Source organism: Pseudomonas sp. PD9R, assembly GCF_019200975.1.
GTDB lineage: Bacteria > Pseudomonadota > Gammaproteobacteria > Pseudomonadales > Pseudomonadaceae > Aquipseudomonas.
This window is the reverse complement of sequence record NZ_JAHTMR010000007.1, coordinates 1-57,671: the sequence shown is the minus strand read 5'-3', so window position 1 is coordinate 57,671 and position 57,671 is coordinate 1. Positions and strand designations below refer to the sequence as shown.

Sequence of the window (57,671 nt, the reverse complement as noted above, 5' to 3'; positions counted from 1 at the left end):
CGACATAGACTTGATCGCCGGTCATCAACAGGGCGCTGAGCGGTGGCTCGGCGTGCTGTGCCAGATTTGAGATTGAGGCGAAGATTCGGTCGCCCAGGTGCGGGGCCGATGGCACGCCGGCGGTCATACGCAGGTAACGGCATGAACCGACGATGTAGGCCCGTGATATCTGGGGTTTGCTGGACTGTGTGCGCAGGGGGTAGAGGTCCCGAGGCCATTGCAGCGGCAATTCCTGCACGGTGTCCGTGGTGTGCACCGGGCTCATGGGGCTGAACCAGCCGGCCTGGTATTCGTACTCGGTGTCGGCGGCAAGGTCGTGGAGAACAATCACATCCGACATGTCGCGCGAGGCCTCAAGTTGGGTAAATACACCTTTGTTCCAGTGCTCGTCACCGCTCTTTCGATAACGAATACCTGCAAATACCAACGTGTCTTTTTTCCATTCTCCGCGTAAGAAAATGCGGGCATGGTCAGTTGTAGTGTGGCCAATAATTGGGCCGACTGTAGGTTTCAACATATTCGAGTCCATTCGAAATAATAGTGGCTAAGTTGTTGCTGTAATAAATCTATTTATAGCGGTTGAACTAAGGCTAGTGGTTTGGTTGGAAAAAATACCGGGCTGAAGTCGACTCGCGTTGTGGCCGATGTAAGCCGCGAATGTAGGAAGGGTGTTTTCTTGAGGGCAAAAAAAGCCCCGCCAAATTGGCGGGGTTGAGGTACGAGCGTGGCGCTCGGAAAACGTGAAACGCGGCAGGCCCCCCGGTGAAGGAGGGCCGGCCGGTGTTACAGCAGAATGGTGCGGATGTCCGCCAGCAGGCTGCTCAGGCGCTGGGTGAAGCGTGCAGCAGCAGCGCCGTTGATCACACGGTGATCGTAGGACAGCGACAGCGGCAGCATCAGTTTCGGCTGGAAGGCTTTGCCGTCCCAGACTGGCTGGATGGTTGCCTTGGAAACACCGAGGATCGCCACTTCCGGCGCGTTGACGATCGGCGTGAAGCCGGTGCCGCCAATGTGGCCGAGGCTGGAAATGGTGAAGCAGGCGCCTTGCATGTCGTCAGCGGTGAGCTTTTTGTCGCGGGCTTTGGCGGCCAGCGCAGCGGCTTCGGCTGCCAGTTGCAACAGGCTCTTCTGATCGACGTTCTTGATGACCGGTACCAGCAGGCCTTCAGGGGTGTCGACCGCGAAGCCGATGTTCACGTACTTCTTGCGGATGATCGCTTTGCCGCTTGGCGCCAGCGAACTGTTGAAGTCCGGCAGTTCCTTGAGCAGATGCGCGCAGGATTTAAGCAGCAGCGGCAGGATGGTCAGTTTGACGCCGGCCTTCTCTGCAACGGCTTTTTGAGCGATACGGAACGCTTCCAGCTCGGTAATATCAGCCGAATCGAACTGAGTCACGTGCGGGATGTTCAGCCAGCTGCGGTGCAGGCTCGACGCGCCGATTTGCATCAGGCGGGTCATCGGCACTTCTTCGGTTTCACCGAAGCGGCTGAAGTCCACGACCGGAATTGGCGGAATGCCCGCGCCGCTGGTTGCGCCAGCAGCAGCGGCCGGTGCTTCCTTGGCTTTCTGCATCATGGCTTTGACGTAAACCTGCACGTCTTCTTTCAGGATGCGACCGTGCGGACCGCTGGCGCCGACGGCGTTCAGCTCGACGCCGAATTCACGGGCCAGTTGGCGTACTGCCGGGCCCGCGTGAACCTTGGCACCAGGCTTGGCTGGAGCCGCGACGGGTGCGGCAGCAGGTGCAGCAGGTGCCGCTGCAGCCGGTGCGGCAGCAGCAGGAGCGCTCGGTGCAGCAGCGGCAGGTGCCGAAGCAGCAGCCGGGGCGGCACCTTTGACTTTCAGCTTGAGGATCAGGTCGCCAGTGCCAACTTCGTCGTCGAGCTTGATGGAAACGCTTTCCACCACGCCAGCGGCAGGCGATGGAATTTCCATGCTCGCCTTGTCGGATTCCAGGGTGATCAGCGACTGGTCGGCTTCAACGGTGTCGCCGGCCTTGACCAGGACTTCGATGATCTTGGCCTTGCCCGACGAACCGATGTCCGGAACGTGGATATCCTGAACGCTGTCGGCAACCGGAGCAGCAGCGGCAGCCGGAGCCGGCGCCGGCGCAGCAGCCTGAGCTGGCGCGGCAGCAGCCGGTGCCGCAGCACCCGCCACTTCCAGATCCAGAATCAGGTCGCCAGTACCGACTTCGTCGTTGAGCTTGACGCTGATGGCTTTCACCACGCCAGCGGCTGGCGACGGGATTTCCATGCTGGCCTTGTCGGACTCCAGGGTGATCAGCGATTGATCAGCCTCGACGGTGTCGCCGACCTTGACCTGGATCTCGATGATCTGGGCCTTGCCCGACGAGCCGATGTCCGGCACGTGCACTTGCTGAACCGAAGCTGCGGCAGGCGCGGCGGCCGGTGCAGCTGCTGCCGGAGCAGGAGCGGCAGCCGGTTTCGCTTCAGCCTTGGCAGCCGGCGCGGCAGCCGCAGGGGCCGCAGCAGCGGCACCTTCGACTTCCAGCTCCAGCAGTTCGTCGCCTTCTTTCAGGCGGTCGCCCAGCTTCACTTTCAGGCTCTTGATGATGCCGGCCTTCGGCGCAGGCACTTCCATGCTCGCCTTGTCCGATTCCAGCGTCAGGATGCTCTGGTCGGCTTCGATACGGTCGCCGACCTTCACAAACAGTTCAATTACTTCACCTTCACCGCTGCCGATGTCAGGTACGCGAATGAGTTCGCTCACAGAATCTCTCCTCAGCAGTCCAGTGGGTTGCGTTTTTCCGGGTTGATACCGAACTTGGCGATGGCTTCAGCCACAACCTTGGGTTCGATGTCACCACGGTCAGCCAGTGCTTCCAGGGCTGCCAACACCACGAAATGACGGTCGACTTCGAAGAAATGACGCAGTTTCTTGCGGCTGTCGCTGCGACCGAAGCCGTCGGTGCCCAGGACTTTGAATTCCTTGGACGGTACCCACTGACGGATTTGCTCGGCGAACAGTTTCATGTAGTCGGTAGAAGCGATCACCGGACCTTTACGGCCGTTCAGGCACTCTTCCACGTAGCTCAGCTTAGGCTTCTGGCCAGGGTGCAGACGGTTGGTGCGCTCAACGGCCAGGCCGTCGCGACGCAGTTCGTTGAAGCTGGTAACGCTCCATACGTCGGCGCCGACGTTGAACTGTTCACGCAAGATTTTCGCTGCTTCACGGACTTCACGCAGGATGGTGCCGGAGCCCATCAGCTGAACGTGGTGCGCCGCTTCGCGGGTGTCTTCTTCGAGCAGGTACATGCCCTTGATGATGCCTTCCTCGGCACCGGCCGGCATGGCTGGCTGCTGGTAGGACTCGTTCATCACGGTGATGTAGTAGAAGACGTCCTGTTGCTCTTCGGTCATCTTCTTCATGCCGTCCTGAATGATCACCGCCAGCTCGTAGCCGTAGGTTGGGTCAAAGGTGCGGCAGTTCGGGATGGTGGCAGCCAGGATGTGGCTGTGACCGTCTTCGTGCTGCAGGCCTTCACCGTTCAGGGTGGTACGGCCGGCGGTGCCGCCGATCAGGAAGCCGCGGGTACGGCTGTCGCCGGCAGCCCAGGCCAGATCGCCGATACGCTGGAAGCCGAACATCGAGTAGAAGATGTAGAACGGCAGCATTGGCTGGTTGTGGCTGGAGTACGAAGTACCGGCAGCGATGAAGGAGCTCATGGCGCCCGCTTCGTTGATGCCTTCTTCGAGGATCTGGCCCTTTTTGTCTTCCTTGTAGAACATCACCTGGTCTTTATCGACTGGCTCGTAGAGCTGGCCGACAGAGGAGTAGATGCCCAACTGACGGAACATGCCTTCCATACCGAAGGTACGGGCTTCGTCCGGGATGATCGGAACGATGCGCGGGCCGATTTCCTTGTCCTTGACCAGTTGCGCCAGGATGCGCACGAAAGCCATGGTGGTGGAGATTTCACGGTCGCCCGAGCCGTCGAGGATCGCTTTGAGCGTATCCAGCGGTGGAGTCGGAACGCTGAAGCTCTGCGCGCGACGCTGTGGCACGAAACCGCCCAGTGCAGTACGACGCTCGCTCAGGTAGCGGGCTTCGGCGCTGTTTGGCTCTGGCTTGAAGAACGGCAGGTTTTCCAGCTCTTCGTCTTTGACCGGAATGTCGAAACGATCGCGGAACAGCTTCAGGCTTTCAACGTCAACCTTCTTGGTGTTGTGCGCGGTGTTCTTCGCTTCGCCGGCACCGGTGCCATAACCCTTGATGGTCTTGGCCAGGATGACGGTCGGTTGATTCTTGTGGTTGACCGCCTGGTGGTACGCCGCGTAGACCTTGTACGGGTCGTGGCCACCACGGTTGAGCTTCCAGATTTCGTCGTCGGACAGGTCTGCAACCATCGCCTTGAGTTCTGGCGAGTTGAAGAAGTGTTCACGTACGAACGCGCCGTCTTTGGCTTTGTAGTTCTGGTATTCGCCGTCGATGACTTCGTCCATGCGGCGTTGCAGGATGCCGTCGACGTCTTTGGCCAGCAGTGGGTCCCAGAAACGGCCCCAGATAACTTTGCTCACGTTCCATTGAGCACCACGGAACACGCCTTCGAGTTCCTGGATGATCTTGCCGTTGCCGCGAACCGGGCCGTCGAGGCGCTGCAGGTTGCAGTTGATGACGAAGATCAGGTTGTCGAGCTTCTCGCGGCCAGCCAGCGAGATCGCGCCCAGGGATTCCGGCTCGTCGCACTCGCCGTCACCCAGGAAGCACCAGACTTTTTGCTTGCCTTGCGGAATGAAGCCACGGGCTTCCAGGTATTTCATGAAGCGTGCCTGGTAGATCGCCTGGATCGGGCCCAGACCCATGGATACTGTCGGGAACTGCCAGAAGTCAGGCATCAGCCATGGGTGCGGGTAGGACGACAGGCCCTGACCGTCGACTTCCTGGCGGAAGTTGTTCATCTGGTCTTCGGTGATGCGACCTTCCATGAACGCGCGGGCGTAAACGCCTGGCGAGGTGTGGCCCTGGAAGTAGATCAGGTCGCCGCCGTGTTCGTCGGTCGGGGCCTGGAAGAAGTAGTTGAAGCCGATGTCATACAGGGTCGCACTGGAAGCGAAGCTGGAGATGTGACCACCGAGGTCAGAATCTTTCAGGTTCGTACGCATTACCATGGCCATCGCGTTCCAGCGTACCAACGAGCGAATGCGGCGTTCCATGAACAGGTCGCCAGGCATGCGTGCTTCGTGGGTTACCGGGATGGTGTTGCGGTAAGGCGTGGTGATGGCGTAAGGCAACTGCGAACCGCTGCGGGTTGCGAGTTCACCCATACGGGTCATCAGATAGTGAGCACGGTCTTCGCCTTCTTTGTCGAGAACCGATTCCAGGGCGTCCAGCCATTCCTGGGTTTCGACGGGATCGAGGTCTTGCATGGCTTGCTCCAGGGCGGAAAGGCTACCAGAATCGGTTGCCTGAGTTAGCGACTGGCCTTGTGGGCAGACGTTATGAATTCTTGGATTGCCGATAGGTTGTTCCGGCGGTGTGTAGTTTTACTACAAATCATCCGGCATTTCAGCCTTACTAATGTATATACGAGTAGTAAAACTACAGATGAGCGGCTTGTGGCCCATGGCTGCGTTGTGAGAATAATCGTTAAGGTTGGTCTTTTGCCAACCAGAAAAGGTGAAAGCTTGATGTTAGCTGCCAAAAAAAAAGAATTTTCAGCTATTTCTAACTTTTGTTCGACAGTCCTCCGGGTAGTGCTTTTGCAAGATTCACTACATACAGGTCAATACACGCCGATCAAGGATAGACCATGAGCCTCCCTTCGCTTGCCGAACTGCCCCCCATTCTTCTGCCGTTTGTCACCCGCGCCGAGCAGTCGTTCCGTGCCGCCGTTGCCGAGTTGGACGACGACCATGGCCTGTCAGCCTGGACGCCTGAGCGCTGGGCACAATTGGCCCGTGTGACCGCTGCCAGCGACTTCGTGACCGAGCAAACCGTACGCGACCCGTTGATGTTGCTGGAGCTGGTGCGGTCCGGTGAACTGGACCGCAACTTCGCCCCCGGCGAATTGTGTGCGCAGATTGCCGCGGCGGTGAGCGCTGCCGAAACCGACGACGCACTCGGCCGTGCCTTGCGCCGCCAGCGCGCGCGGCATCAAGTGCGGATCATCTGGCGCGACCTCACCCGTCAGGTTGATCTGGTCCAGACTTGCCGCGACCTCTCGGACATGGCCGATGCCAGCATCGATCAGGCCTATCGGTGGTTGTATTCACGGCACTGCCAGCAGTTCGGCGTGCCAACCGGTCGACGCAGCGGCGAGCCGCAGCAGATGGTCGTCCTCGGCATGGGCAAGCTCGGCGCGGTGGAACTCAACCTGTCGTCGGACATCGACCTGATTTTCGCCTACCCCGAAGGTGGCGAAACCGTCGGCGTAAAACGTCCGCTGGATAACCAGGAATTCTTCATCCGTCTCGGCCAGCGCCTGATCAAGGCCCTGGACCCGATGACCGTCGATGGTTTTGTGTTCCGCGTCGACATGCGCCTGCGCCCTTACGGTTCGGCCGGCGCGCTGGTGCTGAGCTTCAATGCGCTTGAGCAGTATTACCAGGATCAAGGCCGCGACTGGGAACGCTACGCGATGATCAAGTCGCGAGTGGTGGCCGGCGATCAAGTGGCCGGCGCGCAACTGCAAGACATGCTGCGGCCGTTCGTTTATCGGCGTTATCTGGATTTCTCGGCGATCGAAGCACTGCGCACCATGAAGCAGCTGATTCAGCAGGAAGTCCGGCGCAAGGGCATGGCCGACAACATCAAGCTTGGTTCGGGCGGCATTCGCGAAGTGGAATTTATCGCCCAGGCCTTCCAGCTGATTCACGGCGGTCGCGACCTGAGCTTGCAACAGCGACCGCTATTAAAGGTACTGAGCACGCTCGAAGGGCAGGGCTATCTGCCGCCGGCGGTGATCAGTGAGCTGCGCGAAGGCTACGAATTCCTGCGTTACACCGAGCATGCGATCCAGGCGATTGCCGACCGCCAGACTCAGATGCTGCCTGACGGCGCTCAGGATCAGGCGCGCATTGCCTTTATGTTGGGTTTCGCCGATTGGTCGGCGTTTCATGAACAATTGATGTACTGGCGCGGCCGCGTGGCCTGGCACTTCGGTCAGGTGATCGCCGACCCTGATGAAGAAGAAGGCACCGAAAGCGAAGTGGTGGTGGGCGGTGAGTGGTTGCCGCTGTGGGAAGAAGCTCAGGATGAGGAGGCCGCTTGCCGGCAGTTGCAAGAAGGCGGTTTCACCGATGCCACCAAGGCCCTGAAAGCCTTGGCCAGCCTGCGCATCAGCCCGCAGTTACGCGCCATGCAGCGCCTGGGGCGCGAACGTCTCGATGCATTTATTCCACGTTTGTTGGCACAAGCGGTAGAGCACGCCAATCCGGATTTGGTGCTGGAGCGGGTGCTGCCATTGGTGGAAGCCGTGGCCCGACGCTCCGCGTACCTGGTGTTGTTGACCGAAAACCCCGGCGCGTTGCGACGCTTGCTGACGCTGTGCGCGGCGAGCCCGTGGATCGCCGAGCAAATCACCCGTTTCCCATTGCTGCTCGACGAATTGCTCAATGAAGGCCGGCTGTTCAAGCCACCCTTGGCGCCAGAACTGGCCGCCGAGTTGCGCGAGCGTCTGACGCGCATTCCCGAGGATGACCTGGAACAGCAAATGGAAGCCTTGCGGCATTTCAAGCTGGCGCACCGCTTGCGTGTTGCTGCCTCGGAAATCGCCGGCAGCTTGCCGCTGATGAAAGTCAGCGATTACCTGACCTGGCTTGCCGAAGCGATTCTGGAACAAGTGCTGGCGCTGGCCTGGCGTCAGACCGTGGCCAAGTACGGCACGCCGCTTCGCACTGACGGCACCCTGTGCGATCCCGGCTTCATTATTGTCGGTTACGGGAAAGTCGGCGGCCTGGAACTGGGGCATGGTTCGGACCTGGATCTGGTGTTCATCCATGACGGCGATCCGCAGGCGGAAACCGACGGGCCGAAACCTATCGATGGCGCGCAATTTTTCACCCGGCTCGGACAGCGGATCATTCACTTGCTCACGGCGCAGACCAACTCCGGTCAGTTGTATGAAGTGGACATGCGGCTGCGACCGTCCGGTGCGTCGGGGTTGTTGGTGAGTTCGCTGGGGGCATTTTCCCGTTATCAGGAGAACGAAGCCTGGACCTGGGAGCATCAGGCGCTGGTGCGGGCGCGGGTGCTGGTGGGCAGCGAAGATGTCGGTCGCGCGTTCGAGCAGGTGCGCGCGGCGATCCTGGGCAAGGCACGGGATCTGCCGACCTTGCGCCAGGAGGTCAGCGAGATGCGCGCCAAAATGCGCGATAACCTTGGCAGCAAGGGCACTGCCGCCGGCACCGGGGCAAATGCCTTCGAGGCCACGGCGCCGTTCGATCTCAAGCAGGACGCCGGAGGTATCGTCGATATTGAATTTATGGTGCAATACGCGGCCCTGGCGTGGTCCGAAACACACCCGCCATTGCTACGCTGGACGGATAACATCCGCATTCTGGAAGAGCTGGAACACGAAGGGCTGATGCCTGCCGAAGATGCCAGCCTGTTGCGTGAAGCCTATAAAGCTTACCGCTCCGCCGCTCACCGGCAGGCCTTGCAGAAGGACGCCGGGGTGATCCCGGGCGACCAGTTCGCGGACGAACGGCGACAGGTCATGCGGATCTGGCGTGAGCTGGGGCTAAGCTGAAGCCGGATTTTTGAAACGCTGAGTACCCTGTGGGAGCGTGGCTTGCCCGCGATAGCGGAGTGTCAGTCACCATCATTGTCGGATGTGACGGCCTCATCGCGGGCAAGCCACGCTCCCACAGGGATTAGTGGTGATTTGTAGGTTGAGGCACCAATACCCAATGTGGGAGCGAGCTTGCTCGCGATAGCGGAGTGACAGTCGACAGCAATGTTGAAGGTGATGACCCATCGCAAGCGTGCGTTGCCCCCGCAGAGATTCTCGAGGCGGGGAGGCGTAGGCCTCCCCGGTTCGTTTTTGGAAACCACATGAAAATTCTGATCGTTGGGCCCAGTTGGGTCGGTGACATGGTGATGGCGCAGACACTGTTTCAGTGTCTCAAGCAACGCCACCCGCAATGCGAAATCGACGTACTGGCCCCCGAGTGGAGCCGGCCGATTCTTGAGCGCATGCCCGAAGTCCGCCAGGCCTTGAGCTTCCCGCTCGGCCATGGCGCACTGGAGCTGGCAACGCGTCGGCGCATCGGTAAATCCCTGGCTGGCCAGTACGACCAGGCGATCCTGCTACCCAATTCCCTGAAGTCGGCATTGGTGCCGTTCTTTGCCGGCATTCCCAAGCGCACCGGTTGGCGTGGTGAGTTCCGTTACGGCCTGCTCAATGACGTGCGTACGCTGGACAAAGAACGTTACCCGCTGATGATCGAGCGCTTCATGGCCCTGGCGTATGAGCCCGGTTCTGAATTGCCGACACCTTACCCGCGCCCAAGCCTGCAGATCGACCCGGTGACCCGCGAAGCCGCGCTGGCCAAGTTCGGTCTGGCGCTGGATCGCCCGGTATTGGCGCTGTGCCCCGGCGCCGAGTTTGGCGAGTCCAAGCGCTGGCCGTCCGAGCACTACGCCAAGGTCGCCGAAGCGAAGATCCGCGAAGGCTGGCAAGTCTGGCTGTTCGGTTCGAAAAACGATCACGCCGTGGGCGAAGACATCCGCTCTCGGTTGATCCCCGGTTTGCGTGAAGAGTCGGTGAACCTCAGTGGCGGTACCTCGCTGGCCGAGGCTATCGACCTGTTGTCCTGCGCCGACTCGGTGGTGTCCAACGATTCCGGCCTGATGCACGTTGCCGCCGCACTGAATCGCCCGCTGGTGGCGGTCTACGGCTCGACGTCGCCAGGTTTCACGCCGCCGCTGGCCGAGCACGTGGAGATCGTGCGACTGGGCATCGAATGCAGTCCATGCTTCGACCGCACGTGCCGCTTCGGCCATTACAACTGCTTGCGCCAACTGATGCCGCAAGCAGTGAACGAAGCCTTGCAGCGGTTGCAAGGCACTGTGGTCGAGGTCAAATAGTTTGCGGGTACTGCTGATCAAGACTTCATCGCTGGGCGACGTGATTCACGCGCTGCCAGCGCTGACTGACGCGGCGCGGGCGATTCCCGGCATCAAGTTCGACTGGGTGGTGGAAGAAGGCTTCGCCGAAATCCCGAAGTGGCACCCGGCGGTGGGCAAGGTGATTCCCGTGGCGATCCGTCGCTGGCGCAAGAACATCTGGCAAACCATCAAGAGTGGCGAGTGGAAGCGCTTCAAGCAAAGCGTTCGCGCGACCAAATATGATTTGGTCATCGATGCCCAGGGTTTGCTGAAAAGTGCGTTGCTGACCCGCTATGTCAAAGCACCGGTTGCCGGGCTCGACAAGCACTCCGCTCGCGAACCGATTGCCGCACGCTTTTATTCCCGGCGACTGGCCGTGGCCCGTGGACAGCACGCGGTGGAGCGGGTGCGTCAGCTGTTCGCCGTCGCCTTGGGTTATGACTTGCCCAAAGGTCTGGGCGATTACGGTCTGAGCGTCGAGCGTCTGGTGGAATTGCCGCGCAGGAACCCTTATGTGCTGTTTCTGCACGGCACCACCTGGGACACCAAACACTGGCCGGAAGCCTATTGGCGCGAACTGGCCGAGCGTGTCGGTTACCTCGGTGTCGGCGTGAAGTTGCCGTGGGGCAACCCGATCGAGAAGGCCCGCGCCGAACGCATCGCCAAAGACATGAAGCACGTTGAAGTACTGCCCAAGCTGAATCTGGCGGGCGTCGGCAAAGTGCTGGCCAGCGCGGCAGCCTGCGTCGCGGTGGACACGGGCCTCGGTCACTTGGCGGCGGCGCTGGATGTACCGACCTTGTCGCTTTTCGGCCCGACCAATCCCGGCCTGACGGGCGCTTACGGCAAGTCGCAGATTCATCTGGCCAGCGATTTCCCCTGCGCGCCCTGCCTGCAAAAGAAATGCACCTATCAACCGACGGCCGAAGATGCCCGCCGGTTCGACCTGAAACGCGAGTGGCCACTGTGCTTCACGCGTTTGAATCCAGAGCGTGTCGCGACTCGACTGAGCACTTTGTTACTGGCTGAGGAGCTGCGCTGATGCAATTGGCATTTGTCCTGTACAAATATTTTCCCTTCGGTGGCTTGCAGCGCGACTTCATGCGCATTGCCCTGGAATGCCAAAAGCGTGGGCACCAGATCCGTGTCTATACGCTGATCTGGGAAGGCGATGTACCGCCGGGCTTCGAAGTGCTGGTGGCGCCGGTCAAGGCGTTCTTCAACCATCGTCGCAACGAGAAACTCAGTGAGTGGATGGAAGCGGACCTGGCCAAGCGTCCGGTCGATCGCCTGATCGGCTTCAACAAGATGCCGGGCCTGGACGTCTACTACGCCGCCGACGGCTGTTTTGAAGACAAGGCGCAAAACCTGCGTAATTCGCTGTACCGTCGTTGGGGCCGCTATCGCCACTTCGCCGAGTATGAGCGCGCGGTGTTCGCCAAGGACGCCAAAACCGAAGTGCTGATGATTTCCGAAGTGCAACAGCCGTTGTTCATCAAGCATTACGACACGCCGCTAAAACGCTTCCATTTGCTGCCTCCGGGCATTGCCCAGGACCGTCGCCGGCCACCGGATGCGGACGAAATTCGTGCCGGGTTCCGCGCTGAATTCAACCTGAAGGACGATGAATTGCTGCTGGTGCAGATCGGCTCCGGGTTCAAGACCAAAGGCGTGGACCGCAGCCTCAAGGCACTGGCGGCATTGCCCGCTGATCTGAAGAAGCGCACCCGGCTGTTTGTAATTGGCCAGGACGACCCCAAGTTATTCCAGATGCAGAGCGCCACATTGGGGCTTGGCGATAACGTGACGTTCCTCAAGGGGCGCAGCGATATCCCGCGCTTCCTGCTCGGCGCCGACCTGTTGATCCACCCGGCCTACAACGAAAACACCGGTACTGTGCTGCTTGAAGCGTTGGTGGCCGGTTTGCCGGTGCTGGTAAGTGCGGTTTGCGGTTACGCGCATTACATTGCCGAGGCCGATGCTGGCCTGGTGCTGGATGAGCCGTTCGAACAGGCGCAATTGACGCAATATCTGACCGGCATGTTGAACGACGCTCAAGCACGGGCGGCCTGGAGCCGCAACGGTCTGGCTTACGCCGAGACGGCCGACCTCTATAGCATGCCGCAACACGCGGCTGATGTGATTCTGGCGGAGCACGCTGAATGAAGTTGATGCTGGCTGAACCCTTCAAGAGCCTTTGGGATGGGCGCGATCCGTTCGCCGAAGTCGAGGGGCTGCAAGGCGAGGTGTACCGCGAACTTGAAGCTCGCCGTACCTTGCGCACTGAAGTGGATGGCAACGGGTTTTTCGTGAAAATTCACCGCGGCATCGGCTGGGGCGAGATCTTCAAGAACCTGCTCACCGCCAAGCTGCCGGTACTCGGCGCGGGTCAGGAGTGGAAGGCGATTCAGCGTCTGCAGGAAGTCGGCGTGCCGACCATGACCGCCGTGGCCTACGGTGAGAAGGGCAGTAATCCGGCGGATCAGCACTCGTTCATCGTCACCGAAGAACTGGCACCGACGGTCAGTCTCGAAGACTTCAGCATCGATTGGCTCAAAAATCCGCCGGATCCCAAGCTCAAACGCGCGCTGATCGCCGAAGTGGCGCGCATGACCGGCATGATGCACCGCGCCGGGGTCAACCATCGCGACTGCTACATTTGCCACTTCCTGCTGCACACCGACAAACCGGTGACGGCTGATGAATTCAAGCTTTCTGTGATCGATTTGCACCGGGCTCAGACCCGTCCGGCGATCACCCAGCGCTGGCGTAACAAGGATCTGGCAGCGCTGTACTTTTCGGCCCTGGACATCGGCCTGACCCAGCGCGACAAAATGCGTTTTCTCAAGGGCTACTTCCAGCAGCCGCTGCGGCAAATTCTCGCCGAGGAAGCCGGATTGCTGTCCTGGCTCGAAGGCAAGGCCAACAAGCTCTACGATCGTAAGCAGCGATACGGAGATGCGCTCTGATGGCGGGTTGGACACTGGAGCCTGCTTACAGCGATCTGGCAGAAGATTTTGGCAGTCTTGAAGCCGTGTTTGCGCTTGAGGGCGAACGCTTGACCCGTGATCCGCTGTCCGAGGTCATTCGCGTTCAGCGCAATGGCGTCAACTATTACGTCAAACGCTACGTCGGCGCGGGCAAAGGCCTGCGCCGCTACCTCGGCAAACCGAGGGTGAAAATGGAATGGCAGAACCTAAAACGCTTTGCCAAATGGGGCATTCCCACCGCTGAAGTGGTGGCCTGGGGCCTGGAGCGTCGGGGGGCGGCCTACGATCGCGGGGCGATGATCACGCGTGAACTGCCGCATACCGAAGACTTGTCAGCACTGGCTGACCGTCATGATCCGAAGCTTGCGGATCGCGTCTGGGTCGACAACGTAAGCCGCCAGTTGGCCGGCTACACCCGAACCATGCACGATCATCGTTTTACCCATAACGACTTGAAGTGGCGCAATTTGCTGATCGACGATCAGGCCAGACTGTTCCTGATCGACTGCCCCAACGGTGATTTCTGGCGCGGTTTCTGGCTCAAGTACCGCATCACCAAGGACCTGGCATGTCTCGACAAGGTCGCCAAGTATCATCTGTCGGCCACCCAGCGCTTGCGCTTTTACCTGCAATACCGCCAACGGACCCGGCTCAACGCCGCCGACAAAAAACGGATCCGGCACGTGGTGAGATTTTTCGAGGGACGCGAATGACTGATTTCCTGGCTGCCGAAGACCGTGCGCTGCTTGAACGCCATGGTCTTGGCACTTTCGATGCGCTCTGGACTCGGCAACTCGATGCCGTGGATGAACCCAACGCCGTTCGCGGTGGCTGGAGCAGTGTGTTTCGACTGGATCTGGAAGGTCATGGCTTCTACCTCAAGCGCCAGAGCAACTACTTGATGCATACCCTGTATGCGCCGTTTGGCGAGCCAAGTTTTGCCCGCGAATTTCGCAGTATCAGCCGCTATGAAAAGCTCGATATTCCGGCGCTCAAAGCGGTGTTCTTCGGTCAGCGCAAAGTCGGTGGCGAAGTCCGGGCGATTCTGCTGACGCGCGCGCTGGACGGCTGGGATGATCTGGACTCGCTGCTGCAGCGTTGGTCGGATCTCAGCGAGGCGCAACACTCAGCCATCCTGCGTGCCTGCGGGCAACTGGCGCGGCTGCTGCACAGTCGGCGTCAGGTGCACGGCTGCTTTTATCCCAAACACATATTTCTTCGGGCCACTGGCGACGGCTATGAGGCTCAACTGATCGACCTGGAAAAGACCCGGGCGTTGCTGTTCGGTCAGCGTGATCGGGTCAAGGATCTGGAGCCGTTGCTGCGTCGGGCGCCGGAGTGGAGCGAGGCACAGTTGCGCGAAATGTTGGCGGCTTATCTGGATCAATCGCAGGACAGTTCGCTGATCGACAGCTGGCTGGCGCGTTTGACTGCGCGGCGCGGCCACAAGGAGAAACGCTGATGCGTTTGTCCGAACTTAGAAACGCTGGCCGTAGCCCGAGCCTGCCGCTGAGCCTTTCGCTGGCCGATGCTGCCGGGCCAGCCGATTTGCAACTGCTGAGCCTGTTGCGGGTGCTGCCTGGGCAGCGTTATGTCGGTGCCGGTGTCTGGCGCGGCCGTCCGGTGTTGGCCAAGTTGCTGGTCGGCAGTAAAGCGGCGCGGCATTTTCAGCGTGAGCGTGATGGCGTGCGATTGCTGGCCGATCAGGGCCTGACCACCCCGAAACTGTTGGTAGATGGCTTGAAGGACGGCGAAGGTGGCTGGCTGCTGTTCGAGTTCATCGAAGGCGCCGAAAGCCTGGGCGATACCTGGAAACAGGTCGAACACTTACCGGTGCTGGCGGATATGCAGGGGGCCGTATTGGCGGAGGCGTTGGGCGCCATTGGCCAAATGCACCGCAAAGGCCTGTGGCAAGAAGACCTGCACCTGGACAACCTGTTGCGCCAGGGCAATCGGCTTTATTTGATCGATGGCGGCGGGATCTGCAGCGAAACGCCAGGCCAGCCGTTGTCGCGGCAAAAAGTCCTGGAAAATCTCGGTGTGTTTTTTGCCCAGTTGCCCAAGTCGCTGGAGCCGTTCACCGAAGAATTGCTGGTGTACTACTTGTTAAGCAACGGTGAGCACGCCTTGCCCATGGAGGCGTTGCAGAAGCAGATCGACAAGGTCCGCAACTGGCGTCTCAAAGACTTCCTGATCAAGGTCGGTCGCGAATGCACGCTGTTCAGCGTCCAGCGCGGCGCATTCGGGTTGCAGGCTATTCGTCGCGAGGAAGAAGTGGCAATGATGCCGGTGTTGGCGCAGGCCGATGCCTTGCTCGATCAGGGCCATCTGTACAAGACGGGCGGCGCGGCGAGCGTCGGCAAGGTCGAGGTGGATGGTCGTGCTCTGGTGATCAAGCGCTACAACATCAAAGGCTTCGCTCATTGGCTCAAACGCTTCTGGCGCCCGAGCCGTGCCTGGCATTCATGGCGTGAAGGCAATCGCCTGGCATTCCTCGGTATCGCCACGCCCAAGCCGCTGGCATTACTGGAAAAACGTTTTCTCTGGTTGCGCGGCCGGGCTTATCTGGTCACCGAGTACCTGCCGGGGCCGGATATCATCGAACGCTTTGCGCCTTACGTTGAAGGCGGCGACGCGCCCGAAGTGGAGCTGGCGGCGCTGGATCACTTGTTTGCCGAGCTGATTCGTTTACGCATCAGCCATGGCGATTTCAAGGGCCACAACTTGTTCTGGCAGGATGATCGTTGGGCGCTGATTGACCTTGATTCGATGTGTCAGCACAGCTCGCCCGGCAGCTTTGGTCCGGCGTATGCGCGGGATCGAGCGAGGTTCATGCGGAACTGGCCGGAGAGTTGCGCTCTCTATCAAGTCATCGACCAGCGACTTCCCAAAGATACCTCTGGCGCTGTCTGAACCGGACCTTCGGTCCTATCGCGAGCAAGCTCGCTCCCACAGTGTCTTAGTGTCGAACGCATGATTCATTGTGTGCGAGCTTGCTCGCGAACGGGCCGGAGCAGCCGGCCGAGATTGCGGACAAGTTTTTATGAACCGTCCTACGCGATCTTCGGAAGCCATGAACTGTGGCCCGATTCACCCCGATGCTAGTTTGCCCTGACGTTCTCGGAGGGCGGACTTTGACAATCAAAACTGCAGTGGCATCAGGTGCTATCACACTGGCGTTGACGGGGTGTGGAACCGTCGCAACGGTTTTACAGGATGAGGCGGAGGCGGCCCAGGGGCTTCGAAGGCAAAAGACCTACTGCCAGTCCATTCCCAGGATCTACAGCGGCCTGGCCTACGATTTTTGCGCATTGAACGCACCGCCCGATCCCACGGGAATCCTCGTGCCGCTGGTTTTGCTGGATCTGGCCCTTTCTGGTGCACTGGATACCGTGGTCTTGCCATACACCGTTTACCGGCAGGGAATGGATGGCAATATCCGCATTTACTGGCGGCCCGCGCGTGGCTAAGTAACGCAAGGGCATCGCCAGCTCGTCTTTCAGCTTGTGGCTTGCAGCTAGAGGCTTACCACTGCTTTTACGCTATAATCCCGCCCTTTAGCTGTCTCTCGCCCCTTGCGAGGGCACATTAATTTTTGAGGCGCGTTGCGCCTGCATGCAGACTAAAGAGGCTAGACCCCTGTGGCATTGACGATTCTTGGCCTGTCCGGCGCCCTTAGCCATGATCCTTCCGCAGCCTTGTACATCGACGGCAAGCTGGTCGCGGCGGCGGAAGAAGAGCGCTTCGTACGCGATAAACATGCAAAGAACCGCATGCCCTACGAATCGGCGAAGTTCTGCCTGGAGCAGGCCGGCATCAAGCCGTCCGACGTTGACGTGGTCGCGATCCCGTTCGCGCCGATCAGCCTGTTCGGCAAAGCCCGCTGGCATTACGCCAAGCGTTACTGGTACGCCCCGGACCGCGCCCTCGATGCAATCCTGATGGGCAACCGTCGTTACAAGCGCTATCGCAACAAGATCGTCTGGTGCCTTGAGCAACTGGGTTTCGACCCGAAGAAAATCAAGATCGAGCCGGTCGAGCATCACCTGGCCCACGCCTCCAGCGCCTATCACTGCTCCGGTTTCAAAGAAAAAACCGCGATCCTGGGGATCGATGGCAAGGGCGAGTACGCCACGACGTTCTTCGGTTATGGCGAAAACGGCAAGATCCACAAGATCAAGGAATTCTTCGACCCGGACTCCCTCGGTGGCCTGTATGGCGCAATCACCGAGTTTCTCGGTTTCGAGATGCTCGACGGTGAATTCAAGGTCATGGGCATGGCGCCGTACGGCGACGCCAGCAAGTACGACTTCTCGCGCCTGGCTTCTTTCGAAAACGGCGAACTGGTGATCAACACCGATTACGCCAACGTCATCGGCCTGCGTCGCTACAAAGAGAAGGGCAAAGGTTTCTACTTCTCGCCGAAGCTGATCGAGTGGCTGGGTCCGAAGCGCGAAGGCGACATCGCCGACGAACCCTACATTCATTACGCCGCGAGCATGCAAGCGCTGTTCGAAAAGATCTCGCTGCAAATGATCGATCACTATCTGGGCGACGTGCTCAAGGAAACCGGCAAGCTGGCCTTCGCCGGCGGCTGCGCGTTGAACGTCAAGCTGAACCAGAAAATCATCGCTCGCGACGATATCAAAGAACTGTTCGTGCAACCTGCGTCCGGCGATGCCGGCACCGCAGTCGGCGCTGCGGCTTATGTATCCCACGCCCGTGGCGTGCCGGTCGAGAAGATGGAACACGTCTACCTCGGCCCTGAGTACAGCAACGAAGATGTGATCGCCGCCTGCGCCCGTCATGGCGACAAGCCGAAATGGCGCAAGCTCGACAACATGCCGGAGCAGATCGCCAAGATCATGGTCGATGGCAACCCGGTGGCCTGGTTCCAGGGCCGCATGGAGTTCGGTCCGCGCGCACTGGGTGGTCGTTCGATCATCGGTTGCCCGAGCATCCCTGGCGTAGCCGACCGCATCAACCACCAGATCAAGTTCCGCGAGCGCTGGAGGCCTTTCTGCCCGTCGATGCTCGACACCGTGGCGCCGCAAATGATCAAGATCGATCACCCGGCCCCGTTCATGACCTTCACCTTCGAAGTGGCTGAAGAGTGGAAGACCCGCGTGCCGGAAGTCGTTCACGAAGACGGCACTTCCCGTGCCCAAGTGCTCAAGCGCGAATACAACCCGCGCTACTACGACATGATGAAAGCGCTAGAAGTCTTGACCGGCAACGGCGTGTCGTTGAACACCTCGCTCAACCGTCGCGGCGAGCCGATGATCTGCTCGCCGACGGACGCCTTGAACATGTTCTTCGGTTCCGATCTACAGTATCTGATCATGGAAGACATCCTGGTCGTCAAAGAGGGCGCGAACGCATATGACACGCTCGGCTGAACGCCATGTGTTGCAGTTCTGTCACGGCTATGACGGGCCGTTTCTGGACTGCGCCCGGCAGTACGCCAGCCTGTTCGCGGGGACCGGTTATCGCGTGACCACGGTGTTTCTGACCGGGGTCGCCGACGCCGAAGTCGCCGCGTCTTGCGCCTCCGATGAAGTGTTGTTCATGGAATACAGCTCCAAGGCCATTCGTGGCCTGAAGCTGGGCGCCATCGGCGATCTGCGCAAGATCGCCGCTTCACGCAACTTCAGTTTCTGTATCGCCCATCGCTTCAAGCCGATCTATATCGCCTTGCTTGGAACCTCGTTGCCGGTGATTGGCGTGCATCACGCGTTTGACGATTACAAACGCGGCAGCCGTAAACTCTTCGCGAATATTTTCCGCAAGCGCTTGAGCCTGCTCGGGGTATCCGATGCGGTGCGCGATGACATGCGTCAATGTCTGCCCAAATGGCCGGCGGCGCGGATTCGGACACTCTATAACCGTATCGACGTGGATGCCTTGCAGGACAGCCAGGTGTCAGCGCGCGAGGCCCGTGAAATTCTCGGCCTGCCAGCGGATGCCTGGATTGTCGGTAACGTCGGTCGGCTGCATCCGGACAAGGATCAGGCCACATTGCTGGACGGTTTCGCCACGGCGCTGCCCGGTTTGCCGGCCAACAGCCAACTCGTGATCCTCGGTAGTGGTCGTCTGGAACAGGACCTCAAGGCTCAAGCCCGAGAGCTGGGGATTGGCGACCGCGTGCTGTTCCTCGGCCAGGTGCCAGAGGCGCGGCGGTATTTTCGCGCCTTCGACGTGTTCGCCCTGAGCTCCGATCACGAACCGTTCGGCATGGTGCTGCTCGAAGCCATGGCCGCGGGTGTGCCATTGCTCGCCACCGCTTGTGGCGGTGCGAAGGAAGTCGTCGAAGGCGTGGGCATTCTGTTCCCGCTGGGCGATGCCGAACACCTGGCGCAAGGGCTGCAACATCTGGCCGCGATGGACGAGCAGCAACGCCAGCAGTGTGCCGAGATGATGCTCGATCGCCTGCGTGAGCGCTTCTCCGACCGTGCGGTACGCGATACTTTCTGGCATTTGCCGCACGTAATCGAACTGGCACCGAGGGGCTGATGCTCAACCGATTTCAAGGCTGGCGCGAACGTGGCTGGTCGGTAGCCGACGCCTCGACTTACGCCGAGACCTGGCAGCGTTATGGCGGCAGCGTCGCGACTCATCCGATGGTGGTCGAGCGCCTGGCGCAACTGGCGGATATTCCGGTGCGCTACCTGGCCTGGGAGCAAAACGGCGAAGTCAAAGCGGCGATTCCGACCTGGGGGCGCGACCTTGCACTGTCCAAGGATGTGCTCAAGCGCAATGGCAAAAAAGGTCTGTTCGACCTCGGCAATGCCGAGATCATTCTGCCCGCCGCTGCCGATGCCCAGGCACCGTTGCGTCATCGCGGTCGTTATTTGTCGGCGCTGAACGAAAGTCGTTTCACCGGCATCAAGTTGCAGGCCGAGCAACTGGCTATGGCCCGCACCCCCGAAGAACTGTCAAAGAAGTTTCGCTACAACCAGCGCCGTGAACTCAGGTTGCTGGAAGAAGCGGGCGGGGTGGTGCGAGCTGTATCCGATTTTTCCAGTGTTGAACTGGCGGCAATCTATTGCGACCTGTTCCAGCGCCGCTGGGGTTTCCCGGCGACCGGCGCCGAGCGCATGGCCGAAGTCATCGAGTTGTTGCGCGAATTGCTCATGGGTTCAGTGATTTTTCTCAACGATGCGCCGATTGCAATTCAGCTGGTGTACCGCGTCGAGACGCCGCAATGGATCAGCGTCGAGTACATCAATGGCGGCGTCGACCCCGAAACCCGCGAATTCAGCCCCGGCAGTGTGCTGAGTTTTCTCAATACCCAAAGTGCCTGGGAGCATGCCCGGGCGCTGGACAAGCCCTTGCGTTTTTCCTTCGGCCGCGCCGATCGGGAATACAAGGATCGCTGGTGCAACCCAGTACCGGTCTTCACCGTATGAGTCAGCCCATGAGCCGCAAACAGCAATTGCTCAAACGCCATCGACGTAACAAACGCATCGGCCTGTTGATCGCGCTGATGCTGTTGATTGTCATCGGTGTGCTAGTGGCCTGGTGGTTGCCGTTGGTGCTCGCGGTTCTGGGCTGGATTGCTCACGAGGCGTGGTTTGCCGACCATCTGTTCTATTCACCCAAAGACGATTACCAATACAGCTTTGCGCCGTACACCCCGCAACCCAAGGTGCATCTGAGCGGTGAGCGTTTGCGCCTGGATGACGGTGTCATGCTGGTCGACGACGCGACGCTGGTGCTGGCGCTGCGGGTTAAAAGTACCTGGTTGGGGCGCTTTATCGACCCGGTGGTCGAATTGTCGGGTGGCGAAAACCCGGACCGGCAAACCTTCGAACGCGGTGTGAACGGCTTGAGATATCTCAATCTGAGTGGTCAGGCGCAGGTGTTGTCGCGCGGTGAGCTGCGTTTGCGCGGGTGGTTCTGCCGGTTGCTCGGCGAACCTGTGCTGTGGGCTTTCGAACATCCTGACTACCGCCGTCAGCGGGTGATGGTGATTGCGCCCCATGCCGATGATGCCGAGCTGGCCGCGTATGGTCTGTACAGCCAGGCCGATGAGGCGTGGATCGTCACGCTCACCGCGGGTGAGATCGAAGCCGAACACTACCAGCAGATTGGCCTGAGCAAGGTCGAGGCGGCGCGTTTGAAAGGCCGTTTGCGGGCCTGGGACAGTATTGCCGTGCCGCGCTGGGCCGGGGTACCCGAAACCCATTGCGTGCAGCTGGGTTATTTCTGCATGCAACTGGCGGCCATGCAGGCGTCGCCGGCTCAACCGATGGGTTCGCGGGAAGCGGATCTGAGCGACACCCGATTGTTCCGCCATTTGAATCCCTTTGCACTGCCAGGCGACACGGACGGCTCACCGACCTGGAACAATCTGCTGGCCGATCTTCGCGAGCTGATATTGCGGGCGCGCCCCGAAGTCATTGTGTTGCCGCACCCGACACTCGATCCGCACCCGGACCATATTTGTGCCCGCCAAGCGATCCTTGAGGCGCTTCGAGGACTGGCGTGGCAGCCGACCACCGTACTCGGTTATGCCAACCACCTGCACGATAATGATCGCTGGCCGATGGGGGATGCAGGTCAAGGCATTGCATTGCCGCCGGCCTTCGATTCGTCCGTGTCGATGCAGCCCTTTTGCCTGCCAATACCTTTGGCGCTTCAGCGCGATAAAGCCATGGCGCTGGGCATGATGCATGACTTGCAGCCGCCGATGCCGTTCAAGCGTCGATTGCGCCGGTTGATACAGTGGCTCCTGGCCAGTAGAGTGCCGTCCATCTATGGAGAGAATGAGTTCTTTCGCAAGGCGGTCAGACGCCAAGAGTTGTTCTGGCTTCTGAAGCATGATGAAACATCTGTGAAGCAGAATTGACGTGTCGCGCCGCCTAAGATGGCGGCGTTTTGAGCATTTACAGGTGAGTTTCTGTGATCAATCCGTGCCCGCGTATCTTGTTCCTGATGCCTTATTTCGGTCGCTGGCCATTCTGGATGCCGTTTTTTCTGGAAAGTTGTCGCCGCAATCCTGACATCGACTGGTTGCTGTTCAGTGATTGTGGGGTTCCGGAAAATCTGCCGCCCAACGTCACCGTCGAGTGCATGATGTTCAGTGATTATTGCGGGATAGTGTCCCAGCGGCTGAATATCGACTTTGCGCCAAAAGAAGCTTACAAGCTGTGCGACATCCGGCCCGCATTTGGTCATATTCATGCCGATCGCCTGGAAGGCTATGATTTCTGGGGCTTCGGCGATCTGGATCTTGTGTATGGCGATTTGCGCAGTTACTTCACTGCGGATCGACTGGCCTCTTTCGACCTGTTCTCCACCCATGAACGGCGAGTAGCAGGTCATCTTTGCCTGATTCGAAACACCTCCCGCAAGCGCGAGTTGTTCAGGCAGATCAAGGACTGGGAAGCGCGGTTCGTCGATCAGAAGCACCATGCGCTGGACGAGGGAGCATTCAGTCGAATTTTTCTCTGGCGCAAGAATTTTCCGCAGCCCCTGTTCAAACTGGTTGGCAAGTTCAACCCGTGGCGTCGACGCAGCGAGTTCACCGAGGCATTCAGCACGCCCGGCGGTTGCATCAAGTGGCATGACGGCACGGTAAATTTCCCGCTTAAATGGTATTGGCGAGAAACCTGTGTGACAAATGATCGCGATGGCGATCGCCGGTTTCCGTATTTCCACTTTGCTTGCTGGAAGCGCAACGAGTGGTCACGGTTGCCCGAACCCGATCCGGCCGAGGTCAGGCGCATCGCCGCTGAACCGGCCTGGGTTATCGATGCGACTGGTTTTCACCGGGGAGAGTTATGAGTCAACGATCAAAGGTTCTGCAATTGCAGCCTGACTACAACGTCAAGGCTCATGATTTTGCTGACCTCGCGGAGCAGATCGTCAAGGCCCTGCCCAGCGATCGCTATGAAGTGACTGCTGCGTTTTTGAGGGGTAAGCCCGGGCCTGGCGAGGCGGTGAGTCGTGCCGACCGCTCGGTGTATTTCGAGTTTTCCGACAAGTCTCTCAAAGGCATGCGCCTGCGTGCCATGTGGCGGCTGTATCAGTTCTGTCGCAAAGAAAAGTTCGATGTGGTGATCTGCAATCGTTTCAAACCAGTGAACATGATGCTGACGCTCAATCGCTGGTTGAAGGTGCCGCTGTGCATCGGTATTTCCCACGGCTTTGGCGAGTACGACCGTTTTTATCGGCGCCGCCAGACTCAGCGTCTGATCGACCGGCACTGGCGGTTTGTCGGTGTGTCGCCGGCGGTCAAGCAGTACCTGCTGGAGTGTGACTGCGGCTTCACCGACCAGAATACCTACGCCATTACCAACGCCATCGACATCGAACAGGCCGAAGGTCTGCAGCACAGCCGCGAGCGTGCCCGCGAGCTGTTAGGCATCGACCCGTCGGTACGCTTGATTGGTGCATTGGGCCGGTTGGTGCCGGTCAAGGGGCACACTTATCTGTTGCAGGCGTTCGCCGCCCTCAAGGACAAGTATCCAGCAACCCAGTTGGCGATTATCGGTGCCGGACGCGAAGAGTCGCGCCTGGCTGCCGAGATCGAGCGCCTGGGTTTGAGCGGCCGCGCGCATTTGCTCGGGTTCAAGGAGAACGCCTTGCAATATGTTCGCGCGTTTGACATCTGGACCATGCCATCGCTGGCTGAAGGCCTTGGCCTGGCGCTGCTCGAAGGCATGAGCGGGCATCTGCCGGTGATTGCTTCGAACGTGCCGGCCATGCTGCCGTTGATTCAGGGCGCGGGCGGTCTGGCGATTACGCCAAAGGATGTGCCGAGCCTGGTCGCGGCACTGGATAATTACCTGGGCCTGTCAGACGAAGCGCTCAAGGCCAAGGGTGAACAGGCCTATCGTTATCTGCAGGAACAACATGATATCGAGGTGTTCCGCCAGGAATACCTGAATCTGATCGATTCTGGTTTGAGCCAGGCCGCAAAGGAACAACCATGAGCGACACGCAACCTCTCGTAACGGTCATCATTGCCTCCTATAACCACGGTCGTTATATCGAGGACAGCATTCTCAGCGTGCTCAACCAGAGCTACAGGAACATCGAGTTGCTGGTGGTCGATGATGGCTCCAGCGATGACAGTGTCGAGCGGATCAACGTTTTGCAGGCGCAACACGGTTTTGATTTCCGGGTCCAGCAGAACCAGGGGCTGACGAACACCCTCAACGGTGCGATTGCCCGTTCCAGTGGAAGCCTGATCGTACCGTTCGGTTCCGACGACATCATGCTGCCGGAGCGCATTGCCATCCAGGTCGAGTACATGGATGGCAAGCCGGAAGTCGGGATTTGCGCCGGCAACATCGAACTGATCGACGCCGACGGCAACCTTTACCCGGAAAAGCGCCAGCGCCGCGATGTACCGTTCCGCCGGCTGGACTTTGATGACATGTTCCTGGAGCGCAAGCCCTATCCGCCGGCGCCGACGCTGATGATTCGCCGCGAAGCACTGGACAAGGTGGGCGGGTTCGACCCGAACATTCGTCTGGAGGACTTGCTGATCGAACTGAAAGTGACCCGTGCCGGCTACTTCATCGATGGCCTGAATGTGCTGATGGCGCGTTATCGCAAGCACGCCACCAACTCCTACAAAAACCACCGCTTCATGATCGACAACATCCTGCGTTCCTACGCGCTCTTCAGCGACCACCCGCTGTACGACGAGGTGCGCTACAAGTTCCTGAGCTCCATGTTCCTGAAAACCGCCAACCGCGATCGCAAGCTGGCGCGGGAACTGCTGACGCAGATCCCGTTCAAGGCGTGGAACAAGAAGACATGGCGTGGCCTGGGTCGCTTGTATTTCTCCCCGTTGGAAAAAGACTGAGCCAAGGGTTACAGCCGTAAAAAAGGCCGTTCAACGTTGTTGAATGGCCTTTTCTGCGTGTTTTTTCTGACCTTTCCTTTTCTGGCGTAACCACTGCAGGGTTTGCTTGCCTGCATTGATGCCTGGCTTCTCGATATACAGGAAGGTCACGCTGCTGATAATGATCAGCAGGCAACTGCACAACGCAAGCAGTGGCAGGAAAATCCAGCTTTCCCGGGCGTCCAACTGTAATAGCGGCGGCAGTCGCTGCACCAGTACCCAGATCAGAAACCCGTGCAGCAAGTAAGTGCTGTAGCTGATCTCGCCGAGCCAGCGGATGCTGCGCGGTTTAAGGGCTCCGAACAGAGGGTTTCCGGATGCCACGACCACGAAAAACCCGGACATCAACAGTATCGGTCCCAGACTGAAGGCGCGGTTGAATGCCGTGAATGCAATGGCCAGCGCCAGCAAGGCGATCAGCCCCGCCAGAGGTGTTTTGCCCCAGGCCGCCAGCTGCGGCCGGCGAATCCAGTACGCCGCCGCGATGCCGCCGAGGAAACTGGCCAGGAAGTGTTTCTTTAGCGAGTGCTCCCAGCCGACTACCTGGTAAAGGACGTAGATACCGATCAGGCACAGCACGGTCTGGATCCAGTTGCCGCGATAAATGAAAATCATGGCGGTCAGTGGCAGGGCCAGATAGAAGAACACTTCGTAGCCGAGGGTCCAGGTGACGTTGGCGATCAACATGCCAGTTTGCGGGTACTGATTGACGTCTGGCCTGTCGAAGGTCAGCCAGGACAGAATCTGGCCGATGAACTCAATGCCAGGCTCTTTGAGCTCCCAGTTCTGCAGGTAGAACACCGTTACGAAAACGATCGCCATCAATGGCAGGTAGAGCGGGTAAAGGCGAAATATCCGCGATACCGCAAATGCCAGCCAGTCGTGCCGCCGGCCCAGGGTGAGCAACCGGTCCCAGAACAGAAAACCGGTAATCATGAAAAACAGCGCGACGCTACCCTGGCCAAGCTGTGAGTAGAAATTGCTCGGCGGAAAACCAAACTCACCGGTACTTAGAAAGAACCAGGTAATGATTGAGTGGTGAATGAACACACCGAACGCCAGATACCCGCGCAGGCCATCAATGCTCGCAAAACGGCTTTCGCCAGAGTGCTCCAGATGGCGGGCTATTTTCGGGATTAGGCGCAGCAAAAGTGCGGCGGTCACGATGGCAAGCAGGTAGGCTGCCAGCGCAATAAGCGGGTTGGTTTCAGTCATCAGTGAGCCCGAGCCGGGGAACCCCCGGCCAGCACTTGCCTGTGCAGATTATCCACGTCGGATTTTGATGCCGCCGCAGCGTATCCCTTGAGTAACGCCTCGAAATGTTCCTCGAACAGCCAGCGCCGATCCACCGTGTAGCGCTGCATATGACGCAGATTGCGCCGTCGCAGGGAGGGGCTTAATGACGACGGGTAAATGCGCATGTCGGCCAGATCGATCAGGCCGAACTCACCATCATCCAACACCAGCACGTTGCCCAGGTGGAGTGAGCGGAAGTACACGCCTTGCTCATGCAGTTGCGCCATGAATTTGCCGAACCGCTCCACCAATGCCTGACGAACCGCTGGAGCGGTAATGCCTTGCAAGACCTGGCGCAGAGTATGGCCTGGCAACGGTGAGTAGTGCACGGCGGTGCTGCCGTCTTCGAACCGGTAAAGATTGAGAATTTCCGGGGTCGGGATGCCCACATTGCGCAACTGCAGGCTATTCAAGGCAAAGCGTTCGGAATACGGATTGAAGCTGCCTGAGGTGTACCAGCGGCGGTGGCGAAACAGCTTGAGGAAAGAGCCTTCAATCAGGCGCAAGACTTTCGGGCCCAAACCATCTTCTTCGATGACTTGGGCGTTGGCGGTCAGCTGTTGCAGGTCGCTCGACGTCATCGTCTTGATCGGCATCGCAAGCAGGCGTTTTGCCCGTTGATTGATGCTTAACGCGGCAATCAGTGCCAAAGGAATCCACAGCAGGAACCAGTGCTCCTTGGGGCGGGAGATAATGCCGCCACCTTCGGTCAGGCCTGCACCGATGCCGAATGCCAGCCAGGCTGAAGCGATGATAAACAGTGGTTGTACACGATTGCGCCAGCCAATCAGCAAGCCACGGCCCAGGAAGAATAGCCATGGCAACAACCCGACAATGCCTACGTAATAAAGAACGCCGAGGGCAAAGCTGTGGGGCTCTTGAAGGGTATAACCGATGCCGGGGTCGAGGGTCAGATCGGCGTTATAACCATGGCCGATCCACGGATGGTCGGCAATTTGTTTCAGCGCCAACTGCCAGATTTCCAGGCGATAGGAATCGCCCCGTCCATTGAGCATCTGCGAAAACAGCACGGTAGTCGTCGCACTTGTAGCGAGAAATGCGCCAAACAGTACCACCGAGCGCCGGCTCCCGCAGATTATGCTCAACCACAACGCGGTCAGTGAAAGAGCTACCAGTGGCGTCCTGGAGCCCGTAGCGATCACAGCGGCGAACATGATCACTATCGCCGGGATGCTCAGCCAAAGTATCTGGCGACGCTTGCAGGTCATGCTCAAACTGAGCCAGTAGGCGCAGAAAAAGCCGAACACATGAGAACTGAGCAATGGATTGTCAAAGGCGCCGACACCGATCATGCGCATGCCGGGTTCGTAGATGCGGGTGAACATGTAAAGGTTGTAGATCGAGGCAATCAACGCCACGGTCGCGGCGCAAAACAGCAGCGGCTGGATAATCTCGCTGCGATAGCGCACCAGCAGGTAGCAGCCGACAAACAGCAGTAGCGTATGCAAAGGTGGTTTGAGCTGGCCACTGATGCTGTCGTTACCTGGCCCCCAGCACAGACTGAGCAATGCCCAGGCCGCGAACAGCAACACCGCGATGATGATCGGCTCGTTCAACAGTTCTTTGGTCATTCGCGGGCGCAAGCACAATGCGATCAGCGCGGGAATGCTGAACAGGCCGTAGAAAAGTTTGTGATGCAGGCTGCGTCCAGGAAGGAAAAACAGAGAACAGAGCAGCAATAAATAGCCGAGCGGAAGGATCCACAGACAAATGAGATCGAAAACTCGATTGAAGGGTTTGTTCAGACCATTTAATTGCATGCTGTGTAATTCATTCCGAGTTGAACGACCATTTTAAGGCTGGGGTTGCTGAATGTGTGTTTCGGGGCGCCACAATAACAGTCTTTATGCGATTGCCAGAACCCTGAAGAAGCTGTGCTAAAGTCAGCGTCCTTTTTATCGACATTCGCGTGATATGACCGACTCCAGTCTCTCCGCAAGCCCATCGAGCTTGAAAATCTACTTACGCCTGCTCGGCTATGTCCGGCCGTACATCAGTCTTTTCCTGATCAGCATCGTCGGATTTCTGATTTTCGCTTCGACGCAGCCAATGCTGGGCTACATCCTCAAGTACTTCGTCGATGGCCTGTCCAATCCCGAGGCAGTGCTGTTTCCGACCGTGCCATACCTGCGTGATTTGCAATTGTTGCAGGCGGTGCCGTTGCTGATCATTCTGATCGCGGCGTGGCAGGGGTTGGGGTCGTATCTGGGCAACTACTTCCTGGCCAAGGTTTCCCTGGGGTTGGTCCATGACTTGCGAGTCCAGTTGTTCAACAACCTGCTGGTGTTGCCTAACCGGTACTTCGACAAGCATAACTCGGGGCATTTGATTTCACGTATCACCTTCAACGTGACCATGGTCACGGGGGCGGCCACAGATGCGATCAAGGTCGTAATCCGTGAAGGCATGACAGTGATCTTCCTGTTCGCCTCGTTGCTGTTCATGAATTGGCGCCTGACGCTGGTCATGGTCGCCATCCTGCCGCTGATCGCGGTCATGGTGCGCACCGCGAGCAAGAAATTCCGCAAGCAGAGCAAGAAAATCCAGTTGGCCATGGGCGACGTGACACACGTGGCATCGGAAACGATCCAGGGCTATCGCGTCGTTCGCAGTTTCGGTGGTGAGGTCTATGAAGAAAAACGCTTCTTCGACGCCAGCCAGAGCAACACCGACAAGCAACTGCGCATGACCCGCACCGGTGCCATCTATACGCCCATGCTGCAACTGGTGATCTACACCGCGATGGCCGTGTTGATGTTCCTGGTGCTGTTCCTGCGCGGTGATGCGTCCGCCGGTGACATGGTTGCCTACATCACGCTGGCCGGCCTGTTGCCCAAGCCGATCCGCCAATTGTCCGAGGTCAGCTCGACCATCCAGAAGGGTGTGGCGGGTGCCGAGAGCATCTTCGAGCAGCTGGATGTCGAACCCGAAGTCGACACGGGCACCATCGAGCGTGATGTCGTCAGCGGTCGTCTGGACGTGCGCAATCTCAGCTTCACTTACCCTGAAACCGAGCGTCAGGTACTCAATGACATCAGTTTCTCGGCAGAACCCGGACAAATGGTGGCGCTGGTGGGGCGTTCGGGCAGTGGCAAGTCAACCCTGGCCAACCTGATTCCGCGTTTCTATCACCACGACAAGGGTGAAATCCTCATCGATGGCGTTGAAGTGGAGGAATACAAGCTGCTGAACCTGCGCAAGCACATCGCCCAGGTGACTCAGCATGTGACGCTGTTCAGCGACACCGTGGCCAACAACATTGCCTACGGCGACCTGGCCGGTGCCCCTCGTGAAGATATCGAAAAAGCCGCCAGAGACGCCTACGCGATGGACTTCATCGAGCAACTGCCTCAAGGGCTTGATACTCAGGTCGGCGAGAACGGTGTGTTGCTGTCCGGTGGCCAGCGCCAGCGTCTGGCGATTGCCCGCGCGCTGCTGAAGAATGCTCCGTTGCTGATTCTTGACGAGGCTACCTCGGCACTCGATACCGAGTCCGAGCGGCATATTCAAGCGGCGCTGGACCAGGTCATGAAAGGGCGTACTACGCTGGTGATTGCCCACCGCTTGTCGACTATCGAGAAGGCCGACCTGATCCTGGTCATGGACCAGGGGAAAATCGTCGAGCGTGGTACCCACGCGCAGTTGCTGGCGCAAAACGGCTATTACTCACGCTTGAATGCGATGGGCCTCGACGCCCCGGCCGAAGACATCGCCTGATATCCACAGGAGGGTGGGCAGCGCTCACCCTCCTTGTACACCGAGCGTGCAATGCGCCCGGTGGTATGTATCCAGGTCTTTACGTTTCTTGACCAAACCGGAATAAATCTCGGCAACGCGCTTGTTAAGGTTCCGCAACGAATTTTGACTTCAATCGAAGGGGTCATCCCTTTCGCGCGGGTGCCGCAATGCTGCAACGTTATCTTTGGAAGCTATTGCCCAAGTCGCAACGGCATTTCTTGCTGGGTCGACTGTCGGTCGTGGATCGACAGGTCGTTAACAAGTCGATGTCAGCCAATCTGCGTTTTCCCCAACCTTTCGCCCAGCGTTCCTGCCTCTTCATCCATGTTCCCAAATGCGCCGGCAGCAGTGTCTGTGCCGCGCTGTTCGATCGCTGGCGGCCGGGGCACTTGCCGTTGTACTGGTACGAACAGCAATTCCCCGAGCAGTTTGCCAACAGTTTCAAATTTACCTTTGTCCGCGACCCGCTGGAGCGGGCGTACTCGGCCTACGCTTTCCTGCGTGGCAACGAATTGGGTCGGCGCGATCATTCAGCGCAAAAACTGGTTAGCCATTACCGCGACTTCGACGATTTTGTCGCGCGTTGGCTGCACCCCGAGACGATTCAACGGCAACTGCATTTCGCCGCGCAGACGGATTTCCTCACCGACTCTTTGGGGCACCTGGCACTGGATTTCATTGGCTATCAGGAGCAACTGGAGCGGGATTTTCGACTGGTTTGCGAGCAGATAGGGCACGAGGTCCTACTGCCCCATCTCAATAGTTCACAGCAGCGGCGTCCGATGGTCGCCCGTGATTTCTGCTCGACCCGTACCCGTCGCCTGGTACGGCGGGTGTACCAGCGCGATTACGAGATGCTCGGTTATGAATAAAGCGCCGTCGATTTCGGCTTCCCGGATCAAGCCCTATGCGTTATCGCTTTCGAGCTGCGCCCGTGCATTACTCAAGTCGCAGCGACCTCGTTGTCTCTGGTTGACGGGTTTGTCCGGGGCGGGGAAGTCGACGCTGGCCAATGCTCTGGAGCTGCAACTCAATCAGCTTGGGTTGCACACCTTTGTACTCGATGGCGACAACCTGCGCGCCGGGCTTTGCCGTGACCTGGGGATGAGCGCCGAGTGTCGTCGGGAAAACATCCGGCGCATGGCGCAAGTGTCGCGGTTGATGGTCGATGCCGGTCTGATTGTGATTGTCGCGGCGATTTCACCGTTTAGGGCCGAACGTGCGGCGGCGCGCCAGTTGTTCGCCGGGGGCGATTTTATTGAGGTCTACGTGAGCACGCCGTTCGCGATTTGCGCCCAGCGTGATCCCAAAGGGCTGTACCTGGCGGCCCGGCAGGGACGGATCAAGGATTTCACTGGTGTCGACAGCCCTTATGAGGCGCCACTGAATGCCGAGTGTGAAATTGATACCCAGGTGCTGGGCATGTCAGATGCCTGCCAGCGGCTATCGGGGTTTCTGGTCAAAAAATAAGCAGAAAACCCTGGCGAAAGATCACGTTGCAGCCGTCACACAAGCCTGTGCCAACCCTGTGTTAATATCGCGCCCCTGTTCATTTTGTATGTGGGTTGCTCCATGAAGTTGTCCATGCCGCGATTCGATCAAGCCCCTGTCTTGGTGGTCGGCGATGTCATGCTCGACCGTTACTGGCATGGTGGTACCTCACGGATTTCCCCTGAGGCGCCAGTACCGGTAGTCAAAGTCGATCACATCGAGGACCGCCCGGGCGGTGCCGCCAACGTTGCGTTGAACATTGCCGCCCTCGGCGCGCCGGCCTCGCTGGTTGGCGTGACCGGTGACGATGAGGCCGCCGACAGCCTGGCCAATAGCCTCAAAGGCGCTGGTGTGCGGGCGTTGTTCCAACGCGTCCCTAACCAGCCGACCATCGTCAAGCTGCGGGTCATGAGCCGGCACCAGCAATTGCTGCGTATCGACTTCGAAGAACCGTTTGCCACCGATGCCTTGGCGTTGTCGGTGCAAGTCGACGAATTGCTCGAAGGCATCAAGGTGCTGGTGCTGTCCGACTACGGCAAAGGCGCGCTGAAAAACCATCAGGTACTGATTCAGGCCGCCCGTGCCCGTGGCATTCCGGTGTTGGCCGATCCCAAGGGCAAGGATTTTTCGATCTACCGTGGCGCGAGCCTGATCACGCCAAACCTCAGTGAATTCGAAACCATCGTCGGTGGTTGCGCCGATGAGCACGAGCTGGTGAGCAAGGGCGCGCAGTTGATGCACAACCTGGAGCTTGGCGCTTTGCTGGTGACCCGTGGCGAACATGGCATGACCTTGCTGCGCCCGGATCATCCGGCGTTGCACCTGCCGGCCCGCGCCCGTGAAGTGTTCGACGTGACCGGTGCCGGCGACACGGTGATTTCCACCCTGGCGGCGGCGATCGCTGCTGGCGAAGAGCTTCCCCACGCGGTGGGCCTGGCCAATCTGGCGGCCGGCATCGTGGTGGGCAAACTCGGTACGGCGGCCATCAGCGCGCCGGAACTGCGTCGCGCTATCCAGCGCGAAGAGGGTTCCGAGCGCGGCGTGCTGGGTCTTGAACAGCTGTTGTTGGCGGTCGACGATGCCCGTGCGCACAACGAGAGAATTGTCTTCACCAATGGCTGCTTCGACATTCTGCATGCCGGCCACGTGACTTACCTCGAACAGGCACGCGCGCAGGGCGATCGTCTGATCGTTGCGGTCAACGACGATGCGTCGGTCAGCCGCCTGAAAGGGCCGGGCCGGCCGATCAACAGCGTCGATCGGCGCATGGCTGTGCTGGCAGGTCTGGGTGCCGTGGATTGGGTGATCAGCTTCCCTGAAGGCACGCCGGAAAACCTGCTGCGCGAGGTCAAGCCGGACGTGCTGGTCAAGGGCGGGGATTACGGAATCGATCAGGTCGTCGGCGCAGACATCGTGACGGCTTACGGCGGTACTGTGAAAGTGCTGGGACTGGTGGCAAACAGCTCCACTACGGCGATTGTCGAGAAGATCCGCCAGTCCGAGTAAAGCCATAAAAGATCGCAGCCTTCGGCAGCTCCTACAGGGGTACACATAACTCTGTAGGAGCTGCCGCAGGCTGCGATCTTTTGCTTTAAGAGCTGACTTTTTTACGCGGCACGATTTTCTTCAGCAGCAGTTTCGCCTTCCCGCGCAACCGCGCCAAACCCGAATCCTTCCCCGGTGGCGTCAAGCCTTGCTGGCGCACCCAATCCTTCCAGCGAATCCGTTCATCCCTCACCAGCCAGCCCTCCTGTCGGGCAAAGCTTTCGGCCAAGTACAGGCCGCGAGTACTCGCCGGGTACAGTTGATCTTTCTTCAGGGTATAAAGCTCGGCCATCGGATGGCCATCCTGCAAGGGCATCAAGTACAGATCGGGGCGTTTGCGATCAAGGCGGGCCACCAGTTGATCGCCTTCCAGCCGTTCATCGACATGAAACAGGCTCAGGGATTTGGCTTCCTTGGGTACTTCCAGGCGCAAGTCATAGATCAGTTGCAGCGACGCCGTTGGCAAGTGCACATAGGCTCTTGGCCGTTCGATCAATTGCAGGTTGGCGCAGCGCACTGGTCGGGCCGAGCCGGACAGCGGCGACAGGCGAAACGGTAGCGCTTCGCGGTAATGCAGGGCCGAGGAGTAGGGCGCCGGCAGCCAGGTGTCATTGAAACGTCCGCCGAGCCAGCCTTCCGGGGTTTCCAGCAGGCATTCCTCGGCAATCTCCTGGATCGCCGTGTGCAGCGGCAGGTTCAGTTCATGCGCCGGCACATACCCGGAGATCAACTTGAGTACCACGTCACCACGGTCTTGCCGGCGTTGCCGCACCAGCACCCAGTAATCGCGATTCTGCCAATGCAGCGTCAGGCGTACCGAAACCCCGAGGTTGGCCAGCTCAAGAGAAAACCGCTCCGTGTCGGCGACGGTGACCGGGCGGCGGCGTTGCAGGATCTGGGAGAAATTAAGCGGTCTCCCGACGCTCTGGTAACTCAGGCCTTCGGGAGTCGCTTCGACGAATAACGGCAGGGTCTTGAAGTTGCTCGGGTTCTTTCTTATGAGCGTACGCGGCATGTCGGCTCCTGCTTAAGGCCGCGTGGGGCGGCATCAGTTGCTTCGTAGGACCTGGGCAACGGTCGCGACGTTGTGGGCGAGGTGCAGCGGATTGATGGTCCCGACAATAGCACTGGCCACACCCGGATGTTCAAACAACAACTCGAAACTGGCGCGCACCGGGTCCACGCCCGGGCTCAGGCACACGTGACCGCTGGCGAGGGCTTTTTTGACCAGAATGGCTTTGCCGTGAGCAGCAGCATAGTCAATGACGGGCTTCTCGGTCTGCTCGTTCAGATTGTAGGTGACCATCGCGCAATCACCTTGCTCCAGCGCCTTCAGGCCGCCGTCGACGGTTTTGCCGGAGAAGCCGAAGCCGCGAATCTTGCCTTCGGCCTTGAGCTCGGCGAGGGTCGCATAGACTTCGCAGTCGTTGAGGATCGCCAGGTCATTGCCGTCGGAATGCACCAGCACCAGGTCGATGAAATCTGTTTCCAGGCGTTGCAGGCTGCGCTCCACCGAGCGCCGGGTATGCGCAGCACTGAAGTCGTGGCGCGACTGGCCGTCTGCAAACTCTTCGCCGACCTTGCTGACAATCACCCAATCCTGACGCTGACCACGCAGCAACGGGCCGAGGCGCTCTTCGCTGCGACCGTAGGCCGGGGCAGTATCGATCAGGTTGATGCCCAGGTCGCGAGCGAGTTTGAGCAGCATGCGCGCTTCGTCATCGTCGGGAATCTGAAAGCCATTGGGGTATTTCACCCCTTGATCGCGGCCGAGTTTTACCGTACCCAGGCCCAGAGGCGATACCCGCAGGCCGGTACTGCCCAAGGGGCGATGCAAGTCGTGCAGAGTCGGTAGGCTCATGGCAGCAGTTGCTCCCAGGCCGGGACGGCCAGCGGCGGTTTTGGCAATTCGGGCAGCGGTGTCACCGGCCCCGGTTGGATGCCATCGCGGGCGAGGCTGGCGATCACGCGGTCGGCGAAGTCCGGTGCCAGGGCCAGTTTGGTCGGCCAGCCCACCAGCAATCGACCCTCTTCGGCAAGGAATGCGTTGTCAGGGCGCGTCAGGCCGGTTTGCAGCGGTTCGGCACGGTCCACGCGCAAGGTCGCCCATTGCACGGTGCTCAGGTCGATCCAGGGCAGCAACTGGCCGAGTTCTTTCTGCGCCGTGGCGATTTGTTCCGCCGGTTCACGGTTCACGCCTTCGGTCTCGGCGATATCGCCGCCCAGGTACCAGACCCATTGGCCGTCGGCGGCGGGGTGCGTGGTCACGGTAATGCGCGGTTTGGTGCCGCCGCCCAGGCAGTGGGCGTACAGCGGTTTAAGGCTTGGGCCTTTGGCAATGATCATGTGCAATGGCCGGCGTTGCATGGCGGGCTTGCTCAGCCCCAGCGCTTCGAGCAGCGCCGCTGTCCCGCCGCCAGCGCTCAAGACGATGCGCTGGGCGCGGATCTCGCGCTCGTCCACTTTCAGGCCGACCAGTACACCACCGTCCAGCAGCGGTTCGATTTTCTGACCGGCGAGCAAACCGTCACCGGCCAGTTCGGCCAGGCGCTGGATCAGGCTCGGCACGTCGATCACCAGTTCCGCGAGGCGATAGACCTTGCCTTTGAAACGCTTGTCTTGCAGGGCGGGCGGCAGTTGGTCGCCCGTGACCTGATCGACGCGACCGCGCACGGCTTTGCTGGCGAAGAAACTGGTGAGGTTGCCCGCGATGGTGCCGGGGGACCAAAGGTAGTGGGCCTCAGAGAGCAGGCGGACGCCGGACAAGTCCAGTTCACCGTCGCCGGCCAGGGCTTCACGCCAGCGGCGCGGCATGTCGGCGATGGCTTCCGAGGCGCCAGTCAGGGCACCGTGCAACGCGTACTTGGCGCCGCCGTGGATGATGCCTTGGGACTTCACGCTTTGCCCGCCGCCGAGGCTGGCGCTTTCCACCAGCACGGTCGAGAAACCCTGGCGGCGCAGTCGCGCATTCAGCCAGAGGCCGGCGACACCAGCGCCGACAATCAGAACGTCGGTGGAAATAACGGATGGCATGCGGCGACCTCAGGATTCAAGACGAGGGCGCAGTATACAGAGCTCAGACAGGAAAAAAGATCGCAGCCTTCGGCAGCTCCTACAGGGGATTGTGTTCCAAATGCAGGAGCTGCCGAAGGCCGCGATCTTTTCTTTCAATGCCCCGCGGTTTTCGAAAACAGCTGAATGACCACGACGCCCAGCACAATCAACGCCATCCCCAGCATCGCCGGCACATCCAGCTTCTGCCCGTAGATAAACAGCGCGGCCACGCTGACCATCACAATGCCCATGCCGGCCCACACGGCGTACGCCACGCCCACCGGCACACTTCGCACCACCAGAGTCAGCATCCAGAACGCAATCGCGTAACCGACGATCACCAGCACCAGCGGCAGCGGCGTGCTGAAGCCTTTGACCGCTTTCATCGAAACAGTGGCAATCACTTCGGCGCAGATGGCAACGGCCAGGTAGTAGTAAGCGGTCATGGTTCGATCCTCGTATGAAGTGTTGCTCTCTGAGTTCGGCATTTTAGAGATTCTCCAGATGCGGTAAAGTCATTACCTATCTGTTACGAAGATGGGTTTGGGCATGCAATGGAATCTGGAACAGCTGCGCTTGTTCGTCAGCGTAGCGGAGCAACGGTCGTTTTCTGCGGTGGCGCGGGACCAGCGCAAGGCGCAGTCGGCGGTCAGCAGTGCAATCGCGCTGCTGGAGGAAGATCTGGGCGTGAGCTTGTTCGACCGCAGCAGCGGCCGCCAGCCGAAACTCACCGAGGCCGGCAATGCCTTGCTGGACGAGGCGCGGGAGGTTTTGCGTCAATGCGAACGGCTCAATGGTCGGGCGCTGGCAATGATGCGCGGGCAGGAGGCTCGTTTGCGTCTGGCCCAGGACGAGGCTATGCCCTATCAACCGATCATCGAAAGTTTCGAAGCCCTGGCTGAGCGCTTCCCCAGCCTCGAAGTACAACTGACCAGCGCTGCCCAGGGTGAAGTTGCACGCAAACTGGTGGAGCGTCGCGCGGATCTGGGGTTGCTGTTTTTTCACGACCAGATCCCCGAAGCGCTGGAGCGGCGCGTGCTCGGCAGTGTGGAGATGGTCACCGTGTGCGGCGTCGACCATCCACTGGCGAAACAGACGCAGGTCGATTGCCAGCAACTGGCGCAGCATCGTCAATTGCTGATGTCGACCCAGTCCAGCATCTATCCCGGCAGTGAGCCCGCCAGCCCGCAAGTCTGGCGGGCTGACAGCTTTTACGTGATGGCTGAATGGCTGGTACGCGGCCTCGGTTGGGCCTGGCTGCCACGGCATGTGGTGCAGTACCCGACGTATCACGGCCAGATGGTCGAATTGACCAGCGAATGGACCCCGCCGGCGCTGGTGGTGGAACTGGTCTGGCGTCGCGACGAACCGCTTGGTCCGGCCGCTCGCTGGCTGGCGGAACGTTTTGCCGTGCACCTGCAGGCGATCGGCGAAAAAACCGATAAACTCCGCCGCCATGAATAGAACTCTCTACACCGCGCTGTTTTACCTGGGGCTGCCATTGGTAGCGATTCGCCTGTGGCTGCGCGCGCGCAAAGCGCCGGCCTATGCCAAACGCATCGGCGAGCGATTCTCCTATGGGATGCCGACGATGAAACCGGGCGGCCTGTGGGTGCATGCGGTGTCCGTGGGTGAAAGCATCGCCGCCGCGCCGATGATTCGCGCCTTGCTGCAGCGCTATCCGACTCTGCCGATCACCGTGACCTGCATGACCCCGACCGGTTCGGAGCGCATACAGGCGTTGTTCGCCAACGAGCCGCGCATCCAGCACTGCTACCTGCCGTATGACTTGCCATGCGCTGCCAAGCGTTTCCTGGATCGGGTCCAGCCCAAACTGGCGGTGATCATGGAAACCGAGCTCTGGCCCAACCACATCCATCAATGCGCCAAGCGCGGGACTCCCGTAGCGCTGGCCAATGCGCGTCTCTCCGAGCGTTCGGCCAAAGGTTATGGCCGCTTTGCCAGGCTGACTGGGCCGATGCTGGCCGAAATGAGCCTGTTCGCGGTGCAGACCGAAGCCGAAGCCCAGCGTTTTCGTGAGTTGGGTGCAAGGGCGGAAACGGTCGAAGTCACCGGCTCAATCAAGTTCGACCTGACCATCGACCCGCAACTGTTACTACGTGCCGCCGAGTTGCGCGGGCAATGGCAGGCGCAGGAGCGCCCTGTGTGGATCGCCGCCAGTACCCACGACGGCGAAGACGAGGTGGTGCTGGCGGCCCATCGTCAATTGCTGGCGGGTCATCCTGACGCCTTGCTGATTCTGGTACCGCGTCATCCCGAGCGTTTCAGCCCGGTGTTTGAATTGTGTCGCCAGCAGGGATTCGCCACGGTGCGTCGCTCCGTTGGTGAGCCGGTCACCGCCGCTACATCGGTGTTGCTGGGCGACACCATGGGCGAGTTGTTGTTTCTTTATGCCCTGGCCGACAGCGCATTCGTCGGCGGCAGCCTGGTGCCCAATGGCGGGCATAACCTGCTGGAGCCAGCGGCCTTGGCCAAACCCGTGCTGAGTGGCCCGCACCTGTTCAACTTCCTTGAAATCGCCGCGCAATTGCGCAGCGCCGGCGCGTTGCAGGAAGTGGAGGACGCCGAGGGGTTGGCGTTGGCGGTGCAGCGGCTGTTCGAGTTGCCGCGCGATGCGCAGCGCATGGCGGAGGCGGGGCTGAAAGTGATGCGCACCAATCAGGGCGCGTTGCAGCGGTTGCTGGATGGGCTGGGAAGATTGATCGACCGCTAGGCCGGGTCGTCAGGTAAAAAAGATCGCAGCCTTCGGCAGCTCCTACAGAGGAATACGTTCCAAATGCAGGCGCTGCCGAAGGCTGCGATCTGTTGCTTTTTACTGACCGGGGCGGGCCTTGAGTTGCTCAGCCGCAGCCTTGGCCAGATCCGGCGGCAGGAAATCCTTGTCCGGGTTGTAGTTGGGATTGAGCCAGCGTGCCAAATCCTGCAAATCCCCCGGGTTCAATGTCCCTGCCTGTTGCTTCAATTTCAGGTTGTCGAGGATGTAGTCGTAGCGGGTGTTGTTGTAGTCGCGCACCGAGGTGTACAGCGAGCGCTGCGCATCCAGCACGTCGACGATGTTGCGCGTACCCACCTGGTAACCGATTTCGGTCGCTTCCACCGCGCTCTGGTTGGAGATGATCGACTGCTTGCGCGCCTGCACCTGCTCGACGTCGGTGTTTACGGCGCGGTGCAAGTCGCGGGTGTTCTCCACGATGCTGCGACGCAGGGATTCGCGCTGCTGCTCAGTCTGGTCCAGCTGCGCATACGACTGGCGTACCTGGGAATTGATCAGGCCGCCGGTGTAGATCGGAATGTTCAGCTGCAGGCCCACGGTCGTTTGCTCGACGTTGCCGCCATATGGCTGGCCCAAGGCGTTCGGGTTGCTGAAACCCAGTGCGTCGTTGTCGCCTTTCTCGTATTTGGCAATCGCGTCAACCGTTGGCAAGTGCCCGGCCTTACGCTGTTTGAGGGTTTGCTCGGCAGCGCTGACGGCATAGTTGCTGGCCAAAAGATTGAGGTTCTGCTTGCCCGCCGTTTCGACCCAGGCTTTGGCGTCGTTCGGAACTGGCGGCAGGATCGGCAAGTTATGGCTGATACCCCAGATCGAGTTGTACTGACGGTTGGTCAGGGTGATCAATGCTTCAAACGCGTCGTCCACCTGGCGCTGCGCAACGATCCGGTTGGCGCGTGCGGTGTCGTAGCTGGCTTGTGAGTTCAATACGTCGGTCTTGTCCGAGAGGCCGACATCGAAGCGCTCGTTGGATTGATCGAGCTGGCGTTTGAACGCCGCTTCTTCGGCCTTGGTCGAGGCCAGGTTGTCCTGGGTGCGCAGCACGTTGAAATAGCTGTTGGCGGTTTGCAGGATCAGGTTTTGCTCGGTGGCCGAGAGTTGCAGGGCGGCCTGTTCGTTGACCTCCTTGGCGGCCTGGAACTGGAACCAGCGATCGGCGCGGAACAAGGGTTGCGCCAGGGTGGCCTGGTACGAATGAGCATCGCGGTTGCTGGTGCCCGAGGGTTGATCAAGCGACGTACGCACCTCGGCAACATTGGCACCGCCCGAGAGGTTCGGAAGCAACCCGGCGCGGGCCTGGGGCACGACTTCTTTCTGGGCACCGTATTGAGCGATCGCGGCGGCGAGGTCGGCGTTGTTGTTGACCGCTTCCTGATAGACGCTGACCAGGTCGGTTTTGGTTGTTAAGGGCGCTTCTGCTGCCCAGGCCATTCCGTTGGACGCACAAGACACGGCAAGGGCCAGTGAGAGTTTGCGCAGCATAGGCGTTCCCTAGAAAAATATTACACGAGTAATTTGAGCGCCAAGGCTAAGGCGCGGCACGTGCAGCGTCAATGCGCGGCTTGGCGTAGCGAGTGTAGTTGGGCATTGGGGTGGCAACAATCCTGTCGCTCCCGCAATTGCGCCATTCATCATGGTGTTTGCAGCGGTGTTGGCGTTCTTTGCCAGTTGTGTCTAGACTGGCCGGGTTCTTGTCGGGGTGCCTTGCTATGAGGCTGAGATCGAATAATTTCGGATCCCGTTGAACCTGATCAGGTTAGCGCCTGCGTAGGGAACAAGATTTCTCGTCACCCGGCGAGTCCTCTTGTGCTTCGTCCGGGATGTTGTTCGACAATCGAACACCCCTCGAGCACTGAGCACAGCACTGTTGGTTTTCCCAACGCACGTGCGTCCATTCGTTTACAGGTTCACTCCGACAAAATTCCACTGCCTGGATGCTGTCTGGAGAGCCCGTGATGACCACAAAAGCAAAAATCGCTACCAACCTGAGTGAATCGGCCAAGGTCGATGAACAGTCGGTCAAGCCGTTTACCCGCTCGCAAAAAATTTATGTCCAGGGTTCTCGCCCGGACATCCTCGTGCCGATGCGCGAAGTCAGCCTCGACGTGACCCCGACCGATTTTGGTGGCGAAATCAACGCACCTGTCGTGGTCTATGACACTTCCGGCCCGTACACCGACCCGAACGTCATCATCGACGTGCGCAAAGGCCTGGCCGATGTACGCTCGCCATGGATCGAAGCGCGTGGCGACACCGAACGCTTGCCTGGCCTGAGCTCAAACTTCGGGCAGGAGCGCCTTGCCGATCCGGAGCTGACCAAACTGCGTTTCGCCCACGTCAATAACCCGCGCCGCGCCAAGGCGGGGGGCAATGTCACGCAGATGCACTACGCGCGCCAGGGCATTATTACGCCCGAGATGGAATTCGTCGCCATCCGCGAAAACATGAAACTGGAAGTGGCCCGCGCCGCCGGCCTGCTGGATCAGCAACACGCCGGCCACAGCTTCGGCGCCAGCGTGCCGAAAATCATTACCCCCGAATTCGTCCGTGAAGAGATCGCCCGTGGTCGCGCGATTATTCCGGCCAACATCAACCACACCGAACTGGAACCGATGATCATCGGCCGTAACTTCCTGGTGAAGATCAACGGCAACATCGGCAACAGCGCTCTGGGTTCGTCCATCGAAGAAGAAGTGGCGAAACTGACCTGGGGCATTCGTTGGGGCGCGGACAACATCATGGATTTGTCCACCGGCAAACACATTCATGAAACTCGCGAGTGGATCATCCGTAACTCGCCGGTGCCGATCGGTACAGTGCCGATTTACCAGGCCCTGGAAAAAGTCGGCGGCGCGGCCGAAGACCTGACCTGGGAGCTGTTTCGCGACACGCTGATCGAGCAGGCGGAGCAAGGCGTCGACTATTTCACCATCCACGCCGGTGTGCTGCTGCGCTACGTGCCGATGACCGCCAAGCGCGTGACCGGCATCGTCTCCCGTGGTGGTTCGATCATGGCCAAGTGGTGCCTGGCGCACCACAAAGAGAACTTCACCTACACCCATTTCGAAGAAATCTGCGAAATCATGAAGGCCTACGACGTCAGCTTCTCGCTGGGTGATGGCCTGCGTCCGGGCTCGATTGCCGATGCCAACGACGAAGCGCAGTTCGGCGAGCTGGAAACCCTCGGCGAGCTGACCAAGATCGCCTGGAAACACGACGTTCAAACCATGATCGAAGGCCCTGGCCACGTGCCGATGCAGTTGATCAAAGAGAACATGGACAAGCAGCTTGAGTGCTGCGACGAGGCGCCGTTCTACACCCTGGGCCCGCTGACGACCGACATCGCGCCGGGTTACGACCACATCACCTCCGGCATCGGTGCGGCGATGATCGGCTGGTTCGGCTGCGCCATGCTCTGCTACGTGACGCCGAAGGAGCATTTGGGCCTGCCGAACAAGGATGACGTGAAGACGGGGATCATCACCTACAAGATCGCCGCACACGCCGCTGATCTGGCAAAAGGTCATCCAGGCGCGCAGATTCGCGACAATGCCTTGAGCAAGGCGCGCTTCGAATTCCGTTGGGAAGACCAGTTCAACCTGGGCCTCGATCCGGACACCGCGCGTTCGTATCACGATGAAACCCTGCCGAAGGATTCGGCCAAGGTCGCGCACTTCTGTTCCATGTGCGGGCCGAAATTCTGCTCGATGAAAATCACCCAGGAAGTCCGCGAGTACGCGGCCAACCAACGGATCGAAGCGGTGGACGTGGACGTCGCCCAAGGCATGGCTGAACAGGCCAAGCGCTTCAAGCAGGAAGGCAGTCAGCTGTACCAGAAAGTTTGATCTGACCTGAAAGGGTGGGGTCTGCACAGACCCCATCGCCAGCAGGCTGGCTCCCACATTGGATCTGTGGTGTTCACAAGTCCCCTGTGGGAGCCAGCCTGCTGGCGATAGCGATCTACACAACAACAAATGTCCCTCTGAGATAACACCCTTGAGCATTCAACCGAGTACTTATTCACCCGATATCGCGGTACCCACCGACAAGCGTGTCTTCGGCGGCCGCGATCTGTTTTCCCTGTGGTTCTCCCTCGGCATCGGCCTGATGGTGCTGCAGACCGGCGCATTGCTCGCGCCGGGTCTGGGCCTGTCCGGCTCGTTGCTGGCGATTTTCCTTGGCACGCTGGTCGGCGTTTTGCTGCTGGCAGCGGTCGGCGTGATCGGCAGCGACACTGGCCTGTCGTCGATGGCCGCGCTCAAACTCAGCGTCGGTGCCAAAGGCGCGAGCCTGCCGGCGGTGCTGAACCTGCTGCAACTGATCGGTTGGGGGGCGTTCGAAATCATCGTCATGCGCGACGCCGCGAGTTTGCTCGGTGCCCGTGCATTCAGCGAAGGCAGCCTGCTGTCGAATCCAGTGCTGTGGACGCTGGTCTTCGGCACATTGGCGACCTTGTTGGCGGTCAGCGGTCCGTTGACCTTCGTGCGGCAGATCCTGCGCAAGTGGGGCATTTGGCTGCTGCTGGCGGCGTGCATCTGGCTGACCTGGAACCTGTTCGCCAAGGCCGACCTGGCTGCGTTGTGGGCTCAGGCCGGCGACGGTTCGATGCCATTCGCCGTGGGTTTCGACATCGCCATTGCGATGCCGCTGTCGTGGCTGCCGTTGATTGCCGACTACTCGCGTTTCGGCAAGCGTGCGAAAAACGTCTTCGGTGGCACCGCGATCGGTTTCTTTATCGGTAACTTCTGGCTGATGAGCCTGGGCGTGGCCTACACACTGGCGTTTGCGCCGAGTGGTGAAGTCAATGCCTTGCTGTTGGCATTGGCCGGTGCAGGCCTGGGGATTCCGCTGCTGCTGATTCTGCTGGATGAGTCAGAAAACGCCTTTGCCGACATTCACTCGGCGGCGGTGTCCAGCGGGATTCTGTTGCGCATGAAGGTCGAACACCTGGCCCTGGCCATCGGCGTGGTCTGCACCTTGATCGCCTTGCTGGCACCCCTGGCTCAGTACCAGAACTTCCTGTTGCTGATCGGTTCGGTGTTCGCGCCGTTGTTCGGCGTGGTGCTGGTGGATCACTTCATCCTGCGCAAGCGTAGTGGCCTGGTGGCGTCATCTGCATTGCGCTGGCCGGCACTGCTGGCTTGGCTGGGCGGGGTCAGCACCTATCATCTGCTGGCCAATCTGTATCCAGACGTTGGCGCAACCCTGCCGGCGCTGGTCCTGGCAGGGCTGCTACAACTGGTGCTGGGTCGGGCCTTCAGTTACGGCCGGGAAACAGCTCGGGCTTGAGAATGCCGTTCAGGCGCGGGTAGGGAATCTTCAGTTCGACGTGGCCCAGCGCATACGGCGCAATGGTGCTCACGTCGTACTTGAGGATCACGCCACCGTAGGTCAGCGCCACGTTCTGGGTTTTCTGGAACGGCCAGCTCTTCACGAACTCCGGTTCCTGATCGAGCTTGGTGCTGATCAGCCAGCTGTTGTGCGCGACCTGCGCCGCTTTCCAGAACGCGTCTTCCTGCCCCGGCACCAGCATGTCCGACAGTGTCAGCACTTTATGCTGCTGGCGTGAATAGTTGATGAAGCTGCGGCCAGGCGTGCCGTGCGCGCCACCGGTGTCCAGGTAGCTGGAAAACTCGATGATCACCAAGCCGTCATGCTGCTCGCGTACCTTGGCCTGCAAGTAGCTGCTGTTACGCGGGCCGGCGCTGCGCAAAAACGCGTCACGATAGGCTGCCAGCGTCGGTGCCGCCGGGGCATCAGGCGAGGTGCGGGTCATTTGCAGCAGGCGTTTTTCGACGATGCCGTCAAGCTGCGGCTCGGTGGGGAAGTGCAGGGTGTCGATGTTCACCAGCGGGCAATCCTGATCCTTGCAGCCGGGCTTGAGCTGTTCGGAGGCGTCGCGAGTGGTATCCAGCGGCGCCCGATAATTGGGCTGGAACAGGCTCTGGCAGGCACCCAGGGTCAGGGCGATAGCGGCCACGGAGGCGATTTTAAAAAGCGACATGGTTGTCCTTCATAAAACAGGGAAAGGCGAAAAGTTACCCGCTTCGACTGTTAACGAAGCAGTCAGTTCGCCACTAAGCTAATTAGAGTGGGTTTCGTCCTCACCGTCTATCCCGCTGACGGGAAAGGGGCTGCATCAAACGTCGCGGGCGCGTTAGGATGGCGCGAAGTCGAGGCTTGGAGCCTTGTATCGGATGTGTAGTAACGAGGATTGCCATGACTGATTTTGCCAACGCCATTCCGACCGCCGTTGATATCGTTCGGCGCGAAAAGTGCTACGAGGGCTTTTACAAACTCGATCGCCTGCACTTGCGCCACGAATTGTTCGCCGGCGGCATGAGCCGCGAGATCAACCGTGAAGTCTTCGTTCGCCACGATGCTGTTTGCGTGCTGCCTTACGATCCGCAGCGCGACGAAGTGGTGTTGATCGAGCAGTTTCGTGTCGGCGCCATGGGCAAGACCGACAATCCGTGGCTAATCGAACTGGTCGCTGGTCTGATCGACAAGGAAGAAGTGCCGGAAGAAGTTGCTCGCCGCGAAGGGCAGGAGGAAGCTGGGCTTGTATTCGGGGCGCTGTGGCCGATGACCCAGTATTTTCCATCGCCGGGCGGCAGCAATGAATTCGTGCATTTGTACCTGGGGCGTTGCGAGACAACCGGGGTCGGCGGCCTGCATGGGCTGGAGGAAGAAGCAGAAGATATTCGCGTAACGGTCTGGGCCTTCGAAGATGCCTTGCAAGCCGTGCGCGACGGACGTATTGCCAACGCGGCCAGCATCATTGCCTTGCAATGGCTGGCTTTGAATCGCGTTGAAGTGAGGGGGTTATGGTCGTAAACAAGCTGCGCGATCGCTATCGGGTAGACCTCATAGGGCTGCAAGCGTCCTGCGAGGCCAACTACGCGCGCCTGATGCGACTGTTGCCTGACATGCGCAGCGAGCCTGCCGCGCGCCGCATTGCCGTGACCCATGGCGAGCAGATGCTCGGCGTACTGGCCCTGGAAGTGCTGCAAGTCTGTCCTTACACCACCACGCTGCAAGTGCGTCAGGAACACAGTCTGCCCTGGCTGCCGGTGCCGCAACTGGAAGTGCAGGTCTATCACGATGCCTGCATGGCCGAAGTGGTCAGCGCCGAGCATGCGCGACGCTTTCGCGGCATCTATCCTTACCCGAATGCCTCGATGCACCAGCCGGACGAAAAAGCCCAGCTGAACATGTTTCTGGGTGAGTGGTTGAGCCATTGCCTGGCGTTGGGGCACGAGTATGAAGTCGTACGCTAAATGAAGTGCCCTGCTTCAGCGCACTTGCCGCAGTTGTGAACTGCGTCAGGTTCACAGGTTTCCACTTTCGATCGTCCCCCAGCATAATTGCGCCATTGATCCAATCCCGCGATCACGCCCAGGGAGAACGCCTTGCCGAGCGTATCCACATTGACCACCGCCGAGCCGGCGTTGTTGGTGCAAATTTCCGACAGTCATCTGTTTGCCGAGGCGGACGGCACATTGCTGGGCATGAATACCCGCGACAGCCTGCAAAAGGTCATCGAACTGGTGCAGCTGCAACAGCCGCAGATTGATCTGATCCTGGCCACCGGTGATCTGTCGCAAGACGGGACGCTAGAGTCTTATCAGCAGTTCCGCGACCTGACCCGGCAGCTCGATGCACCGGCGCGCTGGATTCCCGGCAACCACGACGAACCGCTGATCATGGCGGAGGCGGCGGTGCAAAGTGCGTTGCTGGAACCGGTGGTGGACATAGGCAATTGGCGGGTCACGCTGCTCGATTCGGCGGTGCCCGGTTCAGTGCCGGGGTATTTGCAGGACGAACAGTTGCAGTTGCTGGCCCGCTCCTTGAGCGAAGCGCCGGAGCGCCATCATTTGGTGTGTTTCCACCATCATCCGGTGTCGATCGGTTGTGTATGGATGGAGCCCATCGGGTTGCGTAATCCCGAGGCGTTGTTTGCCGTACTGGACCGTTTTCCACAGGTGCGCGCTGTGCTTTGGGGGCATGTGCATCAAGAAATCGATCAAATGCGTAACGGTGTGCGACTGATCGCTTCGCCATCGACCTGTATTCAATTCGAACCGCGAAGTGAAGCATTCAAAGTCGGGGAGCAGGCGCCGGGCTATCGCTGGTTGCGGCTGTTGCCGGATGGCCAGCTCGAAACGGGCGTAGAGCGCGTCACCGGCTTCGACTTTACGGTTGATTACGGCTCCAACGGCTATTGAAACCACAAATCCCAATGTAGGCGCTACCGAGAGCAACGAGGCTGCGATCTGTTGATCTTGCTTTTAAAAAACAAAATCAAAAGATCGCAGCCTCGGTGCACTCGACAGCTCCTGCAGGGATCACATTCATCAGCAGCCAACGCGCCTCCATCCCTGTAAACTCCGCCTCTTTACCCGACGCACAGGGAGTTCAAATGTCCGGTTCGATCCTTTATATCCACGGCTTCAACAGCGCGCCGGCCTCAAAAAAGGCCACGCAGTTGAGCGAAGTGATGGACCGTCTGGGTTTGAGCAATCAATTGCGCGTGCCCGCCTTGCATCACCATCCTCGTGAGGCCATCGGTCAGCTGGAGCAGGCGATTGCCGAGCTCGGTCGGCCACTGCTGGTCGGCAGCTCACTCGGCGGCTACTATGCGACTCACCTGGCCGAGCGCCATGGCCTGAAAGCCCTGTTGATCAACCCTGCCGTCAGCCCGCACCGGATGTTCGACGGATTTCTGGGAACCCAGAAAAACCTGTACACCGATGAGGCCTGGGAACTGACCCAGGACCACGTGACGGCCCTGGCCGAGCTGGAAGTGCCGGCCCCACAGGACCCACAGCGCTTTCAGGTGTGGTTGCAGACCGGTGATGAAACGCTGGACTATCGCCTCGCCCAGCAGTATTACCGGGCCTGTGCCTTGCGTATCCAGGCCGGTGGCGACCATAGTTTCCAGGGGTTTGCCGCACAACTTCCGGCGATGCTGAGTTTTGCCGGCATTGGCGCCGATTTGTATCAGGCGATTGATTTCAACGCACTGTGAACCGTTGCCCTTTTTTCATTGAATCACTGACGACGAGACCCTATGGCCACTCCCAGCGCTAGCTCTTATAACGCAGACGCCATCGAAGTCCTCTCGGGCCTCGACCCGGTGCGCAAGCGCCCGGGCATGTACACCGACACCAGTCGGCCGAACCACCTCGCCCAGGAAGTCATCGACAACAGCGTCGACGAAGCCTTGGCCGGGCATGCAACCTCGGTGCAGGTCATCCTGCACGCCGACCACTCACTGGAAGTCAGCGATGACGGCCGTGGCATGCCAGTGGACATTCACCCCGAAGAGGGCGTGTCGGGCGTTGAGCTGATCCTCACCAAGCTCCACGCGGGCGGCAAGTTTTCCAACAAGAACTACCAGTTCTCCGGCGGTCTGCACGGGGTGGGTATTTCGGTGGTCAACGCCTTGTCGACCGAAGTCCGGGTGCGCGTAAAGCGTGACGGCAATGAATACCAGATGACCTTCGCCGACGGCTACAAGAAAACCGAACTCGAAGTGGTCGGCACCGTCGGCAAGCGCAACACCGGGACCAGCGTATTTTTCGCGCCGGACCCGAAATATTTCGATTCGCCAAAATTCTCCATCAGTCGCCTCAAGCACGTGCTCAAGGCCAAGGCCGTTCTGTGCCCGGGGCTGCTGGTCAGTTTCGAAGACAAAGCCACCGGCGAAAAAGTCGAATGGCATTACGAAGACGGTCTGCGTTCCTATCTGGTCGACGCGGTCAACGAATTCGAGCGCCTGCCGGATGAACCATTCTGCGGTGCCTTTGCCGGTAATAAAGAGGCGGTCGACTGGGCGCTGTTGTGGCTGCCGGAAGGTGGCGACGCGGTGCAGGAAAGCTACGTCAACCTGATTCCGACCGCCCAGGGCGGTACCCACGTGAACGGCCTGCGCCAGGGCTTGCTCGACGCCATGCGCGAGTTCTGCGAGTTCCGCAGCCTGCTGCCACGCGGCGTGAAGCTGGCGCCGGAAGACGTCTGGGAACGCATCGCTTTCGTTCTGTCGATGAAGATGCAAGAGCCGCAATTCTCCGGCCAGACCAAGGAACGCCTGTCGTCCCGTGAAGCGGCGGCGTTCGTTTCCGGGGTGGTCAAGGATGCTTTCAGCCTGTGGCTCAACGCCAACCCTGAAACCGGTCTGGCCCTGGCCGAACTGGCGATCAACAACGCCGGCCGTCGTCTGAAGGCCAGCAAAAAGGTTGAGCGCAAGCGCATCACTGCCGGGCCGGCCCTGCCGGGCAAACTCGCCGATTGCGCCGGGCAGGACCCGATGCGTTCCGAGCTGTTCCTGGTGGAAGGTGATTCCGCCGGCGGTTCGGCCAAGCAGGCGCGCGATAAAGAGTTCCAGGCGATCCTGCCGTTGCGCGGCAAGATCCTCAACACCTGGGAAGTCGACGGCAGCGAAGTACTGGCCAGCCAGGAAGTGCACAACATTGCCGTGGCCATCGGCGTCGATCCGGGTGCCGCGGACATCAGCCAGCTGCGCTATGGCAAGATCTGCATCCTCGCCGACGCCGACTCGGACGGCCTGCACATTGCGACCTTGCTTTGCGCACTGTTCGTCCAGCATTTCCGCGCGCTGGTCGATGCCGGTCACGTCTATGTCGCCATGCCGCCGCTGTACCGTATCGACTTGGGCAAAGAAATCTACTACGCCCTCGACGAGGCCGAGCGTGATGGCATTCTCGATCGCCTGGTAGCCGAGAAAAAACGTGGCAAGCCGCAGGTCACCCGATTCAAAGGCCTGGGTGAAATGAACCCGCCGCAGCTGCGTGAAACCACCATGGACCCGAACACCCGACGCCTGGTGCAACTGACTCTGGACGATTTCGAAGCGACGTCGGAAATGATGGACATGTTGCTGGCGAAAAAGCGCGCGGGTGACCGCAAGTCCTGGCTGGAATCCAAAGGCAACCTGGCCGAGGTTCTGGGCTGATGCGTCTGGGCTTTGCCCTGGCGTGTGCGTTGCTGCTGACCTCGATCACGGTGTCTGCCGAGCCGGCACCGCAGTTGCGTCTGTTGTCCGAGCATGCTGTCGAAGGCATGCGCGGCGGCAACCTGTCCGGGCTGGCTCAGTGCGGGAATGAACTGTGGACGGTCTCCGACCGCGACGATGATCAGATCTATCGGCTCGATACTCGCGAGAGTCTCTGGAAAGCTGAAACCGTGCATATCGACGTGCCGCCGGTGCCCGACAGCGGCTTGCCCTGGGGCTTGAAGTCGCGGGTTTGGGGTGCGTCGTTCGTGCGTGGCGGTGATCTGGATTTCGAAGGTATCACCTGCGACAGTGCCGGCAATCGCTACATCGTCAGCGAAGGCCATGCCGCTGTGCTGCAAGTGCCGCCGACAGGTCCCGCATCCTGGCTGAAAATCTCGCCGATGCTGGTTCGCGAAGCGCGGGCCAGTGGTTTGCTGCTGCAGTTCAATGCACTGTTTGAAGGGCTGGCGATCAATCCGGCGGGCGATCAGATGTGGCTTGCTGCCGAGCGTCAAAGCCGCGGTTTGCTGCTGATCAAGCGCAAACAGACGGTATGGGACTGCGATGGTGGCTGTGTGCTTTTGAGCGAAGGCGGCATGGAAATGCAGCCACCGCAGTTTCCCAAGGCCAAAGCGGTTTCTCGGGATTTCTCCGACCTGTCTCTATTCAACGGCAAGCTGTTTACCCTTGAGCGCAACGCCTACCAAATCTGTCGCCGTGATGCGCTAACGGCCAAAGTCGAGCGCTGCTGGTCATACGCCGCCGAGTTGTTGCAGGAAAACCGTCGTTACTCACAGAGTTACGGGCTGGAAGAAGCGCTGATCGTCGATGCTGACGGCGCCTGGATCGGTGTCGACAACAACAACGGTGCCCGCGCCGATGGCGAGGTACGTCCTGTCGTCTGGCGCTTTGCCGCGCCTGAAGGTGGCTGGAGTGCCAAGCCGTGAGCCAGCAACCGCCAGGCAAACGCGCCGGTCGAGTGTTGATGGTGCTGGCCTGGTGCGCTGCGTTGTTTCTGGCGACGCGGTTTTTCGGCCAATGGGAAGAGCGTCAGCAAAACCCGAATGTGGTGGTGAGCTCGGAACAGGGCGAGGGTTTTGTCGAGGTGAAACTGGTCAGCAATGGCCAGGGGCATTTCGTCGCCAGCGGCCATATAAACGGTCAGCCGGTGGATTTCATGCTTGATACCGGGGCGACCGATGTGTCGATCCCGGCAGAGGTGGCAAAGCGCTTGAAGCTGGAAGAAGGTTTCGGGGTGACCCTGAGCACAGCCAACGGCCTGAGCCAGGGTTATCGAACCCGCATCGACCGGCTGCAACTGGGCGACATCGTGCTGCACGACGTGCGCGCGCTGGTGGCACCAGGACTACATGGCGATCAAGTGCTGCTCGGCATGAGCGCATTGAACAAACTTGAATTTACCCAGCGCGGTGGCACCATGCTGCTGCGCCAGACAACGAATTGACGAGGCCCGCATGAGCGACTCACTTGATCTCAGCCTGGACGGTGTAGAGCGCCGGTCACTGGCTGACTTCACCGAAAATGCCTACCTCAACTACTCCATGTACGTGATCATGGACCGTGCCTTGCCGCATATTGGCGACGGTCTGAAACCGGTACAGCGGCGCATCATTTACGCCATGAGCGAGTTGGGGCTGGACGCCGATTCCAAGCACAAGAAATCGGCGCGTACTGTCGGTGACGTGCTCGGTAAATTCCACCCGCACGGCGATTCGGCTTGCTACGAAGCCATGGTCCTGATGGCCCAGCCGTTCAGCTATCGCTACACGCTGGTGGACGGCCAGGGTAACTGGGGTGCGCCGGATGATCCGAAATCCTTCGCCGCCATGCGTTACACCGAAGCGCGGCTGTCGCGCTATTCCGAAGTACTTCTCAGCGAGTTGGGCCAAGGCACTGCGGACTGGGGCCCGAACTTCGACGGCACCCTCGACGAGCCGCTGGTGTTGCCGGCACGTTTGCCGAACATCCTGCTCAACGGCACCACCGGCATCGCCGTGGGCATGGCCACCGACGTTCCGCCGCACAACCTGCGCGAAGTCGCGACGGCTTGCGTGCGTTTGCTCGATGAGCCCAAAGCCACGGTCGAGCAACTCTGTGAGCACATTCAGGGCCCGGATTACCCGACCGAAGCGGAAATCATCACGCCGCGCGCCGACCTGCTGAAAATCTACGAAACCGGCAAGGGCTCGGTGCGCATGCGCGCCGTGTACCACATCGAAGACGGCGACATCATCGTCACCGCGCTGCCGCATCAAGTCTCCGGGGCCAAGGTGCTGGAGCAGATCGCCGCGATGATGCAGGCCAAACCGTCGAAAGCGCCGCAAATTGCGGATTTGCGCGATGAATCGGACCACGAAAACCCATGCCGGATCGTGATTATTCCGGGCGCCCGGAAGAATTTCGACCACGATGCGTTGATGACTCACCTGTTCGCCAGCACCGAGCTGGAATCGAGTTACCGGGTCAACATCAACATCATCGGGCTGGACGGCAAGCCGCAACTGAAAAACCTGCGCGCGTTGCTGGTCGAGTGGCTGGAGTTCCGGGTGCAGACCGTGCGTCGTCGTCTGCAATTCCGTCTGGACAAGGTCGAACGTCGCCTGCACCTGTTGGACGGTTTGCTGATTGCCTACCTCAACCTGGATGAAGTGATTCACATCATCCGCACCGAGGAGCACCCGAAAGCTGCGCTGATCGAGCGTTTCGCCCTGAGTGAAATCCAGGCCGACTACATCCTCGACACCCGCTTGCGGCAGCTGGCACGCCTGGAAGAAATGAAACTGCGTGCCGAGCAGGATGAACTGCTCAAGGAGCAAGCCAAGCTGCAAGCCTTGCTGAGCAGCGAAGCCAAGCTGAAGAAGCTGGTGCGCACCGAATTGATCAAGGATGCGGAAACCTATGGCGACGACCGTCGCTCGCCAATCGTCGAGCGCGCCGAAGCCAAGGCGCTGACCGAGCACGACCTGCTGCCGAACGAGAAAGTGACTGTTGTACTGTCGGAAAAAGGTTGGGTTCGTTCCGCGAAAGGTCACGAAATCGACGCCACCGGGCTTTCCTACAAGGCCGGGGATGGTTTCAAGGCCTTGGCGCCGGGACGCTCCAACCAGTTTGCGGTGTTTATTGATTCCACCGGTCGCAGCTACTCGGTGGCCGCGCACACCTTGCCGTCGGCCCGTGGCCAGGGCGAACCGTTGACCGGTCGTCTGACGCCGCCACCAGGGGCGAGTTTTGAATGCGTGCTGATGCCGGAAGACGATGCGCTGTACGTCATCGCCTCGGACGCCGGTTATGGTTTCGTGGTCAAGGGTGAAGACCTGCAGGCCAAGAACAAGGCCGGCAAGGCGCTGTTGAGCCTGCCGAACAACGCCAAAGTGATGTTGCCGCGTCCGGTGGCCGATCGTGAGCAGAACTGGCTGGCTTCGGTCACCACCGAAGGTCGCCTGCTGATCTTCAAGATCAGCGATCTGCCACAATTAGGTAAGGGCAAAGGCAACAAGATCATCGGCATTCCTGGTGAGCGTGTGGCCAGTCGCGAAGAATATGTCACGGACATCGCCGTTCTGCCGGATGGCGCCACGTTGGTGCTGCAGGCCGGAAAACGTACCTTGTCACTGAAAGCGGACGACCTCGAACACTACAAGGGTGAGCGTGGGCGTCGTGGTAACAAGTTGCCACGTGGCTTCCAGCGGGTAGATGCGCTGCTCGTCGAAAACCTCAATTAAGCGTCCTAGAGCGCTCGATCTACGATTTAACGCGTAGATCGACGCTTTCGCGCTGGAGTCGGAACGCATATTCACGGATGATATGGCCTTTCAAGCGCCGGCGTGGCCGCGCGTTCTTCATATTTATTGAGTATTTTCACTGTGATTAGCCTTGTGGCAATCACCTGGATGGGACGATGACTGCTCTGCGCCTTCCTTTTATTTTGATGCTCGCCGGCGTTCTTGGCCTGGCGGGTTGCAGCGTTCACCAGCCGGTGTCGCTGTATCAACTGGACAGCGGAAGTCCGGTTCAGCCTGCGCAAAGCGCGGGCATGGCGGTTTTGTTGGGCCCGGTCACCGTGGCCGATTACCTGCAACGCGAAACCCTGTTGCAGCGTCAGCCGGATGGCAGCCTGCAAGCCTCGGCTGACGGCCGTTGGGCGGGTAGCCTGTCTTCGGACATCGACCAGCTGTTGCTGCGTCAGGTCGCCGGTCATCTGGACAGTCAGCGCGTAGTGCTGGCACCGGCAACCGTTGGTTTCACACCGGACGTCCAGGTGCTGTTGACCATCACACGCCTGGACTCGGGGGCGTCGCAGCCGGCGATCCTCGATGCGCAATGGCGTTTGATCGACCGCCGTGGCCAAGTGCGCGATAACCGCATCATTCACCTGCAGGAACAACATGCCGGCACTACCGCGGCCCAGGTACAGGCTCAAGGTGTGTTGTTGCAGAAACTTGCCGAACAGCTGTCGACCGCGCTCAAACCGCTTGCCAACCAGCCACCGATCGCCGAAGCCCCTCGTAAGCAGCCAGCCAAGCCTGTGGCGCCTGCGGCGGAACAGGAAAAGCAGCCGAAGATCCCGATGGCAGCACCGATTCGTACGGATATGGAAGTGTTTCGCTTCTAAGCCGGATGGATTCGAAACAAGGCCCGCATTGACGCGGGCCTTGTCGTATCTAAAGCTCAACAGATCGCAGCCTTCGGCAGCTCCTACAGGGGCCATGGCATTGCCGACCCTGTAGGAGCGGCCGAAGGCTGCGATCTTTTCAGAGACCAACAAAAAGCCCGCAGACGATCACTCGTGTGCGGGCTTTTTTACAGCGGGGCTTTTACGCCCGGCGCTCGTGCATCCGCGCCAACTGCCGCTCCAGCATCGATGGATAAGGCTCCATCAAGCGCTCCACGCAGCAAGCACCTTCAGGGCTGGCAATCGGCCGGATTCGTGCGCGTTGGCGGATCAGTGCGTCGTCGCTGATCTTGCGCTCAACCAGCAACAGATTGCGGCTGTGTTGCGACAAGGCCAGGGCGTCCTGAGCAGTGTCGGTCAGCAGCAGGTCGATCTGGCTCAGGCCGAACAAGTCGTCACCCAAGGTCAGGCCCAGCTGCAATTGCAAGGTGATGCCGCTGTCGGCGACTTCGATCTGCAACTGATGGCCCAGCGCTCGCAGCAGTTCACCGCAGCAAATTGCGTTGGTCAGGTAATCGTCGCCACTGTCTTCGGTGTGGAACAGCATCAACGTGCTGCCATCGTTCAAGGTATGCACTTCGCTCTGATAGAGCGAGGCGGCCTGGTCGAGGCAGTCGCGATAACGTTTGAGCAGTTCTTCCAGGCGCGTGCGAGGCAGGCGACGCAGTTGTTCCTGAGAGCCCAGTTGCACCGCCAGTACCGCGCTGTGCTGCGGAAGGTTCGAAGCGACGGCGCGTACGACCGGCTTAGGTGCACTGTCTGCGGATTCATCGCGCAGGTCGGCGAACGGATCTTCGTCGTCTTCGTCTTCGACGGTGCTGACAACGTGCCGTGGTGCGGGCTTCATCGCGGCCATTGGGCGGCTTTCGTCGAAGCTCGGGTCACGCAGGTTGCGGACTTCGAAGCCCGGTTCGGCATCATCGTAATCGCTATCGTCGAACTCGGGCTCCGGCACGGGTTCCGGTTCGGCCGGTTCCGGTGCGAAGTTGGCGTGGAGCTGGCGAGCCAGATCGCCGATCTCGTCCTGACGCTCGGTGGCCGGGGTGTATTCGTCGATATTGCGCAGCCACACCCGCAATTGCAGGAGTGGCGTGGAGATATGCCGCCCCAGGCGCAGGCTCAAGGCCAGGGACAGCGCCAGCAGAATCGCGCTCAGGATGCCCATGCTTTGCAGGCTGATGGTCATCGGTTGCTGGAACTGATCCATGTCCAGGCTGATGCGCAACTGACCGGCGGTCACGTCCTGGAAAGTGATCTTGCTCTGGTACATGCCCTCGGCTTCGCCCAACAGGCCGTGCTTGGGACGCTGACCGGCTTCGGCGAGGATGCGGTTATCCACGCTATAGATGGCGGCGTGAGCCACCAGCTTGTTCTTGGTCAGGTTATTGAGCAGCACGTTGAGGCTGAGGATGTCGTTGGACACCAGCAGCTCGGTGGCCGAGGTGGCCGTCTGCGTGGTCAGGCTTTCGCCCAGCGCATCCGCCTGCTCGTGCATGGCCTGCTTGAACTGCAAACCCATCACGCAGGCGTAGATCACCAGGGCCAGAGCGACCAGGATCACATTATGGCTGGCGATGCGTAATGCAATCGGTACACGGCGGTGGCGCAGTGCCCGGAAGATCAGCAGAAAGAAGTTATCGGTTTTTACTGGCGTGGGCCGGTTCACTTGAGCTCGGCTCTTTTGTCCGTGAAGTTGACGCGCAGTATAGCGAGAGGCCCTAGACCGGCAAAGCGCTCACGGTGCCCGATGGTCACTGAAAGTGGGTAGAATGCGGTTTTTTTCCACCTGCGGGGGTGCGCCTTGCGCGAAATCGTCCTGATAAACATCACGGGAGTCGACCGTCCGGGTCTGACTGCGGCCATTACCGGCGTTCTGGCCCAGGGTGGTGTGAACATTCTCGACATCGGTCAGGCGGTGATCCACGACACCCTGTCGTTCGGCATCCTGGTTGAAATTCCCGACACCGAACAAGGCAAGTCGGTACTCAAGGACATTCTGTTCAAGGGTTACGAGCTCGATCAACAGGTGCGTTTCACGCCGGTGTCCGAAGAGGATTACCAGCAGTGGGTCGGTAACCAGGGCAAAAAACGCCACATCGTCACTCTGCTGACCCGCAAAGTAACGGCCGGGCAATTGCAGGCCGTGAGCTCGATCACCGCCAAATATGGCTTGAACATCGACCATATCGATCGGTTGTCCGGGCGCATGCCGCTGGATACTCCGGCTGACAAAGGCAAGGGCTGCATCGAGTTTTCCGTGCGCGGAGAAGCGGCTGATCCGCAGGCCCTGCGCGCCGAATTCCTCAGCGTGGCCCAGGAACTGAACGTCGACATCGCCTTCCAGGAAGATTCGCTGTTCCGTCGTAACCGTCGTCTGGCGGTGTTCGACATGGACTCGACCCTGATCGAAGCCGAAGTCATCGACGAATTGGCCAAGGCGGCCGGTGTGGGCTACAAGGTCTCGGAAATCACCGAAAGGGCGATGGCCGGTGAACTGGATTTCCGCGCCAGCTTCAAAGAGCGTCTGGCCTTGCTCAAAGGCCTGGACGTCGGCGTGCTGGATTCGATCGGCGCTTCGCTGCGCCTGACCGAAGGCGCCGAAACCCTGTTCGCCGAACTCAAGCGTCTGGGCTACAAGACCGCGATTCTGTCGGGCGGCTTCACCTACTTCGCCAAGCAATTGCAGGCCAAGTTAGGCATCGATTACGTGTTCGCCAACGAGCTGGAAGTAGTCGATGGCAAGGTCACCGGCGTGGCAATCGAGCCGATTGTCGATGCGCAACGCAAGGCTGATCTGCTGAAGGAATTGGCACATAAGGAAGGCTTGCGTCTGGAGCAGACCATAGCCGTCGGCGACGGGGCAAACGACTTGCCGATGCTGGCGATTGCCGGGTTGGGTGTGGCATTCCGCGCCAAGCCGCTGGTCAAACAGTCGGCGAAGCAGGCGATTTCCACCCTCGGGCTGGATGGCGTGCTGTATTTGCTGGGCTTCCGCGATCGCGACGGGCAGCTCTAACACACCGGCTCAGTTTGTGGTTCGACATGTAGGAGCTGCCGCAGGCTACGATCTTTTGATCTTGATTTTTTAAGATCAAAAG

At 59.7% G+C, this 57,671-nt stretch carries 46 protein-coding genes and 1 riboswitch (1 of these 47 running past the window's edge); of the genes, 34 read left to right on the top strand and 12 right to left on the bottom strand.

The genetic code is table 11. The features are described 5' to 3' along the window. The 3 genes from KUF73_RS15560 to aceE form a co-directional block, all read right to left on the bottom strand. Window positions 1-517, bottom strand: partial view of an alkaline phosphatase D family protein gene (locus KUF73_RS15560; protein WP_218438958.1) — the 5' portion only. The gene continues 878 nt to the left of window position 1, outside the view; 517 of the gene's 1,395 nt are visible here — the first part of the coding sequence; its start codon is at window positions 515-517; the stop codon falls past the left edge of the window. 266 nt (window positions 518-783) lie between these two features. Further along, window positions 784-2,733, bottom strand: coding sequence for a dihydrolipoyllysine-residue acetyltransferase (aceF, locus tag KUF73_RS15555; protein WP_218438957.1), 1,950 nt, complete (start codon window positions 2,731-2,733; stop codon window positions 784-786). An 11-nt stretch (window positions 2,734-2,744) separates the two neighbouring features. Then, complete coding sequence (aceE, locus tag KUF73_RS15550; RefSeq protein WP_218438956.1) at window positions 2,745-5,390, bottom strand: pyruvate dehydrogenase (acetyl-transferring), homodimeric type; 2,646 nt, start codon at window positions 5,388-5,390, stop codon at window positions 2,745-2,747. A gap of 383 nt (window positions 5,391-5,773) precedes the next feature. On the opposite strand from aceE, the gene glnE reads away from it, so the two are divergent. The 16 genes from glnE (at window position 5,774) to KUF73_RS15470 (ending at window position 24,885) form a co-directional block, all read left to right on the top strand. Further along, window positions 5,774-8,713, top strand: a complete 2,940-nt coding sequence (gene glnE, locus KUF73_RS15545; protein ID WP_218438955.1) for a bifunctional [glutamate--ammonia ligase]-adenylyl-L-tyrosine phosphorylase/[glutamate--ammonia-ligase] adenylyltransferase — start codon at window positions 5,774-5,776, stop codon at window positions 8,711-8,713. 305 nt (window positions 8,714-9,018) lie between these two features. After that, the gene (gene waaF / locus KUF73_RS15540; protein ID WP_218438954.1) at window positions 9,019-10,053 is read left to right on the top strand and encodes a lipopolysaccharide heptosyltransferase II; all 1,035 of its coding nucleotides are present in this window, start codon (window positions 9,019-9,021) and stop codon (window positions 10,051-10,053) included. Window position 10,054: 1 nt separating this feature from the next. Continuing rightward, a complete protein-coding gene (gene waaC, locus KUF73_RS15535; protein WP_218438953.1) occupies window positions 10,055-11,116 on the top strand; it encodes a lipopolysaccharide heptosyltransferase I in 1,062 nt (353 codons plus the stop codon). Beyond that, entirely contained in the window at window positions 11,116-12,240 is a 1,125-nt protein-coding gene (locus KUF73_RS15530) for a glycosyltransferase family 4 protein (protein WP_218438952.1), read from the top strand. The genes waaC and KUF73_RS15530 overlap by 1 nt, the downstream gene beginning before the upstream one ends. Beyond that, the gene (gene rfaP, locus KUF73_RS15525; protein ID WP_218438951.1) at window positions 12,237-13,043 is read left to right on the top strand and encodes a lipopolysaccharide core heptose(I) kinase RfaP; all 807 of its coding nucleotides are present in this window, start codon (window positions 12,237-12,239) and stop codon (window positions 13,041-13,043) included. Before KUF73_RS15530 ends, rfaP begins: the two co-directional genes overlap by 4 nt. Further along, complete coding sequence (locus KUF73_RS15520) at window positions 13,043-13,777, top strand: lipopolysaccharide kinase InaA family protein (protein ID WP_218438950.1); 735 nt, start codon at window positions 13,043-13,045, stop codon at window positions 13,775-13,777. The genes rfaP and KUF73_RS15520 overlap by 1 nt, the downstream gene beginning before the upstream one ends. Further along, a complete protein-coding gene (locus KUF73_RS15515; protein ID WP_218438949.1) occupies window positions 13,774-14,526 on the top strand; it encodes a lipopolysaccharide kinase InaA family protein in 753 nt (250 codons plus the stop codon). The genes KUF73_RS15520 and KUF73_RS15515 overlap by 4 nt, the downstream gene beginning before the upstream one ends. Next, window positions 14,526-15,977 carry a lipopolysaccharide kinase InaA family protein gene (locus KUF73_RS15510; RefSeq protein ID WP_218438948.1) on the top strand — a complete coding sequence of 484 codons (1,452 nt, stop codon included), beginning with the start codon at window positions 14,526-14,528 and terminating at the stop codon, window positions 15,975-15,977. Before KUF73_RS15515 ends, KUF73_RS15510 begins: the two co-directional genes overlap by 1 nt. A gap of 221 nt (window positions 15,978-16,198) precedes the next feature. Further along, entirely contained in the window at window positions 16,199-16,534 is a 336-nt protein-coding gene (locus tag KUF73_RS15505; RefSeq protein WP_256345649.1) for a YceK/YidQ family lipoprotein, read from the top strand. A 171-nt stretch (window positions 16,535-16,705) separates the two neighbouring features. Continuing rightward, window positions 16,706-18,463, top strand: coding sequence for a carbamoyltransferase (locus tag KUF73_RS15500; protein WP_218438947.1), 1,758 nt, complete (start codon window positions 16,706-16,708; stop codon window positions 18,461-18,463). Further along, complete coding sequence (locus tag KUF73_RS15495; protein WP_218438946.1) at window positions 18,447-19,577, top strand: glycosyltransferase; 1,131 nt, start codon at window positions 18,447-18,449, stop codon at window positions 19,575-19,577. Before KUF73_RS15500 ends, KUF73_RS15495 begins: the two co-directional genes overlap by 17 nt. Beyond that, window positions 19,577-20,473 carry an antimicrobial resistance protein Mig-14 gene (locus KUF73_RS15490; RefSeq protein WP_218438945.1) on the top strand — a complete coding sequence of 299 codons (897 nt, stop codon included), beginning with the start codon at window positions 19,577-19,579 and terminating at the stop codon, window positions 20,471-20,473. The genes KUF73_RS15495 and KUF73_RS15490 overlap by 1 nt, the downstream gene beginning before the upstream one ends. Before the next feature lie 8 nt (window positions 20,474-20,481). Continuing rightward, window positions 20,482-21,915: a PIG-L deacetylase family protein gene (locus KUF73_RS15485; RefSeq protein ID WP_218438944.1), complete on the top strand. Its 1,434-nt coding sequence runs from the start codon at window positions 20,482-20,484 to the stop codon at window positions 21,913-21,915. Window positions 21,916-21,968: 53 nt separating this feature from the next. Then, a complete protein-coding gene (locus KUF73_RS15480) occupies window positions 21,969-22,853 on the top strand; it encodes a DUF6625 family protein (RefSeq protein WP_218438943.1) in 885 nt (294 codons plus the stop codon). Continuing rightward, window positions 22,850-24,004 carry a glycosyltransferase family 4 protein gene (locus KUF73_RS15475; RefSeq protein WP_218438942.1) on the top strand — a complete coding sequence of 385 codons (1,155 nt, stop codon included), beginning with the start codon at window positions 22,850-22,852 and terminating at the stop codon, window positions 24,002-24,004. Before KUF73_RS15480 ends, KUF73_RS15475 begins: the two co-directional genes overlap by 4 nt. Next, a complete protein-coding gene (locus KUF73_RS15470) occupies window positions 24,001-24,885 on the top strand; it encodes a glycosyltransferase (RefSeq protein WP_218438941.1) in 885 nt (294 codons plus the stop codon). Before KUF73_RS15475 ends, KUF73_RS15470 begins: the two co-directional genes overlap by 4 nt. Before the next feature lie 30 nt (window positions 24,886-24,915). Here the strand turns inward: KUF73_RS15470 and KUF73_RS15465 are convergent, their stop codons facing one another. Both KUF73_RS15465 and KUF73_RS15460 read right to left on the bottom strand, forming a co-directional pair. Further along, window positions 24,916-26,139, bottom strand: coding sequence for an acyltransferase (locus KUF73_RS15465; RefSeq protein ID WP_218438940.1), 1,224 nt, complete (start codon window positions 26,137-26,139; stop codon window positions 24,916-24,918). Beyond that, a complete protein-coding gene (locus KUF73_RS15460; RefSeq protein WP_218438939.1) occupies window positions 26,139-28,001 on the bottom strand; it encodes an O-antigen ligase family protein in 1,863 nt (620 codons plus the stop codon). Before KUF73_RS15460 ends, KUF73_RS15465 begins: the two co-directional genes overlap by 1 nt. A gap of 154 nt (window positions 28,002-28,155) precedes the next feature. On the opposite strand from KUF73_RS15460, the gene msbA reads away from it, so the two are divergent. The 4 genes from msbA to hldE all read left to right on the top strand — a co-directional run bounded on the left by msbA (window position 28,156) and on the right by hldE (window position 32,976). Continuing rightward, complete coding sequence (gene msbA / locus KUF73_RS15455) at window positions 28,156-29,958, top strand: lipid A export permease/ATP-binding protein MsbA (protein ID WP_218438938.1); 1,803 nt, start codon at window positions 28,156-28,158, stop codon at window positions 29,956-29,958. 188 nt (window positions 29,959-30,146) lie between these two features. Next, window positions 30,147-30,851: a sulfotransferase family 2 domain-containing protein gene (locus KUF73_RS15450; RefSeq protein WP_218438937.1), complete on the top strand. Its 705-nt coding sequence runs from the start codon at window positions 30,147-30,149 to the stop codon at window positions 30,849-30,851. Continuing rightward, on the top strand, window positions 30,844-31,449 hold the full coding sequence (gene cysC, locus KUF73_RS15445; protein ID WP_218438936.1) for an adenylyl-sulfate kinase: 606 nt from the start codon (window positions 30,844-30,846) through the stop codon (window positions 31,447-31,449). The genes KUF73_RS15450 and cysC overlap by 8 nt, the downstream gene beginning before the upstream one ends. 102 nt (window positions 31,450-31,551) lie before the next feature. Then, on the top strand, window positions 31,552-32,976 hold the full coding sequence (gene hldE / locus KUF73_RS15440; protein WP_218438935.1) for a bifunctional D-glycero-beta-D-manno-heptose-7-phosphate kinase/D-glycero-beta-D-manno-heptose 1-phosphate adenylyltransferase HldE: 1,425 nt from the start codon (window positions 31,552-31,554) through the stop codon (window positions 32,974-32,976). 85 nt (window positions 32,977-33,061) lie between these two features. Here hldE and KUF73_RS15435 read toward each other — a convergent pair whose 3' ends face one another. The 4 genes from KUF73_RS15435 to KUF73_RS15420 form a co-directional block, all read right to left on the bottom strand. Continuing rightward, on the bottom strand, window positions 33,062-34,030 hold the full coding sequence (locus KUF73_RS15435; protein WP_218438934.1) for a metal ABC transporter ATPase: 969 nt from the start codon (window positions 34,028-34,030) through the stop codon (window positions 33,062-33,064). A 33-nt stretch (window positions 34,031-34,063) separates the two neighbouring features. Then, window positions 34,064-34,876 carry an aldo/keto reductase gene (locus KUF73_RS15430; RefSeq protein ID WP_218438933.1) on the bottom strand — a complete coding sequence of 271 codons (813 nt, stop codon included), beginning with the start codon at window positions 34,874-34,876 and terminating at the stop codon, window positions 34,064-34,066. Next, the gene (locus tag KUF73_RS15425; protein WP_218438932.1) at window positions 34,873-36,048 is read right to left on the bottom strand and encodes an FAD-binding oxidoreductase; all 1,176 of its coding nucleotides are present in this window, start codon (window positions 36,046-36,048) and stop codon (window positions 34,873-34,875) included. Before KUF73_RS15425 ends, KUF73_RS15430 begins: the two co-directional genes overlap by 4 nt. Before the next feature lie 134 nt (window positions 36,049-36,182). Continuing rightward, entirely contained in the window at window positions 36,183-36,515 is a 333-nt protein-coding gene (locus KUF73_RS15420) for a multidrug efflux SMR transporter (RefSeq protein WP_218438931.1), read from the bottom strand. Window positions 36,516-36,618: 103 nt separating this feature from the next. Here KUF73_RS15420 and KUF73_RS15415 point away from each other — a divergent pair, with 103 nt between their 5' ends. Then, entirely contained in the window at window positions 36,619-37,533 is a 915-nt protein-coding gene (locus KUF73_RS15415) for a LysR family transcriptional regulator (protein WP_218438930.1), read from the top strand. Continuing rightward, on the top strand, window positions 37,526-38,803 hold the full coding sequence (waaA, locus tag KUF73_RS15410) for a lipid IV(A) 3-deoxy-D-manno-octulosonic acid transferase (RefSeq protein ID WP_218438929.1): 1,278 nt from the start codon (window positions 37,526-37,528) through the stop codon (window positions 38,801-38,803). The genes KUF73_RS15415 and waaA overlap by 8 nt, the downstream gene beginning before the upstream one ends. 99 nt (window positions 38,804-38,902) lie before the next feature. Here waaA and KUF73_RS15405 read toward each other — a convergent pair whose 3' ends face one another. Beyond that, window positions 38,903-40,342, bottom strand: a complete 1,440-nt coding sequence (locus KUF73_RS15405) for a TolC family outer membrane protein (RefSeq protein WP_218438928.1) — start codon at window positions 40,340-40,342, stop codon at window positions 38,903-38,905. A gap of 203 nt (window positions 40,343-40,545) precedes the next feature. Continuing rightward, a riboswitch (TPP riboswitch) is annotated at window positions 40,546-40,651 on the top strand. A 164-nt stretch (window positions 40,652-40,815) separates the two neighbouring features. Between KUF73_RS15405 and thiC the strand changes: the two genes are divergently transcribed. Beyond that, window positions 40,816-42,705, top strand: a complete 1,890-nt coding sequence (thiC, locus tag KUF73_RS15400) for a phosphomethylpyrimidine synthase ThiC (RefSeq protein WP_218438927.1) — start codon at window positions 40,816-40,818, stop codon at window positions 42,703-42,705. A 151-nt stretch (window positions 42,706-42,856) separates the two neighbouring features. Beyond that, window positions 42,857-44,149 (top strand): putative hydroxymethylpyrimidine transporter CytX, encoded by a 1,293-nt coding sequence (gene cytX, locus KUF73_RS15395; protein ID WP_218438926.1) that lies wholly within the window; start codon window positions 42,857-42,859, stop codon window positions 44,147-44,149. Here cytX and KUF73_RS15390 read toward each other — a convergent pair. Further along, window positions 44,118-44,864: an RsiV family protein gene (locus KUF73_RS15390; RefSeq protein ID WP_218438925.1), complete on the bottom strand. Its 747-nt coding sequence runs from the start codon at window positions 44,862-44,864 to the stop codon at window positions 44,118-44,120. The genes cytX and KUF73_RS15390 overlap by 32 nt on opposite strands. A gap of 215 nt (window positions 44,865-45,079) precedes the next feature. Here KUF73_RS15390 and KUF73_RS15385 point away from each other — a divergent pair, with 215 nt between their 5' ends. The 9 genes from KUF73_RS15385 (at window position 45,080) to KUF73_RS15345 (ending at window position 54,513) form a co-directional block, all read left to right on the top strand. Then, complete coding sequence (locus KUF73_RS15385; protein ID WP_218438924.1) at window positions 45,080-45,697, top strand: NUDIX domain-containing protein; 618 nt, start codon at window positions 45,080-45,082, stop codon at window positions 45,695-45,697. Then, window positions 45,688-46,140, top strand: coding sequence for a DUF1249 domain-containing protein (locus tag KUF73_RS15380; RefSeq protein WP_218438923.1), 453 nt, complete (start codon window positions 45,688-45,690; stop codon window positions 46,138-46,140). The genes KUF73_RS15385 and KUF73_RS15380 overlap by 10 nt, the downstream gene beginning before the upstream one ends. Window positions 46,141-46,272: 132 nt before the next feature. Beyond that, window positions 46,273-47,088 carry a 3',5'-cyclic-AMP phosphodiesterase gene (gene cpdA / locus KUF73_RS15375; RefSeq protein WP_218438922.1) on the top strand — a complete coding sequence of 272 codons (816 nt, stop codon included), beginning with the start codon at window positions 46,273-46,275 and terminating at the stop codon, window positions 47,086-47,088. A 194-nt stretch (window positions 47,089-47,282) separates the two neighbouring features. Next, window positions 47,283-47,891: a YqiA/YcfP family alpha/beta fold hydrolase gene (locus KUF73_RS15370; protein ID WP_218438921.1), complete on the top strand. Its 609-nt coding sequence runs from the start codon at window positions 47,283-47,285 to the stop codon at window positions 47,889-47,891. A gap of 42 nt (window positions 47,892-47,933) precedes the next feature. Next, a complete protein-coding gene (parE, locus tag KUF73_RS15365; RefSeq protein ID WP_218438920.1) occupies window positions 47,934-49,838 on the top strand; it encodes a DNA topoisomerase IV subunit B in 1,905 nt (634 codons plus the stop codon). After that, the gene (locus KUF73_RS15360; RefSeq protein ID WP_218438919.1) at window positions 49,838-50,827 is read left to right on the top strand and encodes an esterase-like activity of phytase family protein; all 990 of its coding nucleotides are present in this window, start codon (window positions 49,838-49,840) and stop codon (window positions 50,825-50,827) included. Before parE ends, KUF73_RS15360 begins: the two co-directional genes overlap by 1 nt. Next, window positions 50,824-51,345 (top strand): TIGR02281 family clan AA aspartic protease, encoded by a 522-nt coding sequence (locus tag KUF73_RS15355; RefSeq protein ID WP_218438918.1) that lies wholly within the window; start codon window positions 50,824-50,826, stop codon window positions 51,343-51,345. Before KUF73_RS15360 ends, KUF73_RS15355 begins: the two co-directional genes overlap by 4 nt. A gap of 10 nt (window positions 51,346-51,355) precedes the next feature. Beyond that, window positions 51,356-53,623: a DNA topoisomerase IV subunit A gene (gene parC / locus KUF73_RS15350; protein WP_218438917.1), complete on the top strand. Its 2,268-nt coding sequence runs from the start codon at window positions 51,356-51,358 to the stop codon at window positions 53,621-53,623. Between the two features lie 176 nt (window positions 53,624-53,799). Continuing rightward, window positions 53,800-54,513 (top strand): membrane integrity-associated transporter subunit PqiC, encoded by a 714-nt coding sequence (locus tag KUF73_RS15345; RefSeq protein ID WP_218438916.1) that lies wholly within the window; start codon window positions 53,800-53,802, stop codon window positions 54,511-54,513. Window positions 54,514-54,715: 202 nt separating this feature from the next. Here KUF73_RS15345 and KUF73_RS15340 read toward each other — a convergent pair whose 3' ends face one another. Further along, the gene (locus tag KUF73_RS15340; protein WP_218438915.1) at window positions 54,716-56,239 is read right to left on the bottom strand and encodes an AhpA/YtjB family protein; all 1,524 of its coding nucleotides are present in this window, start codon (window positions 56,237-56,239) and stop codon (window positions 54,716-54,718) included. Between the two features lie 135 nt (window positions 56,240-56,374). Between KUF73_RS15340 and serB the strand changes: the two genes are divergently transcribed. Continuing rightward, on the top strand, window positions 56,375-57,589 hold the full coding sequence (gene serB, locus KUF73_RS15335) for a phosphoserine phosphatase SerB (RefSeq protein ID WP_218438914.1): 1,215 nt from the start codon (window positions 56,375-56,377) through the stop codon (window positions 57,587-57,589). Window positions 57,590-57,671: the final 82 nt, after the last annotated feature.

Bases quoted from the DNA above. Each gene is read 5' to 3' on its own strand.
- KUF73_RS15385 (WP_218438924.1), top strand. From the start codon at position 45,080: ATGACTGATTTTGCCAACGCCATTCCGACCGCCGTTGATATCGTTCGG.
- KUF73_RS15420 (WP_218438931.1), bottom strand. From the start codon at position 36,515: ATGACCGCTTACTACTACCTGGCCGTTGCCATCTGCGCCGAAGTGATT.
- KUF73_RS15530 (WP_218438952.1), top strand. From the start codon at position 11,116: ATGCAATTGGCATTTGTCCTGTACAAATATTTTCCCTTCGGTGGCTTG.
- KUF73_RS15470 (WP_218438941.1), top strand. From the start codon at position 24,001: ATGAGCGACACGCAACCTCTCGTAACGGTCATCATTGCCTCCTATAAC.
- KUF73_RS15495 (WP_218438946.1), top strand. From the start codon at position 18,447: ATGACACGCTCGGCTGAACGCCATGTGTTGCAGTTCTGTCACGGCTAT.
- KUF73_RS15485 (WP_218438944.1), top strand. From the start codon at position 20,482: ATGAGCCGCAAACAGCAATTGCTCAAACGCCATCGACGTAACAAACGC.
- aceE (WP_218438956.1), bottom strand. From the start codon at position 5,390: ATGCAAGACCTCGATCCCGTCGAAACCCAGGAATGGCTGGACGCCCTG.
- KUF73_RS15435 (WP_218438934.1), bottom strand. From the start codon at position 34,030: ATGCCGCGTACGCTCATAAGAAAGAACCCGAGCAACTTCAAGACCCTG.
- thiC (WP_218438927.1), top strand. From the start codon at position 40,816: ATGACCACAAAAGCAAAAATCGCTACCAACCTGAGTGAATCGGCCAAG.
- KUF73_RS15460 (WP_218438939.1), bottom strand. From the start codon at position 28,001: ATGCAATTAAATGGTCTGAACAAACCCTTCAATCGAGTTTTCGATCTC.
- KUF73_RS15380 (WP_218438923.1), top strand. From the start codon at position 45,688: ATGGTCGTAAACAAGCTGCGCGATCGCTATCGGGTAGACCTCATAGGG.
- waaF (WP_218438954.1), top strand. From the start codon at position 9,019: ATGAAAATTCTGATCGTTGGGCCCAGTTGGGTCGGTGACATGGTGATG.
- KUF73_RS15390 (WP_218438925.1), bottom strand. From the start codon at position 44,864: ATGTCGCTTTTTAAAATCGCCTCCGTGGCCGCTATCGCCCTGACCCTG.
- KUF73_RS15465 (WP_218438940.1), bottom strand. From the start codon at position 26,139: ATGACTGAAACCAACCCGCTTATTGCGCTGGCAGCCTACCTGCTTGCC.
- msbA (WP_218438938.1), top strand. From the start codon at position 28,156: ATGACCGACTCCAGTCTCTCCGCAAGCCCATCGAGCTTGAAAATCTAC.
- rfaP (WP_218438951.1), top strand. From the start codon at position 12,237: ATGAAGTTGATGCTGGCTGAACCCTTCAAGAGCCTTTGGGATGGGCGC.
- KUF73_RS15360 (WP_218438919.1), top strand. From the start codon at position 49,838: ATGCGTCTGGGCTTTGCCCTGGCGTGTGCGTTGCTGCTGACCTCGATC.
- hldE (WP_218438935.1), top strand. From the start codon at position 31,552: ATGAAGTTGTCCATGCCGCGATTCGATCAAGCCCCTGTCTTGGTGGTC.
- parE (WP_218438920.1), top strand. From the start codon at position 47,934: ATGGCCACTCCCAGCGCTAGCTCTTATAACGCAGACGCCATCGAAGTC.
- KUF73_RS15415 (WP_218438930.1), top strand. From the start codon at position 36,619: ATGCAATGGAATCTGGAACAGCTGCGCTTGTTCGTCAGCGTAGCGGAG.
- glnE (WP_218438955.1), top strand. From the start codon at position 5,774: ATGAGCCTCCCTTCGCTTGCCGAACTGCCCCCCATTCTTCTGCCGTTT.
- KUF73_RS15515 (WP_218438949.1), top strand. From the start codon at position 13,774: ATGACTGATTTCCTGGCTGCCGAAGACCGTGCGCTGCTTGAACGCCAT.
- KUF73_RS15430 (WP_218438933.1), bottom strand. From the start codon at position 34,876: ATGAGCCTACCGACTCTGCACGACTTGCATCGCCCCTTGGGCAGTACC.
- KUF73_RS15405 (WP_218438928.1), bottom strand. From the start codon at position 40,342: ATGCTGCGCAAACTCTCACTGGCCCTTGCCGTGTCTTGTGCGTCCAAC.
- parC (WP_218438917.1), top strand. From the start codon at position 51,356: ATGAGCGACTCACTTGATCTCAGCCTGGACGGTGTAGAGCGCCGGTCA.
- KUF73_RS15520 (WP_218438950.1), top strand. From the start codon at position 13,043: ATGGCGGGTTGGACACTGGAGCCTGCTTACAGCGATCTGGCAGAAGAT.
- waaA (WP_218438929.1), top strand. From the start codon at position 37,526: ATGAATAGAACTCTCTACACCGCGCTGTTTTACCTGGGGCTGCCATTG.
- KUF73_RS15490 (WP_218438945.1), top strand. From the start codon at position 19,577: ATGCTCAACCGATTTCAAGGCTGGCGCGAACGTGGCTGGTCGGTAGCC.
- KUF73_RS15370 (WP_218438921.1), top strand. From the start codon at position 47,283: ATGTCCGGTTCGATCCTTTATATCCACGGCTTCAACAGCGCGCCGGCC.
- KUF73_RS15475 (WP_218438942.1), top strand. From the start codon at position 22,850: ATGAGTCAACGATCAAAGGTTCTGCAATTGCAGCCTGACTACAACGTC.
- KUF73_RS15345 (WP_218438916.1), top strand. From the start codon at position 53,800: ATGACTGCTCTGCGCCTTCCTTTTATTTTGATGCTCGCCGGCGTTCTT.
- KUF73_RS15425 (WP_218438932.1), bottom strand. From the start codon at position 36,048: ATGCCATCCGTTATTTCCACCGACGTTCTGATTGTCGGCGCTGGTGTC.
- KUF73_RS15510 (WP_218438948.1), top strand. From the start codon at position 14,526: ATGCGTTTGTCCGAACTTAGAAACGCTGGCCGTAGCCCGAGCCTGCCG.
- cysC (WP_218438936.1), top strand. From the start codon at position 30,844: ATGAATAAAGCGCCGTCGATTTCGGCTTCCCGGATCAAGCCCTATGCG.
- KUF73_RS15450 (WP_218438937.1), top strand. From the start codon at position 30,147: ATGCTGCAACGTTATCTTTGGAAGCTATTGCCCAAGTCGCAACGGCAT.